This window comes from Natrinema pallidum DSM 3751, from assembly GCF_000337615.1.
Taxonomy (GTDB): domain Archaea; phylum Halobacteriota; class Halobacteria; order Halobacteriales; family Natrialbaceae; genus Natrinema; species Natrinema pallidum.
Window position 1 is genome coordinate 1 of sequence record NZ_AOII01000004.1, and the last position, 44,552, is coordinate 44,552.

Below are 44,552 nucleotides of genomic sequence, written 5' to 3' on the forward strand. Positions count from 1 at the left end.
GAAGCAACGTCTTGCAGGGTCGCGGTTGTGCTGGACACACTTTCCGCACCCTGCTGCTTCGTACGTGACGCTTTCTATGACACGCTCGGTCTTGTAATCGACGATCGAGGTTTCGCTCTGGATCAAATCGACGTACCCGTGAGTTCCGATCGATGGCGATTCGAACCAGCGTTCTGTTAACTGCGAATCACACTTGATACCGAGTTCGGTAGCGAGTTCGTTTTCGTGGTCTCGATGATCGTAGGTGTTGTACCTTCCTTCCTCCGAGGGGTTTTCGTCCAGATACGCCGTGATCGCATCAAGTCCGACCTTCAAATACGTTCGCTGAACGGCTTGCTTCGAGTTACTTAGGTATGGATTCAACCGCTCACACATCGCGTCAAGCACACGACCGCGCTGGTCCTCTAGTATTGATGGATCGGAAACGTAGATCTCAGCGGCCTCGTGGAGAAGCGTTCCGCGAACCATGTGAATTGACGACGGCGATTGGACCAACCGATCGAAGTACGCATCTCGAGGCGAATTTGCGAGGGCTTTCAGTCGAGATTGACTAATCGTCTCTATGCGTTGGGGTGGTGTTGGTGGACAGTCCGGTTCAGGAAATGGCGACGTTAAATCTGAGGTAGTGTGCCCGCCGTACCGTGTGTGTGGGAGATCACCGAATGAGTCAAACGGCTCGTCACGGAGTCGTCGCAGATACACGCACGGAGTCACGTCGCTTCCGGCCTGCGTCTCTTGGACGAAATAGTACCGTTGGGTCCCGTTCTGGAGCAGTCGCTCGAATCGCTCGAGATCGCGTTCTAAGTATGCTTCTCGGTCGATCCAAGGATAGTCCGGCGGGCTCTGTGCCCACTCCGGGCCCAGACCGACGTAGAAGACGACAGGTCGGTCAACGTATGCTGTGGACGTCGCATCCGCTAAGAGAACTCCGTCAGTAGCACTCGAGTCCGTTGGAACAGTAAACGCATCGAGATAGTACCGGAAACGCGAAACGCGATCCTCTGTGACCTGCGCGTCCAGTATCCCGAGGTTCTGAAGCTCGCGTCGAAGTTCAGCTAACCCTGTGCTGCTGATCGACTCGTACACCGACACGACATCACGGAACGTTCCTTCGTCGACGGCTTCCTGGAATTCAACGTAGCCCCCAAGTTGATCTGGCTCGAGCGAATCCACCCGTTGTTCTTCTACATCTCTGGGAAGGTCGATCCCAGCCGTCGCAAGCACTGGTCGGATTTCCGTGACCCGCTGATCGGATCCCGAAAATGTCGCTTCTAGCAGTCGGAAAAACGCCCGAACATCGTCATCATCCTCGAACCCAGGTCCACCGCGATAGGGAATTTCCCGTGCTTCAAGGGCAGACTCGATCAGAGCACTATACAGACTTCCCTCAGCAAGAACGATCCCAAACCGATCCGCTGTGTCTGGATCGATCTGGTCGACGATTGCCGAGACGATTGCTGTCGCTGATGGGAAGATGTGTAGCTTAGGGAAGGGAACGTGAGTGTCGCCCAGCGACGAATGGGTCTCGTACCCATCAGGAGGGAGAAGTTTTCGGTCGAGTTCGGACAGACGAGCTTCGTCAATTACCGCAATCTCTTGCTCCGATGAGAGCGTCGTGCGCTCGATGGACCGATAGCTGCTCTCAAGTTCCCCCAGCATTGATACGACCAATCGGATAGCGGAGGGGTCGAACTCAGGATACTCGAGTATCTGTTCACGGTCGCCCGTCGCTGTCCAACAATCGATACACAGCTCGAGTGCTCTCACTGCTTGCTTCCACGAGAGATCCGTCTGTGCGACGATTTCGAAAAAGAGCGGTCGGATGTCATCGGGAAACATCTCCTGGACGGCATAACTTCGCGGTGTAGCCGACAACCGACCGATTCGAGGGCTTTGCACTCGGTTATCAAGCGCGAGTGCGAGGGGTGCTTCGCCAGTAAGAGCAATATCGCAGTTCGCAACCCTCGAATAGAGCTGGTCGATTGACCGTGCTTCTCGTAATGGCACAGTCAAAGAACTAACTCAGTTTACTTGAACTTAGCTAATTTTCTATATATTAGCACGAGGTATAGGGGGTTATCGACGCCGTTGAGAAGTTGCTTGCCGATGACTGTTAGCGAGTTTCTATATGTCTCTTCTTTTGGATTCCCCTGGGCCAAAAAATAGTTACTATGTTCCTCCGGTACGTTCCCGAGTGTAATGACCGGTCTCGTCCACTACCATCACCCCGACGACGAGCAATATTCTCTCGCGTACGTTACGCTCGATCACGACGAGATCGACCCCGACGATGGGAAAGTCGAAACCTACCAACTCGAGGAAACAGTACACGTCCTCTACACCAACACCGGTGCGAGTGGAACAGTCGACGACATCACCGAGGATTTTGAAGCAATACTGGACGAAATGGACGAATCGGACCGGCTCGTGACGGTGCGAATTCTCCAGACGTTCGAAGGTGTCCTCGAAGCCACAGAACTCGAGGAGGGAGAAAAACTCGAGATCTACAAGCAGATCGACGTTGGTCGAATTCCAGCTGCACTCGATCACGTTGATTGGTCAAGATCGGTAGTCGAGGTCGCAGGGCAGTTGATGTCGTCACTCATTTTGGCCCACCCGCTTCCAAACGCCAACCATCGAACCTCGATCGCATTCGCCGAGTGGTACCTCGAGAGTGTCGAGCCGTCGTTTTCGCTCCCGAAGTTGGCGACCGAGAGCTACGACTGGCAAGAGTGGGTCGACACGTATATCGCCGACTCGAAGCGACTGCTCACAGTACGGCGAAACATAACCCCGTTCAGGTTGCTCGATGAGTGGGGCTGTGAGATCGTGTTGCGAAAAGGTGGGATTGAAATCGAGCTCTCGGAGTACGATCTCGAGCTGCCACAGTCAGAAGCCCTGTCGACGTATGCGACTCATCATACCGAACTCTGTACCGAGTTCATGATTGAGTCGGTGACACGAGCCGGAGCGTCGCATCTGCGTTTTGAGAATGGGGTCGACAAACAGGAGTTCCTCGAGTATCTGGAAGCTAGCGAGTAAGACGTACGCGTTAGTCCCGCAGCTGGGCAACGGTCCGTCCGAGTTCCCGAGCACGCTCGCTCTCGGAGATGTCATACCGTTCTTCCAGCGACCGAAGTTGTTCTTCGAATTCCATGGTGTACGGGAGTATGCTCCTCTGCAAATATATAGTGCGTCATGGAATAAGTAAGTTCTCGTGCTCAAGCGCTCACTCTGGGCTGGATGTCTCTGTATCAGATAGTCGGCTTTCTACTTCCTCACAGCGCTCGGCTACTATCGACGCTCCCTCGAGAGGACCATCGGCGTTCAGTGCCGCTCGGTACAGTTCTGCAGTGCGTTCCATTTCCTCTCTCGTTAGTTCGTCTGGGTCCTCGAGCCAGTAGCTATCTGCGAGTTTCTTGTATGCCCAGGGATCCTCGGGATACTCCTCGATGAGTGACTCGAATTCCACCCTGCTGTCGGCGGTTCTGTCCAGTTCTGTGAGTGTGTCGGCGATGAAGTGACGAAAGTCGAGTAGGAACTCGTCAGATGCATCCGGGAACTGCTCGCAGACCTCCCGACAGAATTCGAGTCGGTGCTCGTGATACGCTGGATCATCTTCCGCTACGGTGGCAAGGTCACTGTCGAGCGATCGAATGAAAGCCTCGAGCGAGAGAAACGACGGTAATTCTCGGTCTGCTTCCTCGATAGTCGTGATTTCGTCGGGTGTTACGGCGACGATGTACTCCCAGGCAGTTAGCCACCGATCGCAAGCCTCAGCGCGATTTCCTTTCTCGCGGAGATCGCGTCCCTCCTGAACGAAGTCGTAGATCCGTTCTTTGTTCGGGGTGTCGGGTGCCCAGCGCTCCCAGAGTACTTCTGCCGCCATCCAGATGAAGTCCTGATCATAGCCCGTGACATCAACCTCGTATTCAGCTTCCCACTGCTCGGAAAGTGTCGTCGCCGAATTGAAATTTTCAATCCGACTCTGAAACATCGTCTCGCTCGTTTCGATGCCGTGATCGGCGAGTTTCTCGACAATTTCGTCCGTCGAGAGGGCTTCGACGTCGCTGAGTTCCCACGCATCAGCAGGGTGGGTCCCATTTGATGTGTCGGCTATTCGTTGCTCACGGTGAGCGGGTTGACTTGCTTCTTGGACCTCTTCGTTGCCACCCTCACCTAATCCGTGTTCGTCGACGTATTGCTCGACACGCTTCCGGTCAATCCGGCTGAGTTCGTCACGTTCATGATCTTCGTATAGATGCTCACGGATCGCAGATTCCTCCTCAAAGGTTTGCTCGCAGTAGCGACACTCAACCATTACTCGAGAACTACGTATGCGGGTAGAAAAACAACAGGTGTGAACAGGACATGCGCTCCGGAACGCCGAGGAAGTACGTAGCCTGCGATGTCGTCTTCACCGAGGTGTCTACTTCGCTAAAAAGCTGAAACGGCGCATTTGACCGATTTTACGGTGTGGCGGCTACCGTGTCATCAGTCGCTGGATCGAACGAGAGACTGATGACGAGTTCGTTGAACCAGACGACCGGGCGCTTGCTCTGGTCGTCTTCCTCGAAGAAGATGATTCCCAACTGGGCGAGTCGACTGAGTTCTTCGTGGACGTTCTTCACATCCCGGTCAACAACCTGTGCAATCTCGTTAATGCTGGATGGCTCTTCCTAGCGGATGGCTTCGATGAGATCGAGGACGCGCGGCGTCAGCGTCTCCATGAGGTCGTCGTGGCTGGTGAACGAGAGCGTCGGCGGGGAATCCACCGCGTCGCCCCGCTCGAGTGCCTCAATGCCGTCGGTGACATCATCGTGGAACTCACTGGACGACTTGACAGTCACGACGAGGGTTGATTCGGCCCGAAGCTGTTCGCACTCCATCGGGTGCAGCGGCGGCGTGGTATCGTTCATAGGTATCACCGTGGTGTGATGGCCTCACTTGACATCGAACTCGGAGAGCGTCTGCTCACCGTGAAGAGCAGTGAGGGTGTGGAGCTCGCCATCAGTGAGCATACTGTTGCATAATAGCTGATTGATATATAAGTGACTTCGCTATCTTGCAACAGCCGACTGGCCCAGTCAAGTCAGCGCACAGTATTAACGTCGATCCGAGAATCTCCACAGTGCTCTCGAGAGGATTCCGGTGACAGCTGGCGTCTTCAGGGACACCCACAGGAGAGTCGTTCGGGTAAGACCGACAACGACCGATCAAATGACGTACTACAGACTAACGGTACACTGCATACAACCGCTCTTGTGCTGGATATTAGGTGGGCGGATAGAGTGAAACCCTTCTCAGGGGTTGTGGGTAGTCGGGAGACACCCGCAACTGTCGACGTCAGGTGTCTCCGGAACCGACCATCTCACCGGGGATGTCGACATCGTCCATCAACAAGACGCGTCGTTCCGTGTACTCGAGGCCGTTCTTGCGCTGTGTCCGCTTTTTGACTGCCAGCCTGCTCTTCGAGAGATCGAGTAACGCATCGATCGTTCGGGAAACCAATTTCTTCGCGTAGTCGTCGCTGATCCCCTTCTCCTGTCGTCGAATCCAGTGTTTCATGTCGCCAGCGGTGACGTACTCTCGAACGCTCGCACTCCCCTTCCGCCAAGGGTTGTCTCCAACCGACGGATCGGTCCGTGCCTTCCAGAGCTCTGCAGCAAGCCGTGACGGAAGCGCCGATGTCGTTGCCCGGAGCATATCCTCGTCCATCTTCGCGAGCTGCTGGAGTGGAAGCAGATCCCCATACGAGAGGGAAACGTTACCACCACGTTCGAGTGGATCATCACTCTCGGGTAATCGGAAGTAACTCTCACCATCGTCTTTGTGGATGCGCTCGAGACAGCCATCCACAACGTCGATCTCGCCTTCGTCGACGTGATCCTCCAAGAGGTGTGCGCCTTTCTCGAGTTCTCGTGCTTGGAGCTCACCGACGCGGTCTTTGTTGGCGTTGAGTTTCTTCTCGTGGGCGTCCAGTCGAGCTTCGATCGGTGTCTGTGATTGTTCTAGGTCCTCGAGCCGTGCTTCAAGATCCTTGTTTTCGGTGTGGACCTCCTCGAGTTCGGCCTCGAGGTGACCTATGCGGTTGTCCTTTTGGGTGAGTTCGTTTTCAAGGGTTGTGACACGCTCGTGAAGGCGATCGACTTCGTCGGCAAGTGTTTGGAGTGTCTGTGCGTCAGGTTCGGGACAGTCTGTGTTCGCGCTCATTTAGTTCTGGATTCGGTGTCATTGTCGGGCGATTCGACTCGCGCTGCTGGTCGATGTCGGGAACGCTGGTGGAACAGTAGACTACCGACTCGAGAGCCGTCTCGAGAAAGCGCAGTGGCCCTTCCCCCGAAAGACGTCTTCGTGTTCGAAGTCTGGTGTCGGTCTACCGGGGATTGGTGGCTCCGGCTCGAGTGGCGAAGTCTGGTCTACTACGCTGGATGGTCAACACGATCCCGAGGTGGTGTGCTGGCTCAGCTAGCCACTCTCGGGTTGGAGTCGACAGTCATGGCTTGCCAACGTGGTAAGCGAATCGAACGGACACTGGCAGATATCGCAATAGTGTCTCTGCACGGTGAGGAACGTCTCACGTTCCGTGTGGCCGCCATCGGGAACGGCAGACTGTCTTTGTTGATCGCTGGGCCGTCCCTGGACGTGAAGATCGACTTCGGTAATCGGTTCACGACCAGTTTCTCTCCACTTGCTATTGCGGCGTTCGTGTTCGATCCGCCAGGCTTCGCCACCGGTATCGGGGACAACCATCACCCGTCGGCGACGGCCATTGATCGTCGTATACTCGAACACGAATTCGACGGTCGGTTCGGTGGACTGGTCACAGCCGCCGTCGGTTGCAAGACGTGGGTCGTCATCGGCATCGACGAGTAGAGTTCTGTCCTCGGTCTCGAGAGTCTGGGCTCGGGTATCGTCGTCGGCGATAATAATCTCTGAGCCGTCGGTTGCTTCGATGTCGCCCGGTTCGTAGCCGGCGACGGCGCGGGCCTCCGCTCGCAGGCGCATCTCGCGAGCGCCTTCGCGCTCGAGTTGCTCGGCACGCTTTGCGACAGCTTCGTGATCGTTGACGATCGTCATTGGTCGCTCACCTCGACAGCGCCGACGATCGCGTCAGCCATCGTCTTGAACAGATACTGCACTTCGAAGCCACCGCGACGGTCGGTGATGTAGTCGATCCAGTCGTCGATCGTCTTCTCGACGTCCTCGAGGTCGTAGCGGACGGTGCGCTCGCCGTTCTCGATAACGTGGACCGTCTCGTCGGTCGTCCGGTAGACGTGGTGTGCGCCCTCGTTGTCGATGCCGACGGAGATATAGTCGGCACGTGGGTCGGTGGTCTGTGCTTCCGAAACCGTTTCGTGGGTTCGCGGTTGAACACTCATTGCTTCTCTCCAGAAGCACAGGTCCGGTGCTCCAACACCGGGCCGAGAGTTTCTCCCGGCCACCCCGTGCTTCACATTACTTAGTACATTTGCTAACCAGATAAAAGTTAGCATTTGTTCTAACATTAGCTTATTCAGTAACTATTAGGATATACGCTAAGTATTGCATGGGTAGAGGTAAGCAAATATTACAACCAGTACAGCCGAACGGGGTCGTATGTCGAAGACCCGAGCGCTCCTCACAGAGACTGAGCGAGAGCAGATCGCCGGCGAGCACGGAGACCAGCGACGTTACCAAGCGACGTCTCGTGTCCGCCGGCGCATCGATGCGGAACTATCGAAGGATATCGAGGTCCTCGAGGAACACCACCCGGAGCTGCTCGAGGAACTTCGCGATGTCGTCTGCGAGGAGCGTGATCACGATGAGTAACCAGCAGCTCCTATCGGACCTCGAGGTTCGCGAACAGTCGCTCGCCCAGGTCCGTGACGCACTCGCCGCACTCCCCTAGTCGCCGATCGGACATTGACATGTTCGGTACCGAGATTGGTCACCCTCAGCAGCAACTCTGAGACAATTCGTACACACGAACCCACCTTTTTCAAGTGAGGTCAACATCGAGACGTAGGCAGATCGTCTAATTAGACACAGACAGGTCGTTTACTTCGGAATCCCCAAATTGGCGACGTGCACACGACAAGTCACGGCTCGTGTGCATATTTGGGAATCCGATTCTGACAACGTGCAACTCTAGGGGCTATAGTTTGATAGTAGGGAACACTACTGCACACTTATCACACTCTATTATCATATACACCCACAAATTTAGATAATATGAGATGAGTTCCAACAACAGCAATGAATCCAATAGTAGCAAAGAACAATATCTCATGAATAATACTCGACTGCTCGAATTGGAGTTGTAGCGCTATCGCACTTTTTACAAGAAGATACAGCCAAATGAGGGTTCCGACAATAAATGAGATAGTAAGGCCAAATCTAACTTCTGTGGCCTCGTTCATCGGAATGCCATCAAGAGTATTATAAAGAAATGCAGAAACAACTGTTGCAATACAACAAAGCAGGAATGCATTTTTAATATTAGCCGTTCCGACAATATACATGTAGTTTACAGCAGGTAGGAAGAGGAATAATTTAGGTGTATTAAGAACAGTCTCTATATCACTGGCAGACATTTGTTTCTATTGTGCAAGTCCTTCAACAGATTCCGGATTAATCCGAAACACTAACTCTCGGTCAGTGTGTCTTTCGTCAATACTTATATCAGAGACATCTTTTCTTAAATTACTCATTACTTGCTTTGCTATTTGTTTGTTATTATAACCTTGTGCCCGCAAATCGATAAATGGGACGGAATAGGAATAGCTATCGTATTGTTTGATCTTTTTCCTCAGATTCACGCTTGTTGGCCAATATTCGTCATATTTTCCAACATAGACTACAAACGGTTCATCATCAATAATATCGTTGTATAGTGCTTGTGTATAATCTATGCGATCGTAAGTCTCATCAATTTCAGATAAAATCCGTCTGAGAACTCCATCCTGATCATAATATCCAGAGCTACAGAAGTTCGCTACCGTTTTAGCTGAGCCATCGAATTTGTTATCAAGATCTTCTTTCCATTGATTTATAGCGTCCTCGGGAACAAATACATCTTCCAGTTCCCACGCAGTCCGAATACTCAAAGAGCGGCGAAGCAATTGGTGCTGTTGATCGGAAAGGTACTGTTCAAAGTGTTCAAGAATTTCCTTATTATTGGGATCTGCCTGAGCTCTTTCGACTACCTCAAGTTCAAGCTCTTGCTCATGAGAAAGAAGTCGGTCTTGTTCCTGATAAGTGGGCTCAATTTTCTTGACAATCTCTTCTTTGCCCTCTTCATTGAATGCGTCAAGATTCAACTCAACGACCTTTCCCTCATCTGTATTAATTTCTTGGAATGGTTGAATTTCAGATCCTTTCTCAACAATTTGGACTTCTTGGTCCGGGTCCTCGAGAATATCTAAATTATATTCTGTACACTCTTGTCCAGACTCAGCACAGCCATAAACTCGTGATAACGTTGCAGAAACTCCGTTCCGGACAAATTCATATGCTTGGTCTTTAATTGAAAGAGTAGCTTCAGATCGAATAATTCCGACAGCAGTCGCTACGAGATCTTCCTCATCATCAGGTGTACTTTGATCGCCTGCCACGGTTAGTCGTTTTGACGATGCTCTTCAACGTAGGCAGAGACTGAATTAAAATCCTTTTTAATAAAGACTCGTGAGCCAACACCGGCACCAGCGAATTCGTCCAGAGTCATCGGCTCGCTGCTGTCACTAGGTAGCTCTGGTTCCCTCGTCTCTTTATCTACTAAATACCCTTCTTCATTAACTTCCAGACCAAGTTCATTGGCAACCGTCTCAGCTGCACTTGGCCCAAACGTGATCTTGGGAGACATCTGTAATTGACCTCGCTGGTATCTCGTTACTGTACCATACAAGACACCACATACATATTTTTGGTGGTTACCTTCCACAGGTGGAATATCAGATCTGTCTCTAATTACCTCTAGAGAAGTCTGCTTTGCTGCCGCGGAGTAGTGTGATGTGTTTTGATGATATGGCCATAGCACGGCGCAGAGACAGAAGATTCGCTTGGGCGACCTTCCGTTACTTCGGTGGCACGGCGCGGCTATCATCACGGGATCATGCAGATGACGATCTCGCCGGACTCGGTTTTATGATCTCCGTGTAAGCGCTTCCGCTAGTTCCGCTTGGCGCGGTCCTACTCATATTTACCACTGCTGGAACACCTCTATACCATCCGGTATCGGCCAGTTCGACTTATTTTCAGCGCGGCGCTCTGCGCGCCGCGCAATTGCCCTACCCGCTTAGGGGCAAAAATCCTTGAGGGTTAGATAAGGATCTTCGTTTAAAAATTCTTGTAACTGCTCAAGGTTCCCGATTTGGAGGTCAACTGGTCGGTTTCTATAATTATCTATATCATCTTCGGTGAGCTGGATGAGAATCCTTTCAGCATTTCTTTGCGTCTTGTAATGGCCATGTTCTGGATTACGTCCTTCCCCTTCGTTCCACAAATCATTACCTTGGAATACATCTACATATCCCCACTTGCTTAACCGAAAAGCACAATCACCAAGTTTCGATACATCCGGTGTAGTTGGATAGCGTGACTATAATTCACTGCTCGGTGATGCCTCTCACCCTGAGCTGAGTTCTTCTCCACCGAGGATAGACTGGAGCTGTTCGGGCGGATCTAGTCCTCGTCGTTTCCACGTGGCCAACATGGTCGTGATCGTCTCGTGAATCTGGACCCCTTCGGCTGAGCGGAGGGTCCGGAACATCTTCCGCAGCACAACTTGCTCGCGCAGAGCGCGCTCTGCGCGATTATTCGTCGAATCGACGTCTGGCTCTGTAACGAACGTCAGCCAGTGCCCTAACCCGTTCCTGATCTTCTCGATCAGCTTCTTGACCTCCTGTGCCTCGTAGTCTTCCCTGATCAGGCCTTCCAGATGTAACGACGCCTCCGCCCGCTTTTGCTCGCGGGCGGAGGCGGACGGATCCTCCTCGTCGAACGCCGTTAAATCGTCGTGGAGAGCGTGTAACTCCTCAGACAACCTCTCTGCTTCCTCGTACCGTTCAGCAACGTACTCCGCCTCCCGCAACAGATGTGCCCAGCACCGCTGGAGCTTCGTGTGATAGCTCGGATACGCTGACCAACCGTCACAGCTGAGCGTTGAGTCCTCGGCGAAGTCCTCGCCGAGGACGTCCTCTAACACCTGGCTTCCACGACTCTCATCAACCCAGAACAGCACTTCTTCGTCAGTAACGAACGTCCACGCCCAGTGTTGCTCTCCGTCAACAGGAAAGCCCGTTTCATCGCAGTAGACGACGTCACTTTCCTGAATACGGGCTTTGACATCGTCATACGCGGGTCGCAGCCGGTCTGCGACCCGCTTGGTCAGGTTGTAGATCGTCCGATGAGAGATGGGTGTATCGAGCTCCCAGTCAAACAGCTCCGCCTGTTTACGGTTTGGAAGTCGCTGATGGAACCTACCGAGGGCGGTTTGGGCCATGATATTTGGCCCAAACCGCCCGGTTTCCGGGCAGTCAGGATGTTCAGCAACGACTTCGTTTCCACAGGAACAGCGGTGTTTGCCGAGTTCGTACTCGACGACAGTGGTTGGAATAGGGAGAGGTATGTCGATAATCGTCCGTGAGATGTAGCTGTCCGGGTTAGAGAGGATTTGCTCACAGTCTGGGCAATATCCCTGATCGACTCGAATAGTCTCCTCTGGTTCCGGAGGCGGTCGAGTTGTTCCTTCGTGACCTTCGTCACGTCCTGGAGAGGAGTCGCTGGCGGCGTCAGCGTCGCCGCCAGCGTCGTCCCCTTGGTCTTCGTTCTCTTCCTTGTCGCTGTCACCGTTGCCAGGTGATCCAGCCGCGCCACCCTGCTTACTGGGTGGTGTGTTTGGGTTTTCGTACCGCTTGAGGCGAGTCTCAAGTACCTCTATCTGCTGTTGCTTTACAGCGAGTTGACGACGGAGAAGGCGGTTCTCGAGCTTTTGGACTACGAGTTGCTGGCGGAGATGCGTACTGTTCTCGGTGCGGATCGCGGAATCTATCGATTCCGGCGATCCGCCAATCCCCAGCGACACACTTGGTTCACCATTGAGAGACCATTCATGAGACTGCTACGAAATCGGTCTGACGGCAAATCGCTATCCAACTACCATCCGGTATAGTTCTCACTACACCTCTGTCCCAATCATCAACGACAATCCAAATATCTATATCGGATATACCATTCTGGTCAATGTCCTTGCTTGGATTAACAAAAGAGCCTAGAAGGACTATTTTTTGTACATTCTCCTTGAGCTGCGAGTCAATAATCTCTGTTTCGATTAATTTACAAAGATCAGACTCTGTAATTGCTGGATTATTCTCTTTGAATGCCTCACGAGGGTTCATAAATCGATATAGATGGGCAATCATTGAATTGCTTACTACTAGATGGGAAGATTACAAATCATGCAATCCTTATTTCGTGTGCTTCAACTGGAGATCTGCGTGCGGAGGTGGGGGTGGGGCGCTGTAATTTTTTGGCGCTGTAGCCTTGGCGACACTCCCCAGCTGGGCGCTAGTCTATCCCATCGAAAGCATTCCTGAGATGCTCTCGCATAGCGTCACAGCGACGGTCTTCGCTGCGGTAGTTTTTCTCGACGGCAGCCGCGCTCGCGCCCCCCTGACCCCCGATCACTCCGTCGATTCGTTCTGTGAGCTGTTTGATCGCCTTCAGGTACGTGTTGTACTAAAACCGTCGCCCCCTAGACTCTCGAGCGCGACAACCTCAACGCTCGAGCAGTGTCGGGAAATCACCGATCATGACCGAATCAACTGACGTCGTCGAGACACAGAGCGAAGACGGAACAGAACATAGCCAAGCCCAGGGACGTCGCTGGAGATCTGGACTGTGGCTATTTACGCCTGCTTGTTCACACATTATCTGGCAATAAATCGCCACCAACGAAGAGGATCCTCAGCCATTGGTGTGACTATCCGAGAGAATTGTTTGCCGAACCACAACACCGACTGCCTCCCCGAGTCGAGGTGGAACAGCATTACCAATCAGGCGGTATGCGTTCGTCCGGCTCTCAGGGAACCAGTAGGTGTCCCTGAACGACTGTAGCCTGGCCGCCTCTCGGGGGGAGAGTGAACGTGCCTCCGTCGGGTGGATGAACATGTGGCCGTCTTTGCGCATATGGGCGAGGATCGTTGACGCTGGCTTCCCGGGATTCTGCTTCTTGTACTTATCCGAAAATACGTCGTCGCGGTATGGCTGGAGTCTGGTACTCACCTGACCGATGTTCCACCCGACGCCATGACCCAGCAGCTTGTATATTGAGAGGTCGAGATGATTGTGCCAGCGTGCGTCATGGTTACGGAGCGGCTGATCTTCCCAGTCCTCGCCATCTGGGACGTTTCGGACCCATTCCTGATACGGCGAGACGGGAGGGAGCGTATACTCAGTTGCTTGGCTCGGTGGCATCTCCCCATCGGGGGAAATCGGCGGCAAGTCCATAATCGCGTCTGCGACGGTGAGGTAGGGAAGTCTGTACTCCCGATCAGGCTCAAAGGGGGGGAGGACAGAGGACAAACCAGTTTCGAACGTCTCTTGAGATTTATCAGTGCTGTCCTTCAGTTCGGGACGAATCTGCATTTGCTGGTCTTTCTCTCTGTCGGTCGGCTCTCGGTGGGTGTACCATCGGGTGAGCTCTGGCAGAGCCTTTCCTGTTCGCCGGCCGATGAAAAAGAGCCGTTCTCGATGCTGGGGAACGCCGAAATCCGCAGCGTCGACGAGGAACTTGTCTACAGTATAGCCAAGACCCTCCATTTCCTCAATTATTATCTCTGTAACAGGAACTTCCTCACCAACCGGGGACTGTTCGACCCCTTGTTCTTCCCCGATCGGAAGAGACTCCTGGACCGTATCTGACTCGACGGTGACTGTGTCAGTCAACATCCCAGGGACGTTCTCCATGACGAACGCCCGTGGCTGGAAATGCTTGACGTACCGGAGAAAATCAAGATACAGAACGTTCCGATCGTCCTCATCGACGGAGCGATCCTCGAGAGAGCCGAGCTTTGAACGACCGATCGTAGAGAACGATGGGCAGGGTGGTCCCCCCGCAACGAGATCAAGATTGCCCGGCTCGATATCGGGACCATCCTCGGCAGGTTCGGTCTCACGGATATCTGCCTGAATAGCGTAATCACCGTGGTTCTCACGGTGGGTTTCAACAGCAGACTCGTCATAGTCGACTGCCCAGCGTACATCATAGCCGGCCCGTCGGAGCCCTTCAGAGAGCCCCCCAGCGCCACAAAAGAGGTCGATCGCAGATGGCCCCGAATCCATTGTGCGAACGAAAGGGCGGGAATGGGGAAAGTCGTTTGGAACTGTGATCAGCTCTTGAAGGCATCGACGACGACGGCCATATTCACGAGGTCGGGTTCATCAGGAACGACCTGTTCTTCCCCATCAAGCCGGGCCATCTCTGCATTTTTCTTCTCTCGTAATTCAGCAAGCTCGCTGCGGTGCTTTGCGAGTACCGCGCTCATATCTTCGCCTGCACGGTCACGCTTTTCGAACTGCTCGATTCGTTCTTCGAGATCTTCAATCCGGTATTCGAAGTAGTTCTTAGCGTGCTCTCGACGAATGCGGACCTCTCGCTCTCGGTCTGCGCGTGCTTCTTGTGCAAGGTCGTCGATGAGATCCCAAGCCACATCGTCTGCTTTCGAGACGAGCTGTTCAGCCTGCGCAGTTACAGTGCCAAGTGAGGGATGCCCGTCGAGAGCTGATGGGGGCAGCCCACCCGTAATGTGGATATTCTCGGACTTGGTCGTTCCATCAGGGGTGACGTAGACCTGTGCGAGCTTCTCAGTCACCGTATCACCGCTCCCCGAGAGATATCCAATCCGGTAGTGACAGAGGAGCCCAGGTGTCTTCAGTTCCTCTCCTCCGGTGAGAACGGCCGTCTGTCCACCAACTGCATCCGTATCCAGACAGTACGCCATCATTGCCCGGACCACGGGGTGGTCGAGTGTGATGAACTCCAGACTCTCGTCTGCAAGCGCGTTCTCCCGGTCGAAGGTTGCACCGTCATATCGACTCGCCACATTCTCACTGGTAATCCGGTCAGGAACAACAAGATCAAACACGTCATCACCGTCTTTGGCAGGGCCGGGACGAACGTTTTCGAGGCCACCGCCGAACTCTTGGCAGACGGTTCTGACGAGATATTCGACATCTTCGTCACTCACCGTATCAGCAGCACTCTCTTCGACGATATCGAGGATATCTCGATCTTCCTTGCTTAGGTCAAACTTATCGCGGATGAGGAGTTCCTCGTCGACGCGCCGGACGGTCTCTTCTTGATCCTCGGCGATGGCCTCAAGATCGTCGACGACAGCATCAGGGCTCTGGCCGGTCGCGAGTGCAGACATAATCTGCTCTTCGAGGTCGATGTCTTCGAGTACGAGCCCGAGGACGTCCGAGCTCATCCCGAGCGTTTCCTCGATCTCGTCGATTTTATCGAGAAGCCGCTCGAGGATGATGCTCTCACGTGTGTCCTTGAAGAACAGGTTCCGAATCTCGACAGTCTCCTCCTGCCCGTAGCGGTGGAGGCGCCCAATACGCTGATCTATTCGAGTCGGATTCCATGGTAGGTCGTAGTTCACCATGATATGGGCAAACTGCAGGTTCAGCCCTTCTCGAGCGGCGTCAGTCGCCAGCATCACGTTTGCCGGCCCTTCAAATTTCTTGAACTGCTGCTGGCGCTGAGACTGAGAGAGGTCGCCGTAGATTTCTGCGATATTCCTGTCCCCGAACACCCGTCCCTTGAGATACTCGAGCGTGTCTGTGTATTCAGTGAAGATGAGGATTTTCTCGTCAGGATCCTCCTCTAGAATCCCGTCGACGTACTTCTGCAATCGTTCTGCCTTCGAGTCTACTTGGATGGCTTTTGCCTGGTTGTAGAGGTCACGGACTATCGAGAGCTCTTCTTCGATCTTCTCCGGATCACTAGAGACAACGGCACCACCAAGCTCTTCTTCAACGTGTTCACGCTGTGACTCCGTGAGCATCTCGGGATCCTCCCGGTACTCATCGAGCAGGCTTTTCGTAACTGGGGAGAGATCCCCCGGGTCAGCACCACCTGCCTTGATGGACTCCATCCGGTTCTGGAGGGACTGCTGAATCGCGTAGATTGAAGAGACGAGGCGCTTCTGGTAGAGAACCATTGCGAACCCCGCAGCGTCGTTCTCTTCTCGGCTGGCGAGATTATAGTGCTCGGTGATGTACTCCGTGATGTCGTCGTAGAGCCGCCGTTCCTCTTCTGTAAACCCAACCGGGAGTGTCTGAATGTTCTTCTCGGGGAACATCGGCGATCCGTCGGCCTCGTACATCTCGTCCTTCAACCGACGGATCATCAGGTCTCGCAGTCCCTCTTTGTCGACGTCGTGCTCGTCGCGGAAGCGATAGGGGTCGAGTAGCGAGATCATGAAGTAGAACTGATCGCGCTTCCCGTTGTGCGGAGTCCCGGTGAGAAACAGCAGCCCGTCAGAGGTTTCAGAAACTGCCTCACCGACCCGGTAGCGGTCCGTCTTGTCGATCCCGCGTTTCCCCTCACGACGTGCCGTGAGGTGATGCGACTCGTCGAAGAGCGCGATGTCCCAGTCCTCTTGGACGTTCTTCAGGGCCGAGAGCACGTCCTCCTGCTTGGCGAAGTCGATGGAGGTGATAATGTGGTTCTCGTGCGACCAGACGTTCTCAGCGGGGTAGGCGTCTTTCTTGGCCTCGACGTAGTCGCGGTCGTAGATGACGTAGTTCGTGTCGAACTTCTCTCTGAGTTCTTCCTGCCACTGGGTTGTGAGCGGCGCCGGGGCAACAATGAGGACACGGTCAGCTTGGCCGCGGGCAGCGAGTTCCTCGATGACGATCGCCGCTTCGATGGTCTTTCCGAGTCCGACCTCGTCGCCGATGAGATAGCGATGGTCGTAGGAGGTGAGGATCTCGTGAGCAGCCTTCACTTGGTGGGGGGCAATGTCGATTCGATTGTTCTCCAGCGCGACGAATCGATCCTGCCGATGAGCGAGATCTAGTTCGGCCGCTCGAGTACGAAGGTTGAATCGCTGCGGGTCGTCGAACTCACCCTTCTCGAGGAGGTCGTCACTGCTGTCTATCAGGTCAACTACTGCAGCAGGAAGCTTCTTCGAGTCATCGTCATCGGTCAGGATGTGGAGGAGACACTGGCCCGATGGTCGATGATTGGCCTTAACGAGTTCGCCTTCACCGCCCGCAAAGCTGACACGGTCCCCAATATCAAACCCGCACGCGCAATCAGACACTATCGATTTCAGATGTGGCGGCCAGACTTAACTTCTCGCAAATTAGTTACCGTGCTCTCGAAGAGGACCGATCCGTGTTTTAATTTCTTCAACTTCAGACTCAGTCAACCGGTCATAGGCGTATGTATCAAGAGACCCATCCGGCTCTGCGATGATCAGATAATAGTTTGTGAATATGATGAAAAAGCGGTAATCGAGAGCATTGAAATAATCGAAGTACTGAGAAGAGATGTCCATCGAGGTTACAGAATTTCTCTCATGGTTAACATCATGCCTCTCACCCATCCACGTGCTTGCAAGTATACGGATTGAGTCAGTCGTCCGTTGTCGGATCACGAAATCAGCGACAAACCGGTCAAGCTCTGAGGATTCCTTCGGCTCCAGATACACCCGGTGCTCAATTCGGTCAGAATCATAGCCTACTTTCTCGAGAAAAGTCGTGCAACCAGATTCGAGCTTTTCCACTCCCCTCTCCGCGCTTTCTACCGTGTAATCCGCAGACGGCTCGAAGGCATATTGTTCGAGGAATGCTGCGATATTCTGGGAATCTGAACTCATTATTGAATATATGAATTCATGGATCCAAATATATTGACGGGTTGCTGAGATGGGAATGGACCTGACCCTAGTACCGCGATTGAACGGTCCATGCAAATGCATTTCAAATACTGGTGACCAGAGTGACGGTATGCAGCGCGCGTTCCGCGTTGGCGAGGCCTATCGGGACACGGGAAGCTTCAGGAGCTCGGAGGACCAGTTTCTGCGGTGGATCCGCGGTCCACTGAGTAGCGGAATCAAAAACACAGGTGGAATCCGCGACCTCGGTGCGAATCACTCGGAGATACCCGCGGCGCTAATCCTCGTCTCCAACGATGCGGGCGTCTCACAGCACGACGACCCGTGGGAGGACACGCTTGCGGTCAACGCTGGCTACGTGAGCTACTGGGGAGATGCGAAGAAGGATCTCCGGTATGACGAGTCGGCACAGAACCGGAAAATCAAGGATGCGTTCGACAGGATGGCCTCGGGACGACGTGAGGAGGTACCCCCCGTACTGGTGTTCCGGAAGCCTGAGAGCGGCGTCGTCGAGTTCTGTGGGCTTTGCGTCCCGGATCACTTTGAGGTGCGCACCTATCAGGACGATTCGGGAGAACAGATACCGAACTACCGCTTTCACTTCTCGATTCTCAACACACAAGCCGTTCCAGTCTCGTGGCTCCACAAGCGTGCGCAGACGAGCGACGACGACCAGGCGCCCGAAGTCTGGAAGCAGTGGGTCAGGGAAGGAGAGGTCGCCCAGTGGCCGACTGGCGAACTCCTCGATACGAAAGGAGAGGTTCGGCGCTACGAAACGACCAAGACGATGGTGAGTAAAGCGTTTCGGGAAGAGACGTTCAAACGGTACGGGCATGCCTGCGCGATGACCGGTATCCGTGAGGAGTCGCTACTGGACTTGGCGCACATACTGCCACAGAGCCAGCACCCCGACCTCGCAGAGCATGCGGAGAACGTGCTCGTTCTGAACTCGCTCCATCACCGAGCGTTCGACGCCGCGCTGTTCACGGTCGACAGTGAGTATCGGATTCGGACAAGTCCATCTTTCGAGCCTGCACATCCGTTTCTGCGGGAGACGATCACCGAGAAAGAGGGCAATCCGATTGCGTTCCCACCGGGCGTTCAGGTGCGGCCGGGATTCCTCGAGGAGCTGAATGCCGGCCTGTCGTGGTTGTAGTGTTGCGGTATACGCAGGTCAGTCGTCGGCGACCGCTTCTTCCACAATCTCGATCTCCTCGTCAGTTAGGTCGTAGAGATCGTAAACGATCTCGTCGATGAGCTGGTCAGTCTTCTCGATCTTCGCGTCCAGTTCATCCGCACGCTCGCGGTTCACAACGTAGCGCCGGAGATCGTCCCCGATGTCGTCTGTATCGGGCAGCGTCATCGCCTTCAGTCGGTCCACCAAGGAGTTCGTCTTGGTGGCAGTCTCCCGAAATCCAGCGAATCCCCCGGCCTTGTCGACTGCAACGGGAACAAACGCTTCGACCAGCGTAGCCTCCTCGTCGCTCAGGTTGGTCACGCTGAAGACCGTCTCGTAGTCGGTTTCCCTATACCCCCATTGGTCAGTCTCGTACTCGTCTTCATTCTCAGGCTTGTAGCGTGCGGTCGCCTCGACGATAACAGTGTCACCTTCAAGTACGGTACGGACATCACCGACTCTGAGGTTTTCATAGTCCTCACTCGTAGCATCGAGATACTCGGGGCTGGAAGGCTGGAAAATACCGATGTCGGGGAGGTTTAGACCTTCTTCATAAGTGCCGAGGTAGTCAAGGAGTTCAAGATTGATGGAATTACGGTCGTCCAAATGGGATTTTTGTTCCTCTGCAACTCTCACGAGCAGATCATGGACAATCTCCGTATCGTCGCTAGTATACTCGAAGATAGCTGATAGCATCTTCTCTCGGTCCATCTCCCCGTCTAGCAGAGATTGGTACTCAGAGAATAATGATTCAACGGTGCTGTTCCGTTCAGTCTCGGGTAGGTCGAATTGCACATCCCGAATCGGGAGTTTTTCGAAGTGCGCTACCCGCAATTTCGGGAATAGTTCGTCATTCTCGCTATACTTTTCTCGGAACCAGAACACAGAGGCCTTCGACCCGAGTAGTGCGAGTGCATACAGAAGATCTATTTCTTGATCCCCCTGTAGAGCGATGTAGATTCCACGGTCGACAACAAACTCCTCACTAATCACGTCTACTTGGAATCGCTCACCGAGGATTTCTCGGAGGAGTAGACGCTTCCCCTCGAAGAATCTCTTCTCGCGGGGTTCCGCGAGCCAAGGACCATAGCTAATCCAAGTATCTCCCTCCCACTGTATGCTGTACCGAGAGAGATGTTTTCCCTTCAGTTCTGGTACGTACGTATCGTCCTCTTTTTTGTCCGCGTGATAGGCTCTATCATCGATAATCTCTTGATCCTGTTGGCTGTGGTGGTACGGTCCTACTCCTCGAACAGTCTCGTACAGGGAACCGAGATTTCGCGAGCGGCTCTCTATCTGGTTTAATATTGGAGCGACTGTACTATGGGTATAAACTACATATCCGTCTTCCTCTCTCAAAAGAGAACTGGAAAATTCGTCGTTAATCTCGACTTGAGCATCGTCATCCATCTCGCCACGGAGGAAGGGATCTTCAAACCCGTCTGAGCGCTCACCGATATAGATGAGATGTTCTGCACCAACTTCTGGGAACGCAGATTGGGGGCTATGGATAATCTTTCGGGGCTGATTCTCTATTAACAAGAATTCCCTAATTTTGGGAGTTCGATAGTTCGCCAGCCAAGGATCAGGTACAATGAATCCAATCGGTGATCCCTTTGAGAGCATATCCATCCCTCTTTCGAGGAATAAGGTGTAGAGATCAACCTGATACTCGGCAGTTTTGAACTGTTCGTTGTAGTAGTCCGCTTCTGCAGGCTTCCCTTTCATTCGTCCTACATTCACCCAAGGCGGATTCCCGATCACTGCATCGAACCCGGCATCCGCTTTCCGCTCTCCATCTTGGTCGTAGAACGCCATCGGGAATTCCAGTTCCCAGTGGAAGAAGTGGTCGTCTTCGGCCATCGCCTGCGCACTCTTGAACCAGTCTTGTTGCTCTATTTTCTCCCACGCATCGCTGTGGAGCGCACGTGCCATTCGCTCGTCGGCGTCACCGGGTACGTCGAGTCCGAACGCGTTGGCGGTGTGGACGTTGGCCATCGCGAGGAGTTTCTTGTAGAGCGGGTCGGCGCGAACGTCGTCGTACACTGCCTCCATCTCCTTTGCGTCTTCTAGCGTCTCGTTGTCGATGTTGAGCAGGTCTTGGAAGCGATCGGTGACGTGCTCCATTGCCCGCTGGCGCGTGTGGTCGAACGACTGCTGGAGTGTTAGCTGGCCGTCCCCTGTGGCGTCATCGTCGCCATTGGTCAGCACGTCCTCAATGTCACTCCCGACGAGCGAGTTCCCAGTCTTGAGGTGGTGGTCGAGGAACGCGAGCGGCTGCTCCGCAGCGAGCGTCCGCAGCCAGAGAGAGACCTTCGCCAGCTCGGTCGCGAGCGGATTGACGTCGACACCGTAAATACAACGTTGTGCGACCTTCCGGCGCGCCCAATTGATATCTCGGAGTTCGCCCTCCTCCGTGGTTGGCGGTCGAATCTCAGCATCCTCGGCGTCGATAGCTTGACGGTCCTGCTCCTCTTGGGCGTCGATGATCTCCCGCGCGAGGTAGTCTACCGCGTTGACTGGGAAGTGACCACTCCCCATTGCGGGGTCCAACACAGTGAGGGCGAAGATCCGTTCGGCAAACTCGTCGGCAAACCCTCCTTCCCGGCTGTGAGTCGTATCCGCGCTCTGGGACATGAGGTCCGAGCGTATTTCGTCGACCAGTGGCCCGAGCGTCTCGTCGACGATGTACTCGACGACGTACTCGGGGGTGTAGTACGACCCTGTGGCCTTGCGCTCCCCATCGTCAGTTCGAAGATACACCTCGCCCACCTCGACGGTGATATCGTCGTCGTCTCCGGCAGGGGTGTACTCACCATCGTCGACGGTCAACGGTTCGTCGGCCACGTCGAGTTTGTACTCTAGCAGCCCCTCATAGATCGATCCGAGATTCCGCTCGTCGAGCGACGAATAGTCGACGAATACCTTCCCCTCGCCGTCAGAGGCCTCGTGGCGAGTGAGTAATTCAATGACTTCCGCGAGATAAGCGTCGCCGGCCTTGTAGTTTGAGAGGAACTGTGACTCGACACTATCGTCGTTGTCTGGACTCGTTCGGAACAAACCACCATTGTACGCGGGGATGTAGAGATCCTTTTTCGGAATGCCCTGTCCTTGGCTACCCTCGTCGATCAGGACGAAGAGCTCCTCGAGCCGGTCCCAGAGATTCGTTTGCCAGGTCTGATAGTGTTGCTGGGTCGCGTCACGGTTCTCGACGACCGTCTGTTTCAGTTCGTTCAGACTGTAGCTCCCGCTGTAGATCTCGTTATCCGTAGGGAGCAGGTTCCGTCCCTCGCTTTCGGCGTAGAGGACAAAGATGAGCCGGTAGAGGTAGATGAGTGAACTATCGTGGATCAGATCTAGGTCATCTTCATCGAGGTCATCATTCGTGTCGAGGAATCCCTCTGCGAGTACGCGAATCGCCTCGTAGATGTTCTCTTGGAGGTCCTCACCAAGTTCCTCAGCGAAGACGCTCGACTCGTCATACACGTCGTCGAGGAAGCAGTCGCCGGTCTGGTCAGGGAGGAACGCTTCCTGACGGAAGAACAAGTAGAACTCCTTGAACGCTTCAAAGTCACCCTCGCTGTCGGCGACATCGAGGAGTTCTGGCAGATCGATCTCGTAGTAGGAGTCCAGTCGGTGACTCGTCGGCCCGTAGTAGAGCCGCCACTTCTTGCCGTTCGTGAGGACCGCCCACTGGGTTGGTGTTTCCTGGAGATAGCGGTGGATCTGATAACTCGGGTTCTCGAAGTCACGTTTCTCTTCCCCACGTGTGTCGAGCTTTCGGCCCCATCGCTTTGCGTCGGCGACGGCGATCGACTCCTCGTAGAAATTCTCACGGTCGAACGCAGCGTCGACCGCTTCCTCGCTCGGGAAGAAACCGTAGTCGGGCCGTCGAGCGTTTCGCATGACTGTCTCCTCAATCTCGAACGGGATACCGAGGATGTCGAAAATTGGCCGAATAAAGTTCTTCTCTAACTGTGCCTCATTGTAGTCGTCGACGCGCTCCTGTTTCTCGGCCCAGAGGTCGTTGATCTCCTCGAAAGCCATTTCCACATCGTCGTCTGGAACGTCGTTCCAAGGCTCTGTCTCTCGGAGATGGTCTTCGAGATAGTGGTTCGAAAACAGGTCGCGGTTTGTCCGGTATGTGCTGGAGTCCGTCATTTGGTGGCTAAAGGGATGGATACGACAGCGAAGCTATACTGTAGTCGCTATTTCCCTTACAGTTAATACTTTTCAACGGCCGTGAAACACGATGCCGTCCGGCGAATCGGATGGCGTGTTAACGTCGATATCGTGCGATGCTTGACGGAGAAAGTGGATCATCAGATATCGACACGGATCGCGCTCGCGGAGTCAAGAAGGCACGTACAGAGCTCTCGGAAGGGAGTGACCTTCGCACCCTCGAGAAGCACGCCAAGCTCGAGGTACCGATTGAACCCATAATCGGTGACGTTAGCGCTCCCGATATACGCAGCTCGGGAGTCAAACAACATCACCTTCGCGTGGAGGGTAAACTGCGGGTTCTCCCCATCTTGTGTTCGCTCCTCCATCGGGGTGCTGTCATCCCAAACTGTGTAGTCGACGAGTGAGACGCGTGAAGCGACCCCCTGCTCCGCAACGCGGTCCATGAACGACTGAATGACATGGTAATTGTGCGACTCTGTATCCGACAGATAGCGCGTGACGATCGTCAGGTCGACCCCCCGTTCGAGTGCATCAAGGAGCACGTCGGCCAGACGACCGAAGCCTTCCCCCTCGAAAAACGGGGAGAGTAGGATAATCTCGCTGTCACAGCGTTTGATCTGGCTGGCCAGCGTCGAGAGCAGTCCATCCATCCCGAACGAGGCGGCAGTCGTGCCACTGAATGCGGGATCGTCAGGGAATGTTATCAGTGGCGTTACTGTTGTCGTCGGGACTCGCTCCTGATGGGCCGCCAGTATGCGAATTGACTCCTGGGCACGCTCGAGAACTTGGCGGGTTCGCGTGGCGTCGACGGTAAAGCGGGTTTCCACCAGATCGGTTTCGTAGGACTCTCGCTGGACAACATCACACTGCAGAAACTGGCGGAAGAGGTCGGTTGCAGCCTCCCGACTCAGTCTCGTATCGCGCGCGACAGCAGCAGGAGAAAGACGCTCGCCTCGGCCCGCAGCGACGAGGAGGAGGCCTTCCAGTTCATCCAGAAGTGTCTCATCGTGCTCCGCAATATCGGCGATCGCAAGCGTCCGATCAATGGCTAGATGTTGGCTGGACATAGGTTGAAACGAGAGGCAGGAAAACTACAGTCGCCAGAAACCCTCGATAGATCGGTCCGTGTTGGGTCGGCTCCCGAACAGATAGTCCCGACAGAGGACCTGGTTGAAGTACGAACAGCTGATCTCGCTCACGTGGAGACAGGACAGACAGGCTCCGTCACGCTGTGAACAGACCGGGTCCATCATGCACTCATTCCCGTGGGCTTTCGCCTGGCCCAGGAGATCGTCCAGTTGCTGTTCGACCATGGTGGTCATCCCGCCGATGTTGAACTCCTCCCGGTTATTGGTATAGATCACCAGTGACAGCGCGCGCGGGAAGAGGAACTCGCTCAGATTCGTCCGGTCGAACCCGCTGATGGTGCTCGCTTGCTTCAGTAGGATGTGTGAGAGCGTGTGCAGCATCTCGAAGACGTACTTTGTCACCTGGCCCTCAACGGTGTCATCAGTAGTGGTCTCGAACCGACCGTACTGGTCGACGGGGTCGAGATGATTCAGCAGGAACGCCCACTGCTCGGCCTCCGAGAGCTCTTCGATAGCTGCTCGTGCTCGATCGATGTCGGCCTGCTCCGGGTTCTCTGGGAGTGTGGGAAGCGTGATGCTCCCTCGAACTGCGTCTTCGTCACTGGTACCAGGGATGTTGACGGCCAGCCAGAGTAACACCGCGGCTGGGTCGAGGTCGAACTGTGTCGCCTCGGTTTCTGAGGTGTCGACGAAGATCGGGGTCCCGTCGCCGCTGCTTGCGTTCTGGGAGAAGGCGTTCAGCCGAGCTTCATCCTCCTCACGGCTACCACGCGTGTACCCGTAGACGAACGTCTGAACAGGGAAATCCTCAATAACGCGAACGTCCCTGAACCCGAGACGCTCGATGTTGTTGGTGTAGGTCGAGATCTTGTCGGCCTTCTGTGGGAACCCCTCATTGCGGGCGTCGGCCTCCAGCTCGTCGATTGTGTGGGCGGTGAGTTCCTCGAGACTGAGCACGTACTGGAGGAGTTCGTCACCGGCGTTAGTCATCTCCTCGGCATTCTCGCCTGCGTCCAGGTCGATCAAATCTGTGATGACTTCACCGACGGTCTGGCTGTCGATTTCGCCATGCTCACGGAGCCACTCTTCAGCCTCGGCCAGCGATTCGACCTCGGATTCGTTCTGGTAGACCTCGATCTTCCGGTCGTCATCTATTTCGGCACCCTCGATCCCCTCATTCATGTCGACGGCCTGCAGCGGAGAATCAGAGAGTCCGAGGTGCTTGGCGAGTGCCTTACGTGAGCCGTCCTCGCTTCCGCGGAGGTGCCCAATCCCCGAGGTGTGCAGGTTCACAGTCGTCAGGTAGTGTGGGTAGTACGTCGAGCCCGCACGATGGACGGTGGTGTACATCTTGTCCTCGTCCGGGTCGTCTTCGTACGCCGGTGGGACATAGTCGCAGCCGCAGTTCTGGTAGTAGCTTACCCGAGTGTCCCACCCACAGATGTTACAGCGCCATTTGAAGTTCTGCGCGCGCTGACTGTCCTGAGTGTCAAGGACGATGTGCTGATCGCCGTGCTCGGGGCACTTTTGGGGGTACAGCCGCCTGATTTCCCCGCAGCTGTGGACGCTGGCGAACTGGTACTGCTTCAGATCACCGTTGCAGCCCGATCGCTGGCACTTCAGCGCTTGGTTTTTTCCGTTGAGATCATCCGCAGAGTAATACCCATGGGCCTTCTGACAGCTCGTGCAGTAGAACGTCGTCGGGAAGGGGCGGGCACGCACCTCTTCGGGGGCGGCAAAGTCATAGTGCGACGGGTTGTTCGAGGTGAATCCCTGTTCATCGCCGTCCCAGTTCTTCGCCCTGGCGAACACGCGGTCGACGATGTAGTCCCGGTCCACTTGGCCGCTTGCGTCAGTAGTTTCGAGGCGGTTCACCTGCCAGATGCCGCGCTTGTCGCTGTAGTCGAACGTGTTCCCGGGAAGGAACTGATACAGGATCTGATGGCGGCTACGTTCCATACTCATCGTTGATCACCGGTTGTCCATGGTCTCGAAGATTTCTCGGTAGCGGTACTCAGACCGGATTGGGAGTTGCTCGTCGACGTCCCGAAGGCTGCGCATCGGCGAGCGCTTGATGCGGCCGCTCGTCCACTGGTCATCGTCGAGGCGGAGCTGCGAGAGAGCCTCTTTGGTAAGATCCTCGATATCGCCCCGGAACTCCTCGTGGTCGTCAGGGTCACCGAACATCCCCAGCATCTGCTGGCGGAGTTCGCCCTCGTCGACGGAGTCAGCGAACCCCTCGGCGTTATCACCGAAGTAGAGGTTCCCGCTGCCGTCACGGTACATATAGTGGTTGAGCAGCAGCCCCATGAACAGACCCGGATGGGTCTGTTTGACGCTGTTTTTCGCCCAGCGGTTGATCGGGACGGGCTCGACCAGCCGATCGAGGAAGGCGTGGTACTTCTCGAAGAAGTGGTAGTGACTCAGGTCACGCTCCCGGATGGGGTGTGCAACGTTAAACACGAGGCCAGGGCGCGACCGACCTGCACGGGAACTTGCCTGGATGTATTCAGCAGTCCCGCGAGGCATCCCGAAGAACGTCATCATATTGAACCGGTCAACGTCAACCCCATGGGCGATCATGTTCGTCGCCGTAATCGTATTGAGTCGACTCGCCAGCAGCCAGGCGAGTGCCTCGCGCGTATTTTCACTCGCACGGGCGCGCTCGACGTCGAACTGATCGCTGTCAATGACCTCGTTCTCCTCGTCGAGGCTAGCCTCGAGCGTGCTCCGAAGCGAGAGGACGGAGTCTGTCACGTCCTCCTCGACCACCCCTCGATCAATCAGGTGGTTGAGGATCTGTTCGTCGGCTTCCTCGTCCCAGGGGTTCTCCACGACGTCCAAGACCTCCATGATGGTCTCGAACCCGGTCCCACCGGTCATCCGCTCGGAGGCCAGCGGCGGTCGGCCGTCTTCTTGGAGATAGGTGTCGAGCTGGGAGACGATGGACTGATCCAGTCGGTCTCCGTCTTTCTTCGAAAGCAGATAGGTGATGCTGGTGCTGTAGTAGCTGAGCAGGGCCAGCACCTCGTCGATCGAGTCGGCCTCGAGCGGCGCTGTTGTGTCCGTCCCCTCGAGTGCAGCACCTGTCAGCACCTGAGTCGGGTCGTTCAGTGACCTGCGGAACAGGTTCTGTATCTCCCGGTGGTAGTAGAACAGGAGATCGATGATGGAGTTGATGTGGGTTTTCCCGTGGGGTACCAGTCCGATGTAGTAGCGTTGGGTCTCTGCGCGCTCCTGTGCGTAGAAGTTCTCGCGCAGGTACGGGCCCGGAGAGGGGAAGCGCTCGGCTGGCCGCATGAACAGGTTATGCACCTGATCTTCGAATCCGGTGATGGTCGCTGTCGGCGCAATCACCTTCGTCTTCCCGGCCTCGACGAGCTCCTGTAGCTCAGCAACCCCGGTCTCGTAATGGCCGTCGAAGCTCCCCATGCTCTCTTCCAGCAAGTGGAGTTCGTCGGGGACCATTAGCGACGGCGCAGGGTCGTAGGGTTCGACCGGACGCGCCATGTCGGAGAAATCGTCCTGGTCGATCGGACAGCCGTACTTCTCGGTGCACTCACCGAGGCTTGCGAACCCATGAATGGGGCACTCGAGCGTCATTTCGCCCGTAATGAGGTGAGCGAACTTCCGCTGATACCCGATGGCCGTGATCTTGTCGATCGTACCTGCGAGAATGGTCGGCGCGTACCGGTAGAGCTCGTTGTCGACGACGTGGACCGGGAGTTCCTCCTCGGCGTACGTCTCACTGGTGTCTAGTGAGCGCGACTGCCACGGGCAGTCGAAGCTGCTCCCCGTACAACAGTGAGTCAGCCGATGGTCGTCCTCGGTGACCTGGACCTCAACATCCGCGCCGCAGGCCGGACAGCTGGGAACGACTTTCGCCTCACGCCGGAGACTCTCTCCAGATGGGCCCTGATACCGCTGATGGTTGTTGTTGTCGTACCCGGTGAGAGCGTTCGGCGTGTTCGCCTTGCCGACGAGATAGCCCATCGAGAACGGGCGGGAGGGGTAAGAGCCGATATCTGACTGTTCGCGGCGAACAAGGTCGGCGTACATCACCGTCTCCGTCATCCGCTGGAACTGCTGGAGCGAGAGAAGCCGGAGCGGGAACTTCGTCCATGTGGTCACGCCGAAGTTCTTCCCACGGAGCCGGTCGAAAAACATACTCCAGACGGCGACCCCGAGGAACGCTTCGGTTTTCCCACCGCCCGTCGGGAACCAGAGCACGTCAACGACATCGAGGGGCGAATCGGCGTCCTCCGCGCGGTCCTCGGTCGACCCATCGCGCCAGTCGACCTCCGCCCACTCCTCGTACTCACGGCTAGCAACGTCGGGCACCTCCATGACGATGAACACCAACTGGAAGAGGCGCCAGCCGGGGAACTCGTGCATCCGGTCCATCGCCTCATTCATCAGTTCGAACGCGCGGCCGACTGTTTCAGGGTGCTGACGGAGGCACTCGATCCCTCGTTCGAAGCGCTCGATCTCGCGCTCGAACGCGTCACGGTCATCGTTGAAGTCGGCGAGATCGCCCGTCTCGGGGTCGTCGTCCCAGTCTTCACGCTCACGATACTGTTCGAGAGCGGCGTCGTACTCATCGCGGAGGTACTGCCGCATCTCGGCGGCGATTTCGTTGAGGGTATCCAGGCCGCCGTTTTCTAGGTCAGCGAGCACCTCGAACGCCGTGTTGGCGTCGCGATCTGCGGATTCGTAGACGAGCTGGCGGTACTCCGGGATGAACTGCGTCTCCAGGCGATTCGCCGTCGGTGCTGCATCAGGTGCGCGGCGGCCAGGCGGGATGCCGTCCTCGTCCACCTTCTGGTCGTCGCGTTCAGGGGCAGTAACTGTGCAGTTACGCCCGTGGCCCCAGAGGTCGCGGTTGTACCGGAAGTCCTCGGGGAGTGGGTCGAAGGTGAAGGGGACGAACTCGAGATCGCCTCTCGTCTCCAGTTTGAGCCCTACCTCGAACAGGGTCGGGTCCCGGATGGTGTAGATAGCGTCGTCGCGCGACTGGACTGCCTCGTTCGCAATTTCGAAGTCGACGATGGTACTGTCATCACCGTTCTCCTCGTCAGCCATTACCTCGACGGTCAGGCTAGCGTGCCAGTCGGGGAGAGCAGGAGACCCCTCAGCAGCGCGTTCAGCGAGGTAGCCACGGAAGCTTACCTCGTCTTCTAGCGCGGCCGGCGGGACGGTGTCGTCATCGTCTGTCTCAGCGTAGAGGTCGTAGTTCTCCCGAGCATACTCACGGGCGTCAGCAAATGCCGTCTGGAACGCTTCCCGAGCACGCTCTTGGATGACATCCGGAGTAGTCCGCCTTGGCGTTTGGAGCACGGCTGACGGGATCTTGATCGGGGGCACATCGAGCTCGATCCGTTCGAAAACCGGGAGCAAGCTGTCGCCCTCGTCGTCTTCGTCGCGGTCCCCCAGTGCGACGAAGGAGTCCCGGTTCACCATCTCGTCGTACGTGGGGTTAACGCGAACCCACACGCTCGCGTTGACCGAAAGGGTCAGCTCGTCGCCTTCGGTGCCGCCTCGTACGCGAACGGTGGCGCCGAGGCCGGTCGGCTGCATCTTCGACTGCAGGTCGTCGTCCGGATCGTCTAGCTGATCCTCGCTTTCAGGCGCCAGCGCGCCCGCGAAGAATCGATCGCTGGGGAAGTCCCGCTGGACACGCTCGTCGATGTCGCCACGAGCCTGTTTCAGCACCGTCTCGCGGAGGTGCCGGGCGATGCGTTCGTCATCAGCCGGGGGTTCAGTCCCGGCACTGCTTCCTATAGACATACTGATCACTCTGTAATCCGGTCGAGCTGGTCGTCTGAGATGATGGTAGGCATGATTGTGGGAGCGAGGGCGTTGATGCTCCGGGATACAACCTCGGCTGTTATAAGGTCCGTGTCCTTGAGACTCGTGCCGTACTCGCCGACGTAGTCGCGGTACATGGTGATGGTGTAGAACACCATCGCGAGTTCGTAGTGCTGCTCGACGAACTCTTTCCACGTGTCCTTGACGTTGCGCTCGACGATGAACGACCGGAGTGCGGCAGCGTCCATGTTGATCGTGAGTGAGAGGCCACTGATGGTGCCATCCTGACTTGGGTCGAGGTGTATCAGCGTGTGTTCGTCGAAGTTCCTCGCATCGTCTGCGTTGAACTCCTCTGGGTTAATTGGCTCACCATCGTCGTTGGTTCGCCAGTTCTTTTCGTGAACGTACGCGATGTCGGGCATCTCGAAGCCCCAGTCGTCGGTGACACCGTCGTTGCCTGCCGTCCCTTCGCGGTCGCTCGCGCTGGCGCCGTCGTCACCGGACGTGTCGGTGGTGTCTCCCTCGCCGTCGCCGTCGCCGTCGCTCTCGCTCTCGGAAGGGGAGTGCGAATTGTCTGTCGCCTCGACGTACTCGAGTTGGCAGCGTGCGGTGAGTGAGGCAGTATCGACGTTCACGCCGCCGTCGGTGGCGACGTCGGCCTCCACACGTTCCGGATAGGCGTCCGCCGGGTCGTCGACCGATGAGCAGTCGCGCGGGTCCGGCCGGGTCAGCTCGACCGACAGGGCTGTCTCCTTTCCAGGATCGGCGTCTTCGGGCGGGTCCACGGTCAGCGTGAGCAGACCGTCCTGAAGCTCGATCGCGCGGAGCTGCTCGGGACACGAAACCTCGAGCGTGCCCGAGAGGACGTCCCGGGCGAGGTAGTCGTTCTGAGCGTCCGTGGCGAACCGGACTGTCGCCGATCCGTTGACGGGGGTCTCAACGGGCATGGGCTCGTCGGCCTCCCAGAGGACGTGCTCCTCGCTCCCGGGGTTATACTCCTCGATGGGGACGAGGAAGGTCGGGAGCTTCGGCGCGTGCGGCGCGTCGCCTCCGTTTTCGTCACCACCCGAGGTGTCAGTGTGGTCGGAAAGGTTGTCGTCGGCGGACTCAGGCGCGGACTCGTTCCCACCGTCACTCGGACGGATGCGGGGTGCGCGGATCCGTTCGCCGGTGGCCATGAAGTTCCCGACCTCCGGGTTCCGCTCGATGAACTCGGCGAACGTATCGGTGTCGGTCGCCGGTTCGGCGTTTCCACGCTGGGCCCGTCGGCGTTCCTCTTCATCGGTGAGCAGGTCACTTCCTTCGAGGGCGTCTTCGAGGGCGTTGAGGAACTTGTTGGCCTGCGGAGAGTCCTTCAGCGTATCCCGCGACGGGCTGAACATGTTCACCATTCCGAGGTTCGCGAGATCGTCGAACTCGGCGATAACGACGGTGTCTGAGGCGACCTTCGAGTACCCCAGCGACTTCAGGAAGTACTCACCCTTGCTCCCGTGGGTCTGGCCGTTGATGGTGAGCATCACGGCGTGGTCCTTCTGGACCCCTGTACGTCCAGTAGCGTCTTTGTGCGTCGAAGTACCGGACACGAACTTACTCTTCTCGTCGGCGGCGTCACCGAGGTCGTCGTCTTTGAACAGCAGCACGGTGATGTCTCGCTCGCCCAGCGTTTCCGAGTCGGTATCGACGGTGAGATGCTCTCTTCCTTCGAGGAGGTGCTCATTCCCGTCCTCCAGTTCTTGCAGGAACCCTCGCGTGGAACTTTGGGGGAACTTCGAGTGAGTTATACCGGAGGTCGGTCAGCTGGATGGGGTACGGTGAGTCGACGACTGACCGCTCGAACTTGTGCCGGAACCCTTCATCGCCGCTTATCATCGTTCGCGATGCGTTCGTCTGGTAGTCGTACACCTTGACGAAGGCGCCGTGGCTCTGCGGATCGGGCGTTGTCGTGTTCTTCTCGAAGTCGTACTTCTCAGGGTAGTTCTCGCGGAATTTATCCGTGAGCGCCCCACCGAACGTCCCGTCGAAGATGGGGAACCCGCCGTTCACCGTAAGATACTCCACCTGACTCTTGCGAGGCTTGTCGTGTATTAACGTCCACGACCACTCGCCCGGCTCATGAACGGACGCACTTGCGATGAACTTGAACGCCCGCTCGTTATACTCCTCTTCGATGTTTCCGGCGAACTGCATTACGGCGGTGCTCCCCATACCGTACTGCCCCTGCAGGAAGGCGTACTTCTGCTTCTTCAGTCCGGGTGCGTGCAGCCCGACGAAGTCGTCGAACTCCGAGCGGGCTTTCCCCTTGCCGTTGTCGCGGACCGTGAGGTTGAGCAAATTCCCCTCCTGCGGTGCGTAGCCGTCGGCGATTATCTCGAGTTCGGCGACGTCGAGGTCAACCCAGTCCGACTGTGCGGCTTCCTTCATCGAGGAAGCGCTCGGGTCGTCGCCGACCGCGCGGGCCTCCTCGTAGAAGCGAAGGGTGAGTGAGTCCTCCGCGTTCAGCGGCAGTTCCGAGAACGCCGCCATCGGAGAACTCGCCTGCGTGTAGACGTCGGAGTAGTTGTTCTCGTCGTTACCGAGGGGTACCCAGTTGATTTCGTACGCTTCCCCCAACTCAGAGAGGGCTTCCTCCAGTTCGTCGATGACCGCTCGGACCTCGTCAGGGCTATCTGCGGTGAGTAGCCGTTCGGCGTACGCCTTGGAGGTAGATCCTGAGAGCCGCACGGGCTCGGTCATGCGTTTCCACGCTCCACGGGACAGAGGGCGGAACTATTGTTCGGACGGTGCTGCGTCGACGCAGTGGCGTTGTGTTGGCCAGTAGTGGTGCAGGCCATGCTTCCACAAACAGACCCCTCCCTCATAAAAATTCGGGAGGGGTCTGGGTAGTGTTGTTCGCTAGTCGCGCTCGCGGGTGCGCAGCGCGCGCACGCTCCCACGCGCATCGTGCGCGCACGTGCGTGCAGCATCGGGGTGAAGTCACAACCATGAGGAAAACGGATACTACCACAACTGGGGTGCGCGTGCGTACAGCGAAGAACGCGTCGAGAAGTGTGAGGTTGAACAATCTGGATGGGGCTTCATCGGTTGGAACAAGCGAACCGAGGAATCGGTAAACGATAGCATCTTGCTCATCAACGTGCCCCCATGGCTCTTCGGGAGTGACCAAGGTCCGTCCGAGGGCATCAGGGGCTCGGTCATCGGGTTCGAGGTTATATACTGGCCCCTTCAGTTATCTGGTCAAAATAGGCGGAAAACCTGTTCGTAAAGACAATCACTCCCACAAAGGTAGTGGCTGAACGGTCGTGGGAGGTGTCTGGAATAAGCAGTATCTGATTATCCTGGAGTTTATCCCTGGTGACGAAATAACACTTGGTATGACTGAATCGGTCACGTGCTGCGATTCGCCGATGGCGCTAGTGCGATCAGCGCCACCCACGGAGCGTGACGCCCATCGACAGTTACTCTTCGACAATATCGAATTCCTCATTGACACGCTGACGGCAGCCCATATGCGCAAACAGCGAATGATCCCGGTCGGCTGTCCCGGGTCGACGCCGGAGCGCTTGGCGCGGCAGCGCGGTAAAAATGGTGACGACTGCCGATACGCGATGCTGGACTCTGCTCACGGTGAAACGGCCGACACGCTCTGCCCCTGCAATGACCCACTCTGCGGGAGCGATGATCCGCTGGATGCCGTAGCTGCGGTGGTCCTAGGACCTCCCGTCACTGCTCCAGCGGAACGCTTCTTCCAGCGACAATCCAGACGAACCGTCAGGGAACTCCGGGAGCAACACGGAGACTGGGAAACACTCGCTTCAATGGACCACGATGAGCTGTCAGAGGTTCTCCAAGAAGCCTGCTCACTGAAGGGAATAAGCAAGGATCGGGTTTCTCGCCTCGAACAGCTTCTCGTGGCCGTTCAAGAGACCGACTATACGGACGGGGTGACGCTCCGCGACTTCTCGAGGGTGCAGTACCAGAACTATGTAGACTTCCTCGCGAGTGTCCCCGGAATTGAACAAGATGACGGGTGGTGGCTCCTACAGACGGCCTTCGATAAGCCTGTCTGGCCGGCTGACCCGTGCGTTGATGAGTTTCTGTGTGCACTCGGGTTACTCGATCCAGAGGAGCTGCATACGGCGGAGAGTCGTCGCCACGCGCTCGAAGAGGAGTTGACCGACCGTTTGATCGCTCCGCTCTATCGGGCACTTGCCACACACGCAGTCACTGCAGGAACAGATGTTTGTGGCGAAGACTGCGAAATCCGGAAGTTCATGCTCACACACCGCCTGCGACAGCAACAGATAGAGCGGAATGGGCCAACCGCTGTCGACCTCTTCGCGGGGGCCGGTGGCCTTTCGTGTGGATTACGGCAGGCGGATTACGATATCAGGTGGGCGATCGATATTGATACGGACGCCGTGGCGACGTATCGCCTGAACCATCCCGAAATCCCACACCGAAACGTCGTCTGTGGGGATGTCCGCGAGGTGGATCTCACGACGCGTATCCAAGAGGCTGTAAACGAGCCCGACCTGCTGGTCGGTGGCCCACCGTGTCAGTCGCTCTCCAATGCAGGGTACCGGTCGCGTCGAGGAGACGACGAGGACTACAGCATTCTCGATGACGACCGGACGACCCTCTACACGCAGTACGTGAAAGCTGTCGAGGAACTCCGGCCAAAGGCCATCGTGATGGAGAACGTCGAGGGGATGGTCAACGAGGTAGGAGATACTGACATTCGGGTCATTGACTGGGTGATAGAGGACCTCGAAATGCTTAGTGAAACAGGCCCGGGGTATGATGTCGAGTACAAGCTACAGGACATGACTGAACTCGGCATCCCACAAAAACGAGAACGGGTGCTTCTGATTGGGATCCGCGACGACCTCACAGAGAGTGCAACAGCAGATGATATGCTGAATGAACTCTCGATAGAAGGCAAAACACAGAGTATCCAGCAGGGACTCTCCGGACTCCCCCGTCTTCGGCGAGGGGAGGGTGGAAGACTACTCCCGAGGACGGGACGTGGCTTTAGGAGCGACTACGTGCGTACTCATGATCTCGATTCTGGAACCAGCCTCTGTTTCAACCATCAGGCTCGAGATCACCCGATGGAGAAAGATCAGATTCTATTTGATAAGGCTCTGAGTCCTGGCGATACCGGATGGGACGTGAAGTATAATTCTGACGGAGAATATGCAGAATATGTCGAATATGACGTCGGGACTGCCGAAAATAAGCGGTTCGGAGATAAGTACCGTATGCTTGAATGGTCAGAGCCCTCCCCGACAATCGTGGCTCATCTAGCTAAAGATGCGAATAGCTACGTGCTGCCAGATTACTACAAGCATGCACGTCCAAGCCCCGACCGCGCGGATCCAAAGCGAAATCGTGGTATTACCCCTCGCGAGGCGGCACGGTTACAGTCCTTCCCGGATGACTACATCTTCTTGGGACCCTTTACGAGCTGGTTCAAACAGATCGGGAACGCGGTACCACCGATTGCAGGGAAACGCATTGGTGAAGTGCTCGACTCTCTCGTTGAAGCTGGAGAGTTCCCTGCAGCCAGTACAGATGCATCAAACTCTGGTAAAGCGGTTTCTGACGACTGAATCGGGTTGATTTCTCGGAGACTGTGAGCAGGGTACCACGTGGATCCGATGTGAGGAACGACCCCTTCGTTGTGTACTAGCGACTAGACGAGACCTGCAAGAGCGGCAAGAGCGGGAATCACAGTACGTCGATTTCTAAGGATTACTTCCCTGTCGCTGGTTCGAAGTCGACGATAAAGGTCTCGTCGTCCTGTACTCGGAACAAGACTCCGAACTGATTGCCTTCCGGATCAGCTACCGGGTATAGGTGTTCCCCTGTATCAAGGGTGAGGACGGGTGGTCGATAACCGAATGAATCCCAGTCTCGGTACTCCATCGCTTCCACTGACATAGGAGCTAGATTAGTGATCATGGAACCGGTGAGATCGTCCCACTGGTCAACCCCCTTTGTCTGGAAGATTCCAGGTCTGTTAGCCTCGGTATCATTAACAGGGATCAGTAGCGATCCATCACCAAGTTCGAGGACCACCGACTCACTAGGTACGTCAACTTCCCACTCTAATACTTCGTGCTCCCCTCCAGCCAGCTTTTGCACGTCCAAGATTACCTGGCCCTCGATGTCGTCCATACCTCGTCCGAGGGATACCTCCCGGATAAACATTACCAGCACTTTGCAGCCAAGCGGAAGACAGAGAGAAGTGTATCGAGCGCCTCGGGATCGAAGGCGACCCGGCGCGGGTCTCGGTGAGTGCGACGTGTTCGCTGTCAATGTGGGTGACATGAACGTTCGCATTGTCGGTCAGATAGAGGACTCCTAGAGCGGTTGTGGCCTCGAGGATGCGGCGCCAGCCACGCGTGTCAGTGCCGAACTGGCCGGTCAGCCGACCGACCATTGTGTCCGCGTTGGGCATCGGTACAGAGGAACCAGTTCGAGCAGCGGAGCAAACCGTCGTAGAAGGCGGAGCATCGCTAGAACCAATGATTGGCGCGGCGATCACTGACCTCGAAGCCGGCGGGGCCGTTGCGGATCAGCGTCCCAGAGAGCCAGTCGGGCATAGAGCCCTCGACCGTCGGGTGGTGGTCGTGAACTTCGGTGGTCAGCAAGTGAAAGCCAGCGCTGGATACTGTAACAGCCACACATTCAGATGAAATAGCAATCAATCCTTCGTGCACGTTGATCCGGATTACGTGATTCGAGCTGTTTTACGAAACTAGTACATTCCCAATCGTGAACAGCTAGGTTAATATCAACCGTTCAAATGTTCTGCTGTCTTCATGAGAGAGTTCGACAACGTGCTTTTTCTCACCTATTTATGGAGATAAGCTCTCAGAGCTTTTGACTTTGGCAGGTCAAGGGTTGAAGCTACAGCAGAAAAATCCTTGCAGTTTGATCCCCCTTAATACTGACATTGAATGGACAGCACTGACTCCGGCCAAGATATTCCACTGCCATTCGGTCGCACATCAACCACAGTTGATGAACTCCATACACTGATTAAGATCGATAAAGCGGCAGCACTGCTTGAAGAGAACGGAGTCACCTCCGCTGAAAAGAGAATTGAGGAATTTCTTGAAGCTGTCCCATCTCTTCTGGCATGGCTCAGGAACGAGGGCCGAAACTTCCCCTGGCGAAATACAACCGATCCCTGGCGGGTGTACGTTTCTGAAATACTTCTTCAGCGAACACGAGCAGACGCAGTCAGCGAAGTCTACGATGATTTTTTCGATCGATTCCCTGAACCAGCAGCTATCCGTAAAGCTTCGGAGGAAGAGATCAGAGATTCCGTCTCGTCGCTCGGATTTGTAAATCACCGAACGCGTCATCCGTCTTTAGTTAGGCGCAAAACCGCACGATAGCGGCGGCTTATCGGAGTTACTTTTCGGAAGGAATGAGGAGGCGGAAGATGTGCACNCATCCGTCTTTAGTTAGGCGCAAAACCGCACGATAGCGGCGGCTTATCGGAGTTACTTTTCGGAAGGAATGAGGAGGCGGAAGATGTGCACTCTAACCCCTCCTCACAGGAAGTGGAACACCATCTCACTAACTTCCTTCCATCTGAAGCGCTCGAAGACCACGCCGATGCCGTCGGCGTGGTCGAGCGCGATCGGAAGCTGCAGATTCCACCGCTCGTCTGGTCATTTGCGTTCGGCTTCGCCGGCGGCGCAAGCCGAACGCTCGCCAGCTTCAGACGAAGCTACAACTCGACTGCAGACAAGACATTGTCCTCAGGAGGGTTCTATCAGCGGTTGACGCCGACTCTCGCAGAGTACCTCCGCGACCTCGTCGAGTACGGGCTCGACGAGGTCGCTGTCCCCCACACCGTCTCAGAGGAGTTCAACCGATTCAGAGACGTGATGATCGCAGATGGAACGGTTCTCCGGCTTCACGAGTTGCTTTCTGAGGAGTACGAAGGTCGCCGTGAGGAGCAGGCTGGAGCACGGCTCCACCTGCTCCACAACGTCACTGAGCAGACGATCGACCGGTTCAGCGTCATAGACGAGAAAAGACACGACAGTACGCAGTTCGAGACAGGATCGTGGCTCGAAGGTCGGCTAGCGATCCTCGATCTGGCCTATTTCAAGTACCGGCGGNCCGGCGGTTCGCATTGATCGACGAGAACGACGGCTACTTCGTGAGCCGACTGAAACGCAGCTCTAACCCGGTTGTAACCGACGAATTACGGGAATGGCGCGGCCGCGCCATTCCCTTGGAGGGGAAGAAAATCTTTGACGTCGTGGACGATCTCTGCCGCAAGTACATCGACGTCGAAGTTGAGATCGAGTTTGACCGGAGAGAGTACGCGGGCACGCAGTCACGTGATACGAAACGGTTCCGCGTCGTCGGCGTCCGCAACGAGGACGCCGACGACTACCATTTGTACATCACGAATCTCTCGCGTGAAGAGTTCCTGCCGGAGGATCTAGCGACGATCTACCGCTGTCGCTGGGAAGTAGAACTACTGTTTCGGGAGCTGAAGACGCAGTACAGACTGGATGAGTTCGATACGACGAAGAAGCACGTCGTAGAGATTCTGCTGTACGCGGCGCTGTTGTCCTTGGTCGTGAGCCGTGAGTTGCTCAGCCTGGTCATCGAACACGCAGATGATGCCCTCGTGTTTCCGCCGGAACGCTGGGCGGCGACCTTCCGGTCGCACGCCCAGCTCATTCTCTACCGGTTGAGTGGCTACCTCGGGTATTCTCCGCCACCACTGCTTGACCGCCTCATCGCCGACGCACAGAAGATCCACAAACAACGCCCGGTTCTCCAAGAACAGCTCGCTACCGCCATCAAACCGGCTGCAGAGGCCTAACTAAAGACCAATGCGAATACGTCCTCGAGCGCGATCCCCGCNNNNCTGCTTGACCGCCTCATCGCCGACGCACAGAAGATCCACAAACAACGCCCGGTTCTCCAAGAACAGCTCGCTACCGCCATCAAACCGGCTGCAGAGGCCTAACTAAAGACCAATGCCGAACGCGTACACTCGAGGATGTTGCTCAGATACTTGGTGAAGATGTATGTGTTTACCCCCAGAAATCGCAGGAGGACAGTAGGTTCAAAATCGGGGAATTCAATTAGAAATCCGTAAAATTCGACCGCCGNACTGAGAGATATATAAATCAAATAGAGGGTGCTGTTTTCAGCCGTCTCAGTGGCTCAGCCAGGAACTCTATGGGGGTAAACACATGCGTGAAGATTACGGCGACAGCGTACCAGCGTCACTGAAGGAATTACAACGTCCGTGGAGAATTGGCCCCTATTCTGCTCGAGCAACGATGATATTCGCATTTCACGAACCAATGGCACTTGTCGACACTAATTTCGCACGCGTTGGCGAACGGGTGTTCGGCTATAATATGCCCTCCCAGCCGCACAAGAGTGAAGAGGTTTACCAGTTCTTTGATTCGCTCGTGCCCGACAGCCCGGGATTATGCCGGGCGCTAAACCTTGCACTACTGGATCTGGCTGATGCCATCTGTACCCCTTCTGACCCCTCCTGTCCGTCCTGTCCTCTAGCGACTTCGTGTCTGTACTGGAAAGAGAATAGAAGGTGATCAAGCCCGTTTCTGCTCTACCACGGCTAGAAATCCACACTCATGTTAGCTGCCAAAGAGTTAATAACACCTGAATAACGATAATTGGAGAGTGTCAGACGAGAATCTATTCAAACCCGGGGACAGGGTGTCGTATTACGGTGGGGAGGGGATCGTTGTACGTGTAGAGGATGATTGTCTGCTCATTCATACGGATGATGGGCGTATCGTCAAACAGAAACCAGACTTGCCTCTCGTGTCAAAAATGGTTGACTTCGAAAGCGGTGAAAAAGTACAGTTCCCTGGCGGAGAAGGTGAAATTATAAAAATAGAAGAGCGGCCTGATCACGCTGATCTACTTTACGTCCACACCACAGATGGCGACCTCAAGACGGTTCCCGCTGACAAGAAAGGGATCGAACCGCTGGCAGGGGTTACCGACCAACTTTCTATGATGCAGTTTGACACCTTACCGAGATTCGATCTGCTTGAAAAAGCGGTTCGCCTGAACCTTGCCTATCGATTTGATCGGTTCCTTTCGCTAGAAGGAAATCGAATCGATGTCACCCCCCATCAGGTTGAGGCAGCTCACGAAATCCTGAATTCCCACGATCAGCGATACCTCATCGGTGACGAGGTCGGGCTCGGGAAAACCATCGAAGCTGGCATCGTTATCGAAGAACTGCTTGCCCGTGATCGAGCCGAACGGGTTCTGATCGTTACTCCTGCCTCGCTAAAGACACAGTGGCAAGAAGAGATGAAGGCGAAGTTCGACCAGGACTACGTCATCTACGACCGCAATTACGTAAGGAGCGTCTGTCAGACGACTTCAAAAGACGAGGTCTGGCAACAGGACGATCTGGTCATCACCTCGATCGATTTTGCCAAGCAGGACGATATGCTCGAGGCGCTCGAAAACACCGAATGGGATATTGCGGTCTTCGACGAGGCCCACCACCTGACTGCACGAAAAGAGAACGACGGGACGCTCAGCAAAACGGACCGATACAACGTCGGAGAGGCCGTTTCACCGAACACTGATTCGCTACTGTTCCTCACGGGGACACCACACAAGGGAAAACATGATCAGTTCTATCTCATGATCGATCTCCTCGAGCCATATCGTTTCGAGGACGAACACGATATTTCCCCGGACAAACTGAACGATGTGATGATCCGGCGTCTCAAGAGCAATCCTAATATGGTTCACTCTGATGGGTCGCCGATGTTCCCAGAGAAGAAAATCCATACACGTCCAGTTGACTTCTCGCAGCAGGAACACGCACTATATGAAGACATCACAGACTACCTCCAGAACGACTATCGACTCGGCGAGGAACAAGAATCCCATGCCGCTGGCTTCTCGATGGTCATCTATCAGAAGCGGCTGGTATCAAGCATCCGGGCGATACAGCGCTCACTCGAGAAACGAGCACGGGTTCTTCGAAATGGTGGCCAACAGGGAGAGCTCTCGCAGGTGGTAAAGAAACTCCTACCAGAGTATCGAGAACGGCCAGAAACACTCACCGATAAGCAGCGTGAACGTATCGAAGACGAATTACAGAAGGTGTCTACCGGACAGGATCCCGAGCAGCTAAACCAAGAACTGGAAGTTCTTGAAGACCTGATTGAAAGAACGCGATCTATCGAAGTAGACTCAAAAGCTCAAGAACTCCGAGAATTTACCGAGAGTCTCCTCAACGAGGATCCTGACGAGAAGGTCCTCGTCTTCACCGAGTACACGGATACCCTCGAGTACCTCAGAGATGAGGTCCTTGAGGAATATGATACTGCACAGATCCATGGGTCGATGGGACAGCAGACCCGTCGAGAGCAGGTTGAAAAATTCCGTGGAGACGCGAACATTATGCTCGCAACAGATGCAGCTAGGGAGGGTATCAATCTCCAGTTCGCGCATATTATGGTGAATTACGATCTGCCTTGGAACCCGATCCGTATCGACCAGCGGATGGGACGCCTTCACCGCTACGGCCAGGACCGGGATGTCCATATTCACAACCTCTTCGTCGATGATACTCGAGAGAGCGAAATTCTCGAACAGCTGGTCGAAAAAATCGATCGAATTGAGAACGATCTCGGAATGCGTTCAGACGTACTGGGGATGGTTCTTGATGACAGCGACTTCGACCTCGAAGAACGAATTATGGATGCGGTGACAAACGATAAATCGAGCAAGAAGGTCGTCGACGACCTCGACAGAATCATCGAAGAACGAAAGGAGGCAGTAAAGACGGTTCAGGAAAATTTCCTGATCAGCGACCAGTTCGGTGAGTCTGACCTCAAAGAGATCCAGGATTTGATTGAAGATAGCAGAGAAGATCACATTGGTCAAAGCGAGGTGCGCGAACTTCTTGAGCTGTTCTTTGCCGAACTTGATGGAGAAATTAAAGAGCGCAGTGATCATCGGCTCGACGGGAAAGTGTTCTCGATTGATGTTCCAGGGGTGATCGAACTCGGGAGAGAAGATGTGCGGGGTTCGTATAGTCAGGCAACGTTCGATCAGGACCTCGCAAAGGAGGATAGCAATCTGGAATTCCTATCGGTGAATCATCCAGTCGTACAGGCTATTGTTGAATACTGCCTCGACGGTAACTGGATTGATGGTCGAACGGTGGTGAAGCGTACCGCTGATCCTTCCACTGAACCGGGTCTCAGGTGCAATTTCCGGCTCGGCTATGAAACAGCGGATGGAAGAGACGAGACGGAAGAATTCGTGTCCATGTACGTAACTGCTGACGGAGACGTCTGGTCCGAAATCCCCGACAGTGATGGCTCGATCTCGCCGGATCGGGCGGAGAATCATCAACAGGTCAGCCGTGTAACGGAAAACGCCAGAGACCTTGTCGATGTAGCGAAGAGAGAAGCACAGCTACAGGTTGAGGCGATGGCTGAAGAAGCGGAGAAAGAAAAGGAAGAGAACGTTGACATCAAGCGCCAGCACGCGGAGAGATATTTCGAAAACGCCATCAACACTTGGGAAAATCGGCTTGAGGAATATCAGCGGGATCATCAGAATGGGAAGGACATGAAACTCCCCATTCGGAATGCAAAGTCAAAGCTCGAGGAGCTTCGGGACGAACGCAAGCACGAATTCGAACAGCTGCGAGAAGAGGAATCCGTTCTTCCGAAAGCCCCTGAGCTGGTCAATGCTGCAGTGATGGTCCCGGATAAGAAGTGAATAGGCGAGCCTCGACTCTCACTTCGAAGGCCCGTCAATCACGATTGCAGCATTGGTGCAGTCCGTAAAGCCGATTGCCAGGACTAAGGTAGATCAAGCGTGGCCAGTTAGTTTTTCTGAGCCTGAGAGAGTGAGGCGCATACTCGTGTGCCTCGAGGCCACGAATGAGTACAAATCGACCACTCCAGAGCGACCCGCATCGAGATCAACCGACAAACGAGTACACGAGCGACCGCGATCGCAGCTACCCAGGAGACATTGCCCGACTGAACGGACATGAACTCGTCGCGATCGACGAGTGGCTGCCAGGCGCGGAGCCAACACCGTACGAACTCAATCTCACTGATGGCTACGAGTATCGGACTCGCTACTGGCGCTGCAGAAAGTGCAGCCAAGAGCGCAACCATCGCGACGAGTTCACCACCCCCTGCGACAACCCCCAGCCGTCGACTGCCCTCGAGGCAGGTGGCTACTCGATCGACGACCCACGAACTCGTCGTGCACTGAACGAGAAGTTGGACGTTCACTTTGCGACACTGGGTCCGCTCTATGAGGTCAGGAGTGAGAGCGGGAACACCTACAAGGTCGATATCGAGGCAGCAACGTGTACCTGCCCTGATTTCGAGCAGTGCCAGCCAGACGACGGCTGTAAGCATCTTCGCCGTGTCGACCTCGAGATCCGCACGGGACTTATCCCTGCGCCAGATGGCACGTTCAGCCGCTGACTGTCGAGCGATCTCATCACTTGAGACGGTTTGTAACCCCCGAAAGGGGTGCGGGGACTCGAAGGAAGTCCACCGTAGCAACCCATGAGACAACGAGAGACAGCAATCACATCGACAGCCACTGAAACGACTCAGCTCCTGAACCGGGGAATCGCCAGATGACTGACCGCAACGAGTGCCGAATGCCGACGTGTTCGGAACCTGCTCGTGATCGTGCAGGATATGCTGGTCGGTTCTGTTCGGACAGCTGTGAGGTCCGCTACGAGCACCTCCAAGCCGACGCTCGAGATGCCGCGGTGGACGAAGCGAAGGATCAGTACTGATGCTCGAGCAGATCGATCACCGTGGTAAGCGTTTCACGATCGATGACGAGGACAGTGTCGACGATGTCGCTCGTGAACGGTGTCGGCGGGACGAACTGCTCGAACGACAGGCTCAGCGAGAGATCCGTGAGCTCGAGTGTGCGAAAGCAGTCGCTGGACCAGATAGTGAAAATGCTGATATTGGAATATTCGACCGATGACACGGGACTTGCGGTACGAAAGACACACCGTATTTCCTGAGAAGAACAGCTCAAATCGAGATCAGCTGTAAGCAGTGATGAAACTCTCCCTTCATAGATAGTTGTAGTTGATGCCCCACGCACACAGAGTTCACTCTGCACACGGTGTGTCTCGAGTCTCGAAAAGCGGTATGTCCGGCGGATCGGGGACAGCGATCAACACCGGACGGGACTGAGGGTGGGCGATGATTGAATCCGGGCAGTGTCGCGCGCAGTGGATCACGCGACAGGTGATATATCGGATCATCCGTCTTTAGCTAAGACGAGAACCGCGTGACAGCGACGGCTTATCGAGGCTACTTTTCGAGAGGAATGAGGAGGAGAAGTCTGTGC

The 44,552-nt window shown here is 55.5% G+C and carries 29 protein-coding genes and 2 pseudogenes; 9 read left to right on the forward strand and 22 right to left on the reverse strand.

All coding sequences use genetic code 11. The features are described 5' to 3' along the window. The coding region (locus tag C487_RS00025) for a PD-(D/E)XK nuclease family protein (protein ID WP_006183598.1) at window positions 1-1,839 on the reverse strand (1,839 nt) is incomplete at its 3' end. Between the two features lie 360 nt (window positions 1,840-2,199). Between C487_RS00025 and C487_RS00030 the strand changes: the two genes are divergently transcribed. Continuing rightward, window positions 2,200-3,042 carry a hypothetical protein gene (locus tag C487_RS00030; RefSeq protein ID WP_006183599.1) on the forward strand — a complete coding sequence of 281 codons (843 nt, stop codon included), beginning with the start codon at window positions 2,200-2,202 and terminating at the stop codon, window positions 3,040-3,042. A 187-nt stretch (window positions 3,043-3,229) separates the two neighbouring features. On the opposite strand, the gene C487_RS00035 is transcribed toward C487_RS00030, so the two are convergent. From C487_RS00035 to C487_RS00055, 5 genes and pseudogenes are all read right to left on the reverse strand, one after another. After that, a complete protein-coding gene (locus C487_RS00035) occupies window positions 3,230-4,321 on the reverse strand; it encodes a hypothetical protein (RefSeq protein ID WP_006183600.1) in 1,092 nt (363 codons plus the stop codon). A 148-nt stretch (window positions 4,322-4,469) separates the two neighbouring features. Beyond that, window positions 4,470-4,919, reverse strand: a pseudogene (locus C487_RS21860) (HVO_A0114 family putative DNA-binding protein). A gap of 427 nt (window positions 4,920-5,346) precedes the next feature. Further along, complete coding sequence (locus C487_RS00045; RefSeq protein WP_006183601.1) at window positions 5,347-6,213, reverse strand: hypothetical protein; 867 nt, start codon at window positions 6,211-6,213, stop codon at window positions 5,347-5,349. 255 nt (window positions 6,214-6,468) lie between these two features. Next, entirely contained in the window at window positions 6,469-7,080 is a 612-nt protein-coding gene (locus C487_RS00050; RefSeq protein ID WP_006183602.1) for a hypothetical protein, read from the reverse strand. Further along, entirely contained in the window at window positions 7,077-7,382 is a 306-nt protein-coding gene (locus C487_RS00055) for a hypothetical protein (protein WP_006183603.1), read from the reverse strand. Before C487_RS00055 ends, C487_RS00050 begins: the two co-directional genes overlap by 4 nt. 217 nt (window positions 7,383-7,599) lie before the next feature. Between C487_RS00055 and C487_RS00060 the strand changes: the two genes are divergently transcribed. Continuing rightward, window positions 7,600-7,812: a hypothetical protein gene (locus tag C487_RS00060; RefSeq protein ID WP_006183604.1), complete on the forward strand. Its 213-nt coding sequence runs from the start codon at window positions 7,600-7,602 to the stop codon at window positions 7,810-7,812. Window positions 7,813-8,174: 362 nt separating this feature from the next. Here C487_RS00060 and C487_RS19945 read toward each other — a convergent pair whose 3' ends face one another. The 8 genes from C487_RS19945 to C487_RS00090 all read right to left on the reverse strand — a co-directional run bounded on the left by C487_RS19945 (window position 8,175) and on the right by C487_RS00090 (window position 17,870). Then, window positions 8,175-8,576, reverse strand: coding sequence for a hypothetical protein (locus tag C487_RS19945; protein ID WP_152422444.1), 402 nt, complete (start codon window positions 8,574-8,576; stop codon window positions 8,175-8,177). Between the two features lie 6 nt (window positions 8,577-8,582). Further along, window positions 8,583-9,596, reverse strand: a complete 1,014-nt coding sequence (locus C487_RS19950; protein WP_152422445.1) for a hypothetical protein — start codon at window positions 9,594-9,596, stop codon at window positions 8,583-8,585. Window positions 9,597-9,598: 2 nt separating this feature from the next. Beyond that, window positions 9,599-9,844, reverse strand: coding sequence for a hypothetical protein (locus C487_RS19955; protein WP_152422446.1), 246 nt, complete (start codon window positions 9,842-9,844; stop codon window positions 9,599-9,601). A gap of 762 nt (window positions 9,845-10,606) precedes the next feature. Next, window positions 10,607-12,064: an IS66 family transposase gene (tnpC, locus tag C487_RS19060; RefSeq protein WP_015298749.1), complete on the reverse strand. Its 1,458-nt coding sequence runs from the start codon at window positions 12,062-12,064 to the stop codon at window positions 10,607-10,609. A 25-nt stretch (window positions 12,065-12,089) separates the two neighbouring features. Then, on the reverse strand, window positions 12,090-12,377 hold the full coding sequence (locus C487_RS19960; protein ID WP_152422447.1) for a hypothetical protein: 288 nt from the start codon (window positions 12,375-12,377) through the stop codon (window positions 12,090-12,092). Window positions 12,378-12,945: 568 nt separating this feature from the next. Further along, the gene (locus C487_RS00080; protein WP_006183606.1) at window positions 12,946-14,322 is read right to left on the reverse strand and encodes a DNA cytosine methyltransferase; all 1,377 of its coding nucleotides are present in this window, start codon (window positions 14,320-14,322) and stop codon (window positions 12,946-12,948) included. 47 nt (window positions 14,323-14,369) lie between these two features. After that, complete coding sequence (locus C487_RS00085) at window positions 14,370-17,312, reverse strand: DEAD/DEAH box helicase (protein WP_006183607.1); 2,943 nt, start codon at window positions 17,310-17,312, stop codon at window positions 14,370-14,372. Window positions 17,313-17,354: 42 nt separating this feature from the next. Next, window positions 17,355-17,870, reverse strand: a complete 516-nt coding sequence (locus tag C487_RS00090) for a hypothetical protein (protein WP_006183608.1) — start codon at window positions 17,868-17,870, stop codon at window positions 17,355-17,357. A 130-nt stretch (window positions 17,871-18,000) separates the two neighbouring features. On the opposite strand from C487_RS00090, the gene C487_RS00095 reads away from it, so the two are divergent. Next, a complete protein-coding gene (locus C487_RS00095; protein WP_006183609.1) occupies window positions 18,001-19,044 on the forward strand; it encodes an HNH endonuclease in 1,044 nt (347 codons plus the stop codon). An 18-nt stretch (window positions 19,045-19,062) separates the two neighbouring features. Here the strand turns inward: C487_RS00095 and C487_RS00100 are convergent, their stop codons facing one another. The 6 genes from C487_RS00100 to C487_RS21260 form a co-directional block, all read right to left on the reverse strand. After that, window positions 19,063-23,226, reverse strand: coding sequence for an Eco57I restriction-modification methylase domain-containing protein (locus tag C487_RS00100; protein ID WP_006183610.1), 4,164 nt, complete (start codon window positions 23,224-23,226; stop codon window positions 19,063-19,065). Between the two features lie 161 nt (window positions 23,227-23,387). Continuing rightward, entirely contained in the window at window positions 23,388-24,317 is a 930-nt protein-coding gene (locus tag C487_RS21250; RefSeq protein WP_006183611.1) for a phospholipase D-like domain-containing protein, read from the reverse strand. Window positions 24,318-24,341: 24 nt separating this feature from the next. After that, window positions 24,342-26,297: a hypothetical protein gene (locus tag C487_RS00110; protein ID WP_006183612.1), complete on the reverse strand. Its 1,956-nt coding sequence runs from the start codon at window positions 26,295-26,297 to the stop codon at window positions 24,342-24,344. A gap of 12 nt (window positions 26,298-26,309) precedes the next feature. After that, window positions 26,310-30,125, reverse strand: a complete 3,816-nt coding sequence (locus tag C487_RS00115) for a helicase-related protein (RefSeq protein ID WP_006183613.1) — start codon at window positions 30,123-30,125, stop codon at window positions 26,310-26,312. A gap of 5 nt (window positions 30,126-30,130) precedes the next feature. Then, the gene (locus C487_RS21255; RefSeq protein WP_206538372.1) at window positions 30,131-31,786 is read right to left on the reverse strand and encodes a hypothetical protein; all 1,656 of its coding nucleotides are present in this window, start codon (window positions 31,784-31,786) and stop codon (window positions 30,131-30,133) included. Window positions 31,787-31,859: 73 nt separating this feature from the next. Next, a complete protein-coding gene (locus C487_RS21260) occupies window positions 31,860-32,879 on the reverse strand; it encodes a hypothetical protein (protein WP_206538373.1) in 1,020 nt (339 codons plus the stop codon). A gap of 638 nt (window positions 32,880-33,517) precedes the next feature. On the opposite strand from C487_RS21260, the gene C487_RS00125 reads away from it, so the two are divergent. Then, window positions 33,518-35,758 carry a DNA cytosine methyltransferase gene (locus C487_RS00125; RefSeq protein ID WP_241431036.1) on the forward strand — a complete coding sequence of 747 codons (2,241 nt, stop codon included), beginning with the start codon at window positions 33,518-33,520 and terminating at the stop codon, window positions 35,756-35,758. 142 nt (window positions 35,759-35,900) lie between these two features. On the opposite strand, the gene C487_RS00130 is transcribed toward C487_RS00125, so the two are convergent. Continuing rightward, window positions 35,901-36,326 carry a hypothetical protein gene (locus tag C487_RS00130; protein WP_006183615.1) on the reverse strand — a complete coding sequence of 142 codons (426 nt, stop codon included), beginning with the start codon at window positions 36,324-36,326 and terminating at the stop codon, window positions 35,901-35,903. 341 nt (window positions 36,327-36,667) lie between these two features. Beyond that, window positions 36,668-36,871 (reverse strand): carotenoid oxygenase family protein, encoded by a 204-nt coding sequence (locus C487_RS21655; RefSeq protein ID WP_338045806.1) that lies wholly within the window; start codon window positions 36,869-36,871, stop codon window positions 36,668-36,670. Window positions 36,872-37,111: 240 nt separating this feature from the next. On the opposite strand from C487_RS21655, the gene C487_RS19075 reads away from it, so the two are divergent. The 5 genes and pseudogenes from C487_RS19075 (at window position 37,112) to C487_RS21360 (ending at window position 44,180) form a co-directional block, all read left to right on the forward strand. Continuing rightward, a complete protein-coding gene (locus C487_RS19075) occupies window positions 37,112-37,555 on the forward strand; it encodes a hypothetical protein (protein ID WP_083864437.1) in 444 nt (147 codons plus the stop codon). A 168-nt stretch (window positions 37,556-37,723) separates the two neighbouring features. Then, a pseudogene (locus tag C487_RS00135) lies at window positions 37,724-39,009 on the forward strand (IS4 family transposase). Window positions 39,010-39,845: 836 nt separating this feature from the next. Next, window positions 39,846-42,932: a DEAD/DEAH box helicase gene (locus tag C487_RS00140; protein WP_006183619.1), complete on the forward strand. Its 3,087-nt coding sequence runs from the start codon at window positions 39,846-39,848 to the stop codon at window positions 42,930-42,932. A gap of 164 nt (window positions 42,933-43,096) precedes the next feature. Continuing rightward, the gene (locus C487_RS00145; RefSeq protein ID WP_006183621.1) at window positions 43,097-43,657 is read left to right on the forward strand and encodes an SWIM zinc finger family protein; all 561 of its coding nucleotides are present in this window, start codon (window positions 43,097-43,099) and stop codon (window positions 43,655-43,657) included. 322 nt (window positions 43,658-43,979) lie between these two features. Continuing rightward, a complete protein-coding gene (locus C487_RS21360) occupies window positions 43,980-44,180 on the forward strand; it encodes a hypothetical protein (RefSeq protein ID WP_083864439.1) in 201 nt (66 codons plus the stop codon). Window positions 44,181-44,552: the final 372 nt, after the last annotated feature.

Excerpts from the sequence above, each read along its gene's own strand:
- C487_RS00030 (WP_006183599.1), top strand. The coding sequence starts at position 2,200 with ATGACCGGTCTCGTCCACTACCATCACCCCGACGACGAGCAATATTCT.
- C487_RS00035 (WP_006183600.1), bottom strand. The coding sequence starts at position 4,321 with ATGGTTGAGTGTCGCTACTGCGAGCAAACCTTTGAGGAGGAATCTGCG.
- C487_RS00045 (WP_006183601.1), bottom strand. The coding sequence starts at position 6,213 with ATGAGCGCGAACACAGACTGTCCCGAACCTGACGCACAGACACTCCAA.
- C487_RS00050 (WP_006183602.1), bottom strand. The coding sequence starts at position 7,080 with ATGACGATCGTCAACGATCACGAAGCTGTCGCAAAGCGTGCCGAGCAA.
- C487_RS00055 (WP_006183603.1), bottom strand. The coding sequence starts at position 7,382 with ATGAGTGTTCAACCGCGAACCCACGAAACGGTTTCGGAAGCACAGACC.
- C487_RS00060 (WP_006183604.1), top strand. The coding sequence starts at position 7,600 with ATGTCGAAGACCCGAGCGCTCCTCACAGAGACTGAGCGAGAGCAGATC.
- C487_RS19945 (WP_152422444.1), bottom strand. The coding sequence starts at position 8,576 with ATGTCTGCCAGTGATATAGAGACTGTTCTTAATACACCTAAATTATTC.
- C487_RS19955 (WP_152422446.1), bottom strand. The coding sequence starts at position 9,844 with ATGTCTCCCAAGATCACGTTTGGGCCAAGTGCAGCTGAGACGGTTGCC.
- C487_RS19960 (WP_152422447.1), bottom strand. The coding sequence starts at position 12,377 with ATGAACCCTCGTGAGGCATTCAAAGAGAATAATCCAGCAATTACAGAG.
- C487_RS00080 (WP_006183606.1), bottom strand. The coding sequence starts at position 14,322 with ATGGATTCGGGGCCATCTGCGATCGACCTCTTTTGTGGCGCTGGGGGG.
- C487_RS00090 (WP_006183608.1), bottom strand. The coding sequence starts at position 17,870 with ATGAGTTCAGATTCCCAGAATATCGCAGCATTCCTCGAACAATATGCC.
- C487_RS00095 (WP_006183609.1), top strand. The coding sequence starts at position 18,001 with ATGCAGCGCGCGTTCCGCGTTGGCGAGGCCTATCGGGACACGGGAAGC.
- C487_RS00100 (WP_006183610.1), bottom strand. The coding sequence starts at position 23,226 with ATGACGGACTCCAGCACATACCGGACAAACCGCGACCTGTTTTCGAAC.
- C487_RS21250 (WP_006183611.1), bottom strand. The coding sequence starts at position 24,317 with ATGTCCAGCCAACATCTAGCCATTGATCGGACGCTTGCGATCGCCGAT.
- C487_RS00110 (WP_006183612.1), bottom strand. The coding sequence starts at position 26,297 with ATGGAACGTAGCCGCCATCAGATCCTGTATCAGTTCCTTCCCGGGAAC.
- C487_RS00115 (WP_006183613.1), bottom strand. The coding sequence starts at position 30,125 with ATGTCTATAGGAAGCAGTGCCGGGACTGAACCCCCGGCTGATGACGAA.
- C487_RS21260 (WP_206538373.1), bottom strand. The coding sequence starts at position 32,879 with ATGACCGAGCCCGTGCGGCTCTCAGGATCTACCTCCAAGGCGTACGCC.
- C487_RS00125 (WP_241431036.1), top strand. The coding sequence starts at position 33,518 with ATGACTGAATCGGTCACGTGCTGCGATTCGCCGATGGCGCTAGTGCGA.
- C487_RS00130 (WP_006183615.1), bottom strand. The coding sequence starts at position 36,326 with ATGGACGACATCGAGGGCCAGGTAATCTTGGACGTGCAAAAGCTGGCT.
- C487_RS19075 (WP_083864437.1), top strand. The coding sequence starts at position 37,112 with ATGGACAGCACTGACTCCGGCCAAGATATTCCACTGCCATTCGGTCGC.
- C487_RS00145 (WP_006183621.1), top strand. The coding sequence starts at position 43,097 with ATGAGTACAAATCGACCACTCCAGAGCGACCCGCATCGAGATCAACCG.
- C487_RS21360 (WP_083864439.1), top strand. The coding sequence starts at position 43,980 with ATGCTCGAGCAGATCGATCACCGTGGTAAGCGTTTCACGATCGATGAC.